This is a genomic window from Sphingobium sp., assembly GCF_032153725.1.
Lineage (GTDB): Bacteria > Pseudomonadota > Alphaproteobacteria > Sphingomonadales > Sphingomonadaceae > Sphingobium.
On the sequence record NZ_JALDYQ010000024.1, the window covers coordinates 1 to 56359 of the forward strand.

A 56359-nucleotide genomic window follows, 5' to 3' on the forward strand; every position below is an offset into this window, starting at 1 on the left:
CGTTTGAACTGGGCTCCTGCCTTCGCAGGAGCACGGTGCGCTTCAGGGAAGGGTCAGTAGCGGACCGTCCGACAACCGCCCTTCTCCGTCATCCCAGCGGAGGCTGGGATGACGAAATGGATTGTGGCTGACTTCCACCTCCACCCATAACTGCCGTCTCTATCTTACGGGCGTCCAGGTCTGCGTCTTGCAGAAGAACATGATGCAGCCCTGTACCTTGAGCGTTCCATCGCCATTGCGGCTGACCTTGCTGTTATAGGTCTTGCCGCTTTCCGGGTCGTAGATCGAACCCTTCCAGAGATCGCCCGCGTCGGCAAAGCCGGTGAGCAGCGCCAGCCCGGCCAGTGGCTTGCTGCGCAGCGCCGGATCGGGATTCTGGATGTCGGTCTGGGGTCGGCCGGGAGTGGGCTTCACGATCTTCTCGATTCGGCCGCAGAGCGTCTTGCCGCAGGGCGCGATCTGGACGATCGCCTTGCCCTCGACCGTGGCCCAGCGTCCGGTGATGGGTTGTGCCGCCCAAGCGGGCAGGGCGGCGGCCAGCGTTAGAAGGATGAGAGCGCCGCGGATGGCGATAAGGGGCATGAACCTCTCCATATTGTCCGTCTTCACGGTTCGGATAAGGCGAAACCGGCCGTGCCGCCAAGGCGAAAAATCAACGGTTTCTTGCCGGTTCCGAAGGGACGCTACGGCAGCGCCCGTGCCGCCCCTCTCAACTTTTCAGAAGGCCTTGCTGATCGAGCAGGCCGCCGGGCCCAGAATGACGACGAACAGGGTCGGCAGGATGAAGAGAATCAGCGGCACCGTCATGATCGCGGGCAGGCGCGCGGCCTTTTCCTCGGCGCGCATCATGCGTTCATGGCGGAATTCGGCCGACAGCACGCGCAGCGCCGATGCGAGAGGCGTGCCGTATTTCTCGGTCTGGATCATGGTCGTCACCACGCCCTTCACCGCGTCCAGCTTGACGCGGGTGGCAAGGTTCTCGAAAGCCATGCGCCGTTCGGTGAGGAAGCTGAGTTCGATCGCCGTCAGATGAAATTCGTCGCCCAGTTCCGGATAGGCCTTGCCCAGTTCGCGGGCGACGCGGCTGAAGGCGGCATCGACGGTCAGGCCCGCCTCGGCGCAGATCACCAGCAGATCGAGCGCGTCGGGCAGCCCCTTGCGGATTGCGGCAGAGCGCTTTTGAATCTTGTTGTCGATGAAGATGTCGGGCGCCTTGTAGGACAGCAGCAGCGCGCCTGCAAAGGCCATGAAGCGCTTGGCCCCGCCCCATTCGGGGAAGATGCCCACGGCATAGAGCAGCAGCGCGGCGGCGCCGCCGATGACGATCGGCAGGATCAGGCGGCCGAAAATCACCGCGACGGCCCAGTCCTTGGATCGTATGCCGGCTTGCGCCAGGCGGATTTGCGCATCCTTCAGCTGATCGTCCTGCAACACCTTCAGGCTTGACAGGAAGGACCGCATCTGGTCCGTCGCCTGGTTCTTCTTGACCAGCTTCGCGCGGCGGCGCGCGGTGGAGGCGGTGATCCCGGCCTTCAGCTGTTCGCGCCGTTCGTTCAATGCCTTGACCCGCTTCGCCATCGGATCGCGCACGGTCATCACCGCGTAAAGGGCGAACAGCGTCGCCAGCGTCGCCAGCGCGGCGAGCAGCGTGCCGAAATCGGTGGCGGTCAGACCGAACAGGGTGCCTGCGGGGACGGGTATATTTTCCATCTTCTGGGGCCCTGTCAGATTTCGAAGTTGATCATCTGCGCCATGATGAAAGCGCCGATCGCCATCCAGCACATGCCGCCGATGCCGATGACCTGCATGGTCGAAAGACCGAACACGCCTGCCGGATCGGGGGTGAAGAAGGGCGACATGTAATTATAATTTATGTAGCAGATCAGGCCGAAGACCAGGAAAGGCAGCACGCCGATGATATAGGCGGACGCCTTGGATTCCGAGGACATGGCGCGGATCTTGAGCTTCATCTGCGCGCGCTGGCGCAGCACCGTCGCCAGATTGGACAGGGTTTCCGCCAGGTTGCCGCCGGTTTCCCGCTGGATCGCCAGGCTGATCACGAAGAACTGGAATTCCGGCGTGCCCAGCCGATCGGCGGTTTCCTGCAACGCCTGGTCCATGGTCTTGCCGATCTTGATGCGTTCGGTGATCTGCTTGAATTCCTCGCCCACGGGACCGGGAATTTCGCTCGACACGACGTTCAGCGTTTCCGCGATCGGCAGGCCTGAGCGCAGGCCGCGCGTCAGCAGTTCCAGCGCGTCCGGGAATTTGGCGTTGAATTTCTGAACGCGCCCCTTGATCAGCCGGCTGACCCACATGTGCGGCAGGCCGAGGCCGGCGGCGAGGCCAAGCATCACCGCGAACAAGGGCGGGAAGCCGCGCAGCATCAGCAGAGCGCAAAGCAGCAGGAAGATCACCGCGCAGGTGGTCATATACTGGCTGACCGTCCATTTCTTGCCGGTCATGCGGATGCGCTTGGCCAGATTTTCCGGATTGGGCACCAGCGACACCAGCATCGATGCCTCGTTGCTGGCCGGACGATTGGAAATCGCCTTGCGCATGCGGGCTTCCAGCATGGCTTCGGTGGAATCGCTGTGCCGGCCGCGGATCGTCTCCATGCGGCGTTTCTGCGCCTTGACGGGAGAGGGGCCGGCAAAGGCCATGACGATCAAGCCCAGCATGGTCGTCAGCAGCACCGCCATCAGGATGATATTGCCGTTCATCTGCCTGCCTGCTCCAAATCCGGTTCCGTCAAAGGTCAGCCGCTCCCCGGAATGCCAGGGGGCGGGCGTGACCGTCCTGCCTCAGGCCGCGCCTTTTTCCTTGCGACGGGAGGGGATCATGCTCTTGAGGTCGCTGATCTTGCCCAGTAGGGAATCGCCCTTCCTGGCCGGGGGTGAACCGCCCTCATTGGCCTCGGCATCCTCCGCCGCGCCCAAAACGCTGTCCAGCAGCATGGCGCAGGCGGCGCCGACCTTGCTGCCCTTGGCTGTTTCCGCCAGCGTCTTGCCGAGCTTCGCGGCCTGCGATGCGACCTTGAGGTCGAAGGGGATCAGCAGGTCGACCTTGCGTTCGATCGACTGTTCGAAATCCTTGCGGCTGATCTCCAGCGCGCCCGGATGGACGCGATTGGCCACCACCAGCGCGCGCGATTGGGGCGCATTGGTCTTGAGCCAGGAGAGAATGCGGATCGAATCGCGTGCCGCCGCCAGCGTCAATTCGGTGACGACCACGGTGACGTTCACGTCGCTCATCAGATGCGGGTGCTGGATCAGCATGCCGCGCGGCAGGTCGATGACGCTGCATTCGAAGGCAGCGCGGAATTCCTCCAGCAATTGATAGAAGGCGCCGCCGTCGGTCAACAGGGGCTGGCTGATCGGTGCTTCGGCCGACAGGATGGCGAGCGTGTCGCTGGCGCGGACCATGGCGCGCTCGATGAACAGACCGTCGATACGGCTGGGATTTTCGATCGCGTCGGTCAGGCCGCGGCCGGGTTCCAGGTCCATCGCCAGCGCATTGGTGCCGAAATGGACATCAAGGTCGAGCAGGGCGGTCGGCCGCTTCTTCTTGTCGCTCAGCAGCCAGGCGAGCGAGGTGGCGATGCTGGATGCGCCCACGCCGCCGCGCGTGCCGATGACGGCGGTGGTCATGTGCGGGCGTTCGGGGCCAGCATCGCGGGGCGCAAAGAATACCGCCTGCGCCTGCGCCAGCGCGTCGCGCAACTGATCGGCGCCGAAGGGCTTGAGCAGATAGTCCTGAATGCCGCTGGACAGCAGGTCGCGGTAGAGGCGCACGTCATTGACCTGACCTGCCGCGATGACGACCGTGCCGGGCTCGCACACTTCGGCAAGGCTGTTGATGTCGTTCAGCGGATCGCCGCTTTCCGACATGTCGATGAACAGGATCTGGGGCGATGCGGTGATCGACAGGCTCTGCACCGCATTGCGCATGCCGCCCTTGTTCACCTTTTCCGGCGCCCATCCCATTTCGGCGGCGACCACGCGCAGCAGGTCGAAGCTGTGATCGTCGCAGACGAAGGCGTGAAACGGGTCGCGCTGGCCGGCCGCGCCGGGTTTCCAGGGAGCATTCATATCACTTGCCTCCGGTCAGGGTCTTGAGGTCGCCGGAACCGGTCGGAGCCTTTTCGCGATAGGTGGAGATCGCGCGGTTCGACGTGGCGGTCCGTAGGTCGCTGTCGGTGCTCTGGCCCCGGACGAGATCTTCCGGATTGGCGATCATCGCTGCCAGATTGCTATTCACGCCGCAGCCGAAATTGGACGATGCGCCCAGTTGCTGGTCGGTTTCCGGCTTGTCGGACCAGTCTGGACAACCCGGTACGCGGGCGCTGGCGCGGCGCACGATCAGGCGGACGCTGCCCTGCGGCGCGGTGCCGGCCGCGGCGGTGCTGTCTTCCCCCACCAGCATGCCGTGGCGGGCCACGACATCGGCAATGCCTTCGCGCAAGGCCGGGCTGTAATAGGCCGCGTCAGTCGCCATGGCGACCTGATCGCCATAGCCCAGACCGATCGAGCCGAACCAATCGTCGAGGCGGCGGGCTTCCGAGGCGGTCAGGCCACCATCGGGACCAGCCTGCACGTCATAGGTGAAGCTGGTGTGGCTGACGACCGGCTGATGCACCGACTCCACGCCGCGATTGGCGCCCTGATCCGTCTGGCAGGCGGCCAGCGACAACGCCATGAGGGCTGGCGCGCCGAGGCGGAGGATGGATTTGCGGGACTGGAAAGTCATGTCTTTCGTCCTTCGGATCAGAAGCTGAAGCCTGGCGCGGCGTCTTTCGAACGCTTGCCGGAGTCTCGTGCTGTGTCTCGGGCGGCGACGGGCGGCAGCGCCGCCGAAGCCTGCGGGCTCGGCGCGGGCACCGGTTCCCCGGGGGCGCGGCTCGGCATTGGGGCGCGGGCGCCGCTGATGCCGTCATGGCCCTGTTGCAGGAACAGGCCCTGACCCTCATTGGCGTTGCGGAAGCCGTCCGTCGGCAGGCGCACGCTCGATGCATTCATCGGCTTCACCAGATAGGGGGTGACGACGATGACGAGTTCCGTCTCGTTGCGCTGGAAATTGCGCGACTTGAACAGGCTGCCCAGGATCGGCAGGTTACCGAGACCGGGAACTTTGTTGATATTGTTCGCGGTATCGCTGCTCAACAGGCCAGCGATCATGAAGGCCTGGCCCGAGCCCAGCTCGACCGTGGTTTCGGCGGTACGGCTCTTGAGGGCCGGAACGCTGGCGTTGATGGAAAAATCGAGGCTTGATACGGTCGGACGGACGCGCAGCGAGATGCGGCCGTCAGCCAGCACGGTCGGCGTAAAGGCCAGCTGCACGCCATATTGCTTGAATTCGATGCTGTTGCCCTGCGTGCCGTTGCTGACAGTATAGGGATATTCGCCGCCTGCCAGGAAGCTTGCCGTTTCACCTGACAGCGAGGTCAGGTTGGGCTGGGCGAGGGTGGTGGCGAGGCCGCTTGATTCCGCTAGATCCAGCGCGGCGGCGACGTCGATTCCTAATATCTTGGCGATGCCACCTAGGCTGAAGCTGCCATCAAGAGGAGTATTGAAAGTCCAATAGCTGGGCGTACCAGTTGATGTATAGGTGCCATCGGAATTGAGTGTTTGTGTCAGGCTGCCTCGCGTATAAGTCGCAAAATTGCGTGTGCCTCCGCCGATATTGCCGGCCACATTGCCACCGCTTCGATCGACCGACGCGAAGTTGGTGCCGATCTTGTGACCGACATCCTTGCTGACTTCGGAAATCTTGACCTGCAGCATGACCTGAAGCGGCGTCGCGGTGCGCAGGCGGCTCACCACCGTTACCTCCTTGCCGACGAAGGCCTGCGTCAGCCGTTCGGCTTCCGCTGCGTCTTCGGGGGCGGCGATGGTGCCGGTCAGCAGGACCATGCCGTTCATCTTGTTCACTGCAATGTCCGCGTTCGGCATCGCCAGTTTCAGCATTTCATCAATGCTGGTCAGGTTGTTGCCGACTCGAACCGTGCCGGAAAACAGCACCTTGCCATTGGTAGCCGTCGCGAACACGGTGGTTTCGCCCGCCTTCTTCGCGATCAGATAAAGCTGGTTCTGCGACCGGACATGGACGTCGACCACATCGGGATCGCCGATCACCACATCCGACATTTTGGCCGGCAGGTTGATCACCTTGCTGCCGCCCACCGACATCAGGATCGCATTGTCCTGCATCGAAACGGGCGCGGCGTTGAGCGCGACGGTGGGCGCAGCCGCGGCGGCGACCGCCAGACCGAGCGCGATGGCCGGGCCGAGCAGCGGCTTGGCCGCGCTCTGGCGATGAACAGTAAACCCTTTCATCTTACTTCCCCCCGACCGGAACGACGGTCACGTTGGTGCCACGGGCGATGCGGATCACAGGGCCCTGGCTGACGATGACACCGGCGGGCGCGCCCGCCATGGGAGCGCCGCCCGCGGGCATGCCTTGCAGGGGCTTGGCGGGGACGCTGCTGCGCTGATAGCGCGAGACATCGGCGCCGGTGGAATAGGTGCCGCCCCTGTCGACCGGGCGGGTGGCGATGCTGGCAAGGACCTTCTTTTCGGCATTGGGATTGCTGCCGTCGGGCAGGTCCAGATCGCTGCCGGCAATGGCGGCGTCCAGTTCCGACGAATTGTCCGCCAACGAACGCAGCGAAAGCGAGAGCGAGCCGATGGTCTGCGCGACAGCGATCTTCTCGGCAATCTTGGGCGTCACTTCGATGGTGACGTTGGAATAGGTCTGGACCACCGGCTTGCCGTCCGAGCCCAGCGCGTCCATGCGCTGGTCGGTGGCCAGCACGCGCAGGTTGCGCAGGATGGTTTCGGAAACCTTGAGCGGTTCGCCGTCGCCGCCGCCGCTAACGCTCTGCGTCAGGACCAGGTCGACGCGGTCGCCGGGGAAGACGAAGCCCGCGACCGAATTCTGCGCCGATACCGGCACCGTCACGGCGCGCATGCCCGGCCCGAGTGCGGCGGCCAGGAAGCCGCGATCGCCCGGCTTGATCACTGAACCCACGGTCATGGGCTGGCCGGCGGAGATGGCGGTGCGGATGACGCTGCCCACCAGCTTCTGCGGGTCGGCCTGACCTTTCAGATAATAGGCCTGCTCGACCAGATCCTTGGGCCAGGGCTGGAAGCGGAAGCTCTCCGCATCCAATATGGTGCCCACGGGCAGGGCCTTGGTGGCGACCAGCACATGCGGCTGGTCCGCCTCTACCGGCATGGACGATGCACCCGCCTGCGGAGCGCCTGACGAACTCAGCATGTTGCGTGCGAGCAAGGCTGTAGTGATCGCTATGATAAGCGCTCCCACCAACAGCACGATCTTCTTGGCATCCATGATGAAATTCGCCTCCCTCAATCAGACGAGTTGCGCCTGAGCCCCGGATGTTCACGCAAATTGGTTAATATATCGTTCGCCAATCAGCCAAAGCGCGGCGACCGATATGGCAATGCCATAGGGGATTTGCGGCTGCCCCAGCCGCCGGGTCATGCGATGGTGCACGACGGTTATGATGGTGACGACGCCCCCCAGCATCGCCATCAGCATCAACATCGACAGGGTCGCCTGCCACGGAAACCAGAGCGCCAGCGCTCCGAGCAGCTTCACATCGCCGCCACCCATGCATCCAAAGGCGAACAGCGCGGCAAAGGCGATGAACACGATCAATGCGACCAGCAGTTGCACCGCCATGCCCGGCCAGAACGGCAGGCCGCAGGCCAGCCACCAGAGCGGCGCCAGCGCGGCGACCGTCAGGTTCAGCCGATTGGAGATGATGCGCGACCGCAGATCGGTGACAGACGCCACGATCAACAGCAAAGCCAGGGCGCCAATCAGCGCCAGTCTGAAAATATCCCCCGTCATGGGTTCGAAAGTGTAGACCCGATGGCTTACCAAAGCGTAACCATGCCGCCGATGGATTCGCCCCGCTTCGTTCCCAGCCTTTTCGATCGCCGCGTCTGGCCGATGGACGGGCGGCTTGATTATTGGAATGCGCCCGATGGCTGGCCGCTGCGGCGCTATCGCCTGGGCGAGGGCAGGCGCGGCCGGATGCTGGTGCTGGGCGGCCGGGGGGACATGATCGAGAAATATCTCGAAGTCATCCGCCACTGGGCGGATCGCGGCTGGGCCGTGACCAGCTTCGACTGGCGCGGGCAGGGCGGGTCGGGCCGGACGACCGGAGATCCGCTTTGCGGGCATATCGACGATTTCGGCGCATGGATTGCCGACCTCAATGCCTTTGCCGCCGACTGGCGCGCTGAGGGGGAGGGGCCGAGGGTGATCGTCGCGCATAGCATGGGCGGCCATCTGCTGCTGCGGGCGCTGGCCGAGGGGATGGCGGCGCCCGATGCGGCGGTGACGGTGGCGCCGATGATGGGGGTGCATACAATGCCCCTGCCGCGCTGGCTGGCGGTCGGCATCGCGGAGGCGATGTGCAGGCTGGGCCATGCCGATAAACAGGCCTGGACGCAGAAGGAGGAATCCGAACGGCAGCGGCGGATGCGGCAGAAACGGCTGACCCATGATCCTGAACGCTATGCCGATGAGCTGTGGTGGCGGGATCACAGCCGCGACGTGGCGTTGGGGCCGCCCAGTTGGAAATGGGTCGCGCAGGCTCTGCATTCCACGCATGCGTTGGAGCAGGGGCAGGGGATCGAGCGGATCGTCATGCCCTTGCTGATCCTGGCGGCGCAAACCGACCAGCTCGTTTCGACTCCCGCCATAAGACGCATCGCCGCGCGGATTCCCGGCGCGCGGCTGCATGTCTACGGGCGCGAGGCGGCGCACGAGATATTGCGGGAACTGGACCCGGTGCGGCTGGATGCGCTGGCGCGGATCGATGGCTTCCTGGATGAGGTTGCGCCCCGATGACCCGGCCCGATATCGTCGTCGTCGGCGGCGGGATTGCCGGGGCCAGCCTTGGCGCGGCGCTGGCGGAGCATGCCAGTGTGCTGATGCTGGAGATGGAAACCTGCGCCGGTTATCACGCCACTGGCCGGTCCGTCGCCTTTTGGGAGGAAACCTATGGCGGGCTGGCTGTCCAGCCGCTGACCACCGCGTCGGGACCTATATTGGCTGCGCCCGATCCCGATTTTTCCGATGTTTCCTTTCTGTCGCCCCGCCGGACGCTGCATGTCGGGCGGGCGCAGGATGGAGTCGCGCGGGATCAATTGCTGCGCGCCTTCGGCGACAAGGTGAGGCTGGAACCGGTCGATCCTGCAACGCTGGTTCCGGGGCTTCGGCCGGAATGGACTTTGGGCGTGCTGGAGCCGGGCGTTTGCGACATCGACGTGGCGGCGCTGCATCAGGCCTGGCTGCGGCAGTTCCGCCGGCGGGGGGGCGAGATCCGGCTGGCGACGACGCTGAAAGGGGCCATGCGGTCGGCTGGCGGTTGGCGGATCGAAACGGACAAGGGCGCGATGGATTGCGGCATCATCGTCAACGCGGCAGGAGCCTGGGCGGATGTGGTTGCGGCGGCCTGCGGCGTGGAACCGATCGGTATCGCTCCGCTGCGGCGAACGGTCGTGCAATTGCGCGTGCCCACCATGCCCTCCGCCGACCTGCCGCTGGTCATGGACCTTGCCTCGCAATTCTATTTCAGGCCGGAGAGCGAGGGACGCGTCTGGCTGACTCCGCATGATGAGGAACCATCGCCGCCATGCGACGCCGCGCCTGAAGAACTGGCCGTGGCGAGCGCGGTCGCGCGCTTCCAGGCGGTGGTGGATTGGCCGGTCGAAGCGGTGGAGCGGAAATGGGCGGGCCTGCGCAGCTTTTCCCGCGACCGGGCGCCGGTTTATGGCTTCGATCCGGCGACGCGAGGCTTTTTCTGGTTCGCCGGGCAGGGAGGGTTCGGCATCCAGACCTCGCCTGCCGCAGCCCTGCTGGCGGCCGCCCTGCTGAGGGGGGAGGCGTTGCCGCCCGCAGTCGCCGCTATCGATCCGGCTCCCTATTCTCCTGCACGCTTTTGCTAGGGCAATGAGTGAGGCCGGTTCAGTGCCCCACTGTTTTCCGGCTCGCCAGCCCCATCATCGCAAAGCCCGCGACGGAAGCGATGATATTCGCGCTGGCTGCGCCGATCGTCCCATAGATGGGAAGCAACGCGGCCTGCATTCCCAGCAGGAGGCCTGTGGAAACCAGCGTGATCCGTAGCGACAGGCTTGCCCGATCGGTCGCCATCAGCAGTGGGCGATAGCTCACACCGACCAGATCGATGCAGGCTGCGATGCCGAGCAGCAGCAGCAGTGGATAGGCCGGCAGGAATTCGCTGCCGGCAATCAGCCCCAGCAGGGGATGCCCGATGGTCAGGATCAGCGCGATGATGACCGCGCCCGCAATGAATGCCAGCCGGTTGGTTCGCCGGAACAGCGTCCCCAGCGCTTGCGCGCCGTGGCTCGAATGGGTGCGGCTCAGTTCCACGAAGATGCTGCGCGAGAGCAGGCTGGAAATCTTGGTCAGCGAATTGGCGAGCTGGTTGGCGAGCCGGTACAGGCCGGCTCCGGCCGGTCCCACGAACAGGCCGACCACCAGTACCGCTACCTGCTGGCCCACCGAAGATAACGTGGTCTGCAAATTGGTCGCGGTGAGAAAGCCGACAATGCCGGGGTTTTCCGCCCGCGCATCCCACGCGCGGCCCGCCCGCCAATGGCCAAGCTTGTCACCCCCGATGCTGATCGCCAGCCACCAGTAGCTGGCCGCGCAAAGCAGCTCCGCAGCGCCCCATGCAATCAGGAAGCCCGTCACGTTGGGCATCAGCACCCAGGCCAGCGCCGCGCCGATCATCCGCCCGACGGGGATCATCGTTTCGGCAAAGGCGCCCGAATCGAAACGGTCGAACAGCCGCAGCACGCCGGTCGGGCTGGACCGGATGGTGATCATCATCACCATGCAGAAGATCCAGGCTTGCCAGCCCATGTCGGCCGATAATTCCATCAGCGATCCGAAGGCGAGGATGACGAAGGCCGCGATCAGCCCTCCGGCAAGGGCTGAGGCCAGATCGATGAGGATGCACAAGCGCAGCACCCGGTTCAGCGCATCGCCATCGCCGGACGCCAGATGCGGCTGGCCATAGCGGACCACGATCTGCCAGCTGTCGAAGCTCACCAGCGTCTTGATCACGTTGGCGGCGCTCAGCACCAGCGCGAACCGACCGAAATCGGCGACGCCCAAAGTGCGCGTGACAATGGCGAGATAGGCAAGGCTCAGCACCGCGCCCACGCCCTTGCCGCCCAGCAGCCAGCCGGTATTCGCCAGGATGCGGGCGAAGCCTTCCTCAGCGCCAGCCGATCCGCGCTTGCTCGTCACTAGACTACCGGCCTTTCCCTGGCGCGCCGACCGACCGGCGCGCGTCTATCTAGGATCGGGTAGGGTGCGATGCAACACATGCTGTCCATCGCGCGGTCTTTGCTCTAAAGCCCGGCTCCATGAGCATCACAAAAGCCATCATCCTTTCCGCGGGACAGGGATCGCGCCTTCTTCCCCTGACCCGCGACGTGCCCAAATGCATGATCGATTTCAACGGCCGCACGCTGATCAGCTGGCAGATCGCGGCGCTGGCCGCCAATGGCGTGACCGACATCGTCGTCGTCACCGGATTTCGCACGGAACGGGTGGAGGATCATGCGCTGCAACTCTATCGCGACACCGGCGCGCGCATCCGCACCGTGTTCAATCCCTTCTTTCAGGTCGCGGACAATCTCGGCACCTGCTGGATCGTGCGGGAGGAGATGGACCGCGACTTCATCATCCTGAACGGCGACACCATCGTATCGGACGAGATCGTCGGCAAGCTGATCGCGGGCGCGCAGGATGCGATCACCGTGACGGTCGACGTCAAGCAGGGCGATTATGACGATGACGACATGAAGGTGAACCGAGATGAGACGGGCCGCCTCCACGCCATCGGCAAGCGGCTCTTGCCGCCCGACACCAATGCCGAATCGATCGGCATGCTGGCGTTCAAGGGGGAGGGAGCGGCGATCTTCCGCAATCAGATCGACCAGATGATGCGCACGCCGGAGGGCGTCGAGCGCTGGTATCTGCGCGCCATCGACATCATCGCCAAGGGCAATCGCGTCGGCACCGTCTCGATCGAGGGGCTGGACTGGCAGGAAGTCGACTTCCCGCAGGATGTTGAGGCGGCGAAGACGCTCACCGCCCGTTGGCTGGCCGAGGGGCGTTACGCGAAATAGGGCTTCAGCCAGGCGGTCAGCGCTGCGATCTGTTCGGAGTCGAGCTTGACCGCGCTGCCGAGGTCGGGCTGCCCCGGCCATCCCGCGTCGGGAATCGCGATGCCTGCATGGTCCCGGCTGCCTTCGTAACGGGGCAGCACATGGAAGTGCACATGCGGATCGACCATCATCAGCATCAGATAATTGAGTTTCCGATAGCTGACGGCCTCGGTCAGCGCCTTTTCAATCGCCTTGGTCACGATGGCGAGTTCAGCATGGGCCTCCGCCGCCAGATCGCCAAAAGCGGTGGCGTCCGACTTGGCTGCAAGCACCAGGGACCCCAGCGTCGGCTGAGCGGGTCGTAGCAGAACCACCCAATGCTCGAACTCGGCAATCAATGTTGCCGGAAAGCCGAATTTCCCGATGGTCGCGTTCATGCACCAATCTCCCTCAATTCATGCCTCCATCCAACTGACGACAGACCGGCCGGAGCGTTGCACGCCATAGGCCTGCATCAGCCGCGCCGCATGGACGATCAGCGAAATCACGGTCCACCAGGCGAGCGCGATCAGCCCTATGTCCGGCCGCCCCGCCAGCAGCGCGATGAACAGGATCACCATATTGGGATTGCGCCGCGCGGTGATCAGCCGGAACCAGCTATCGAACCGTCCCCAGACATGGATGTCCATGCCGAAATCCTTGATGAACATCCCTTCGATCAGCCGTTGCAGCACATAGCCGACGATCACCGCCGCCATCACCAGCGTGAAAGTCTGCGTGGACAGCGCCAGCCCCCAGGCCGACAGGCCCACGCCCCAGAAATACCACCAGAAAGGTGGGTGGATCAGGTCCACGCCGTGGTCCGCGACATTGCCCCATTTGGACGAAGTGATGGTGCAACGGGCAAGCTTTCCATCAACCGTATCCAGCACCATGAAGATAAATCCGGCAAGCATGCCGGTCCAATAGAGGCCCTGGGAAAACAAATAGGTCGCCACCACGCAGAGCGTCGCGCCGATGGCCGTCACCATATTCGGCGTCATGCCGAGGGAAGCCGCCAGCCGCGTCAGCCACAGCGCCAGTTCGGGCCAGAGATATTTGGTCAGCAGGTCCGTCACGCCTTTATAGGCGCCAAAATAGCTTTGCCGCTCGATGCCCCGCCGGGTCGCGGGGGTGAGTTCCCTGACAAAGGGGCGCTCGAGCTTGCGCAACTGCCGGTTGTAAAGCTTCCGCCCATCCGACAGGTCGACGATATGTGTCGCGCTCAACGGATCGCTGCCGACCGATATTTGGCCGACGATCGGCGTGGCGCCCCAGGCGAAAACCGTCCCCGGCTCCTCGAGCGCCAATCGCAGCAGCATCGGATCGAAAGCATAGGCCAGATTGAACAGCAGTTCATGCCCCTCCGCCTGGGCGCTGCCGTTTTTCGCCGAACTTTCGGCCATGCGGCGGCAGCGTTCGGCGTTGGGCATGCCCCAGATGCGGGTCGCATTGGCGCCCAGTAGCCGCACCGGTCCCAGAGTGGTCGTGATCGTCTGCGTCATGCGGCCGTGGTCCTTCCGGATTTCCGGGCAAAATCGAGGATGAGGTCAGCCTGCCGTTCGGAGGCGAGGGTGGGGGAGCTGTCAATGGAATCGGACATGGCGGCTTCCTGAGCATCAACGAACCCCGCTTGCAAGCCTGTCGCGCGGTCCAGCGCCATGGGCAGCGCCGTGATATCATCGATCACCTGTCCCAGCCGCCAGTGCGCGAAGGCTTGATCGCCGGTCCAGTCGCGCCGGTCGAGGTTCAGGAACACGCATGGGCGGGGCGTGAGCAGGAATTCGTAAACCTGGCTCGACACATCGCCCAGATAGAGGTCCGCGCTGACGGTGTAGCTCATGTCGATCGAATGGCGGCTGCCCATGTCGACGCGGATATGCGGCGCGTGGGTCCGGATCGGGGCGGCGCGGCTGGCAAGCTTGGTGTGCGGTGCTATGATCACGTTCCAGCCTTCCAGCGCTTCCAGCGCGGCCAGTACTTCCGGGCCATGGCGCACCCATGACGACAGGGCCGGATCGAAATGGGGATTGTAGAGCAAGACCGGCCGGTCATTGTCGAAAAAGCGCTGCGGCGGCGCTTTCAGTTCAAACTTGGCATAGCCGCCGACAGCGCAATTCTGGGGCGCACAAAGGCCCCGGTCGATCATCCGCCGCCGGTCCTTCTCGCCCGCCACCAGAGTGAAATCGAAGGTCGAATGGCGCGCCTTGTATCCGCCCTCCCGATCTCCCGCTCCATGTTTGATGTGCACCATGCGCGACGAAAAGCCCGGCATCTTGCGCAGCCAGCCGCTCGAAATTTCGGTCGTGACCAGCAGGGGGTGGCGGCGAATCGTCGAATAATTGAGCGCCAGCGTCAAAAGGCGCGACGGCTGCCGGAACAGCGAATCGGGCGGGAAGGGCGGACGGCGCAGGCGAACAAGGCGCAACTTCCGATCAGGATCATAACTTGCGATCAGATCGAGAATCCTGTCCGATGGAGACAGGACATGCACGTTGACGTCCGGACGGCCCGACAGCGCGAGCGCCGCGGGCAGCCAGTGGTAAATCTGATGGGCTTCGGCAATGGCCAGAAACGCTATGTCTGTGGGCAATGGCGGGCTCCCTGGGATGTGCCGCGCCGTAACGACAGAGACGGCCCTAAATCAAGCAACAGGTTTTTCTCTTGCGGTCAGTGCTGGACCTTTGCAGATTTTTCGTTATGCGCAACGCCGAACTGAAGGACACATCCGAAGAGGCTTGACGAGCAATGGCCGAATTTGCGTTGCCCAAGAACAGCAAGATCAGCGCCAAGGGCGTTACCCACAAGGCGCCGGACGGGGCCATCAACGTCAAGAGCTTCAAGGTCTATCGCTACGATCCCGACTCCGGTCAGAACCCGCGCTATGACACGTTCGAGATCGATCTCGACAATTGCGGCCCGATGGTTCTGGACGCGCTGCTGAAGATCAAGAATGAATATGATCCGACGCTGACCTTCCGCCGGTCCTGCCGCGAGGGCATTTGCGGTTCCTGTTCGATGAACATGAATGGCCGCAACGGCCTTGCCTGCACCACCTCGATCGAGGAATGCTCGGGCAAGGAAGTGCGCGTCACGCCGCTGCCGCACATGGACGTGATCAAGGATCTGGTCCCGGACTTCACCCATTTCTACGCGCAGTACAACAGCATCAAGCCCTGGCTGCAAACCGTCAGCCCCGCGCCGAGCGGCAAGGAGCGGCTTCAGTCGCCCGCCGACCGCGAGAAGCTGGACGGCCTTTATGAGTGCATCCTGTGCGCCTGCTGCTCGACCAGCTGCCCCAGCTACTGGTGGAACAGCGACAAGTTCCTTGGCCCGGCGATCCTGCTTCAGGCCTATCGCTGGCTGGCCGACAGCCGTGACGAATATACCGGCGAGCGTCTGGACGAGCTGGAAGATCCCTTCCGCCTTTATCGCTGCCACACCATCATGAACTGCGCGAACGTCTGCCCCAAGGGCCTCAGCCCTGCCAAGGCGATCGCCGAAACCAAGAAGATGATGGTAGAGCGCCAGCTCTGACCGGCGTGAGCGACGGGGTGGGTCCTCTGAGCCACGTGCCCGACGGACCGTGGGCCGGCTGGATGTCCTGGACAGACCCGGTGCCGGGCACCTTTCTCGTCTCGGCCATCGGCACCAGCTATTCGCGCAGCGATGCCGCGGGCAAGGCGACGGTCATGCTGGAGAGCAGGCCGTCGCACGCCAACCGGCTGGGCGCCTTGCATGGCGGTTTTCTGGCTGCATTTGCCGATCATGCATTGTTCGCGGGGCTCGCCGCCATGGGCCGTCCGGAACAAGCGGCGGCGGTGACCATTGACCTCACCATGCAATATTGTGGTTCAGGCAGGATTGGTCCGCCTCTGCGCGCGGAGGTCGAATTGCTGCGCGAGACGGGGCGGATGATGTTCCTGCGGCAGATGATTTTCCAGGATGAGCTGATCGCCGCCTCCACGGCGACCGTGCGCAAGGCGCCCATGCCGCGAAAGCCCCTTTCGAAGTGACCAGCGTGATCGCCCGATATGATGCGCTCGTCCTGGCGGGAGAATTGCGGGCCGATCCCGACCAGCGCGCGGCTGCCGAGCGCCTGGACCATCTGCAACGCGAGCTTGAGGCCGCCCCGCCGCGCGGCTCAACCCTTTGGAAGCTGCTGCGCAAGGCACCGGAACCGCCCCGCGGCCTTTACATGTGGGGTGGCGTCGGGCGCGGCAAGTCGATGCTGATGGACCTGTTCTTCGACACGGTGCATGTCCAGCGCAAGAAGCGCGCCCACTTCCACGAATTCATGCTCGATGTGCATGCCCGGCTGGCCGAGGCGCGCAAGTCGGAGACGGGCGATCCGATCCCGCCGGTGGTCGAGTCGCTGGCCGATGAAGCGCGGCTGCTCTGCTTTGACGAGATGGTCGTCAACAATATGGCAGATGCCGCGATCATGTCGCGGCTGTTCACCGGCCTGCTGGAAAAGCGGGTGACCATCGTCACGACCTCTAACCGCGAGCCGGATGAACTTTACAAAAATGGCCTCAATCGCCAGCTGTTCCTGCCCTTCATCGATCTGATCAAGGCGAAGCTGGACGTGATGACGCTCAATGGACCGACCGATTACCGGCTCGATCGTCTGGGTGATGCCAAGCTTTGGCACGCGCCCAACGGGGCGGAGGCGACCAGTGCGCTGTCCGAGGCCTTTTTCCGGCTGACCGACTATCCGGTCGAGGATCGGGCCAAGGTCCCGGTCGAGGAGATTCCGGTACAGGGCGGTCGCACCCTGCATGTGCCCAAGAGCCTGAAGGGCGTTGCCGTTTTCTCGTTCAAGCGTCTCTGCACGGAGGCGCGTGGCGCCCCCGATTATCTGGCGATCGCCCGCAGATATCATACGGTCATCCTGGTCGGCATTCCCGTGCTGGGACCGGAGAAGCGCAATGAAGCGGCGCGCTTCGTGACGTTGATCGACGCGCTCTACGAATATAAGGTAAAGCTGCTCGCGTCCGCCGATGCGGAGCCTGTGCGGCTTTATCCTGAGGGCGATGGCGCGTTCGAGTTTGAGCGCACGGTGTCGCGCCTGATGGAAATGCAGTCCGACGATTATCTGGCGCTGGGTCACGGCGAAAAATAATCTCGCCACGCTGGACTTCCTTCGGCAACAATTCAGGATTCAGGAAAAAAGAGCCTGCACGCTCCCGCAAAAGGGGAGCGTGCAGCAGGCGGCCGCTGTGGGGAAGGGCCATGCGCCAGGGTAGGAGCGCGTCGGCAACAGAGGCGAATCCATGACTAATGAAATTGCGAATGAATTGCAAAGATAATTTGAAACTGGGGCTTCTGCGCGGTTGAAACCGGCGTCAGATAGGCCTAAGCGCACTTTCGTCTAATTTTGGCGTTTGGTTTTGGCGTTTTCCGTTTTCTTGGCAATTCCTGTTTCCACGGCTTGGAGGATGATTGCATATGGCCCGTAAGAAGATCGCGCTTATCGGCGCTGGTAACATTGGTGGCACCCTCGCGCATCTCGCGGCGCTCAAGGGTCTTGGTGACATCGTCCTCTTCGACGTCGTCGAAGGCGTGCCGCAGGGCAAGGCGCTCGACCTGTCGCAGTGCGCTTCGGTCGAAGGCTTCGATGCCAAGGTCACCGGTTCCAACGATTATGCCGACATCAAGGATGCCGATGTCATCATCGTCACCGCCGGCGTCGCCCGCAAGCCGGGCATGAGCCGCGACGACCTGCTGGGCATCAACCTGAAGGTCATGAAGGCCGTGGGCGAGGGCATCGCCGCCAACGCCCCCAACGCCTTCGTCATCTGCATCACCAACCCGCTCGACGCGATGGTGTGGGCGCTGCGCGAATTTTCCGGCCTGCCGCACAACAAGGTCGTCGGCATGGCGGGCGTGCTCGATTCGTCGCGCTTCAACCATTTCCTGGCGGAAGAATTCAATGTCTCGGCCAAGGACGTCACCAGCTTCGTGCTCGGCGGCCATGGCGACACGATGGTCCCGGTGATCGAATATTCGACCGTTGCCGGCATCCCCGTTCCCGACCTCATCAAGCAGGGCCGTTCGACCAAGGAGCGCATCGACGCCATCGTGCAGCGCACCCGTTCGGGCGGCGGCGAGATCGTGGCGCTGCTCAAGACCGGTTCGGCTTTCTACGCGCCGGCCACCAGCGCCATCGCCATGGCTGAAGCCTATCTGGGCGACAAGAAGCGTCTGCTGCCCTGCGCCGCGAACCTTACCGGCCAGTACGGCGTCGACAATCTCTATGTCGGCGTGCCCGTGATCATCGGCAAGGACGGCGTCGAGCAGATCGTCGAGATCGAACTGAACGACGAAGCCAAGGCGAACCTTCAGGTGTCGGTCGACGCCGTCAAGGAATTGCTGGAAGCCTGCAAGGGCATCGATCCCTCGCTCGCCTGAGCCCCACAAGCTTGCACCGGTCCGCTTCCCAGGTAAGTGCGCAGCCTGGGGCGGACCGTCTTAGACCCAAAGTGCCACGTCCACAGAAATGAAGGGACTGACATGTCCATTCTGGTGAACAAGAACACCAAGGTCATCACCCAGGGTATGACCGGTGCCACCGGTACCTTCCACACCGAAACCGCCTTGGCCTATGGCACGCAGATGGTCGGCGGCGTTACGCCCGGCAAGGGCGGCACGACCCATATCGGCCTGCCCATGTTCGACACCGTGGCCGAAGCCAAGTCGAAGACCGGCGCCGACGCTTCGGTTATCTATGTTCCGCCGCCGTTCGCGGCCGACTCGATCCTGGAAGCGATCGACGCGGAAATCCCGCTGATCGTCGCGATCACGGAAGGCATTCCCGTCCTCGACATGGTCCGCGTGAAGCGCGCTTTGTCGGGCAGCAAGTCGCGCCTGATCGGCCCGAACTGCCCCGGCCTGCTGACCCCCGGCGAGTGCAAGATCGGCATCATGCCCGGCAACATCTTCTCCAAGGGTTCGGTCGGCGTCGTGTCGCGCTCGGGCACGCTCACCTATGAAGCGGTGTTCCAGACCACCAATGCGGGCCTGGGCCAGACCACCGCTGTCGGCATCGGCGGCGACCCGGTCAACGGCACCAACTTCATCGACGTGCTGGAACTGTTCCTGGCCGACGACGCCACCGAATCGATCATCATGATCGGTGAAATCGGCGGCGACGCGGAAGAACAGGCCGCCCAGTTCCTGATCGACGAAGCCAAGAAGGGCCGCAAGAAGCCGATGGCCGGCTTCATCGCGGGCCGCACGGCGCCTCCGGGCCGTCGCATGGGCCATGCCGGCGCGATCGTGTCGGGCGGCAAGGGCGACGCCGAGAGCAAGATCGCGGCGATGGAAGCCGCCGGCATCAAGGTCGCTGCCAGCCCCTCCGAGCTGGGCACGACCCTGCTCGAAGTGCTGAAGGGCTAATCAGCCCGGCGTCAAGACGAGACAGGGCGGCCGGGCTGCACCCCGGCCGCTTGTTACCCGCTCCGCGACTGCACGCGGCACGGATGGGACGTGAAAAATGGGTTACGAGAATCAGGATTTCCCCCTCCCGGCGGATGACGCCGAACGCGGGCCGAGCTGGGCGCGCACCAACTGGCCGCCGACCGATACCGACGACCTGACCGGGGCGCTGGACCCCACGCAGATGCAGGTGGCCTTGAAGGCCGCCGCCAAGGCTTCGGGCAAGGCGATTTCGGACACTGATGCCGTAAGTGCGGCCGATGATGCAATCCGTGCACAGATGTTGATCCGCACATATCGCGTACGTGGTCATCTTGCTGCCAATCTTGACCCGCTGGGCCTGTCCCAACGGGACCTGCCGGCCGATCTGACGCCGGAATATCATGGCCTGACCGACCTCGACAAAAAAGTCTATCTGGGTGGCACGCTGGGCCTGCAATATGCGACTGTTCGCGAGATCGTCGCTATTCTGCGCGCCAATTATTGCGGCAATGTCGGCCTGGAATATATGCACATCGCCGACGTGGAGGAGCGCCGCTTCCTTCAGGACCGGCTGGAGGGCAAGGACAAGGAAATCCACTTCACCGCCGAGGGGAAGAAGGCGATCCTGTCGAAGGTGATCCAGGCCGAGCAATATGAGAAGTTCCTGGGCCGCAAATATGTCGGCACCAAGCGCTTCGGCCTCGATGGCGGTGAATCGATGATTCCCGCGCTTGAAGCCGTCATCAAATATGGCGGCCTGTCGGGCGTTCGCGAAATCGTGTTCGGCATGGCCCATCGTGGCCGCCTGAACGTGCTGGCCAATGTGATGGCCAAGGGCTTCCGCGTCATCTTCCATGAATTTTCGGGCGGCACCGCCAATCCCGAGGATGTCGGCGGTTCGGGTGACGTGAAATATCACCTTGGTACCTCGACGGACCGTGAATTTGACGGCGTCAAGGTCCACATGTCGCTGGTTCCCAACCCCTCGCATCTGGAAACGGTCGACCCGGTGGTGCTGGGCAAGGTACGCGCGCAGCAGACCTTCCGTGACGATCTGGACAAGCATGAGCAGGTTCTGCCTGTGTTGATCCACGGTGACGCGGCCTTCGCCGGTCAGGGTATCGTCTGGGAATGCCTCGGCTTTTCGGGCGTGCCGGGCTACAACACCGGTGGTTGCATTCACTTCATCGTCAACAACCAGATCGGCTTCACCACCTCACCGCAATTTTCGCGTGGTTCGCCCTATCCGAGCGACGTGGCGAAGGGCGTTCAGGCGCCGATCCTGCACGTCAATGGCGATGATCCGGAAGCCGTGACCTTCGCATGCAAGCTGGCGATCGAATATCGCCAGACCTTCCACCGCGATATCGTGATCGACATGTGGTGCTATCGCCGCTTCGGCCACAATGAGGGTGATGAACCCTCGTTCACCCAGCCGCAAATGTATGCGAAGATCCGCCAGCATCCGCCGGTCAGCGACGTGTATTCCGCTCGCCTGATGGCGGAAGGCGTGGTCGATGACGATTTCGTCAGCAAGGCCACCGGCGATTTCGTCAATCACCTGGAAGACGAATTCGAGGCGGCGAAGAGCTACAAGGCCAATAAGGCCGACTGGTTCGCCGGCCGCTGGTCGGGCCTGCACAAGCCCGCTGACGCCGAAACCGCGCGCCAGAATGTGGAAAGCGCGATCAGCCAGAAGCTGTTCGACAGCCTGGGCAAGACGCTGACCACCATTCCCGAAGGGCATAATGTCCACAAGACGTTGAAGCGCGTGATCGACGCCAAGGCGGACATGTTCAAGTCGGGCGAGAATTACGATTGGGCGACAGGTGAGGCACTGGCCTTCGGCTCGCTGCTGTCGGAAGGTTATGGCGTGCGCCTGTCGGGTCAGGACTCAGGACGCGGCACCTTCAGCCAGCGTCACGCCGTCTGGACCGATCAGGATAGCGAAGCGAAATATATCCCGCTCTCGACCGTGCCGCATGGCCGTTTCGAGGTGCTGGACTCGCCGCTCTCCGAATATGGCGTATTGGGCTTCGAATATGGTTTCGCGCTGGCGGACCCCAAGAGCCTGGTGCTCTGGGAAGCCCAGTTCGGCGACTTCGCCAATGGCGCGCAGATCGTGTTCGACCAGTATATCGTTTCGTCGGAAACCAAATGGCTGCGCTCCAACGGCCTCGTCTGCCTGTTGCCGCACGGCTATGAAGGCCAGGGTCCGGAACATAGCTCGGCCCGTCTGGAACGCTTCCTTCAGCTCTGTGCCGAAGGAAATATCCAGGTGGCGAACATCACGACGCCAGCCAATTATTTCCACGTCCTGCGTCGCCAGATGCTGCGCCCCTTCCGCAAGCCGTTGATCATCATGGCGCCCAAGTCGCTGCTGCGTCACAAGCTGGCGGTCAGCAAGGCGGAGGATTTCCTGGGGGAAACGCATTTCAAGCGCATCCTGTCGGACCCGAATGCGGCGCCGGACAAGGATACCAGGCGTCTGGTCCTGTGTTCCGGCAAGGTCTTCTATGACCTGATGGAGGCCCGCAATGCTGCCGGTGACAAGGATGTGCAGATCGTTCGGATCGAACAAATCTACCCGTTCGCGACCGAGGCTCTCGCCACGCGCATCGCCCGCATGACGAACCTGGAAGAAGTCGTCTGGTGTCAGGAGGAACCGCGCAACAACGGCGCCTGGTTCTTCGTGGAGCCTTATGTCGAGGAAGCGCTGGCTCAGGCCGGCAAGGCGCCGATGCGTGCCCGCTATGCCGGTCGCAAGGCATCGGCGTCGCCCGCGACGGGCCTTGCCAAGCGTCATGTCGCCGAACAGGGTGCCCTCGTCGCCGATGCGCTGGGTCACAGCGTCCGTGAAGAAATCCGTCGCCAGAAGAAAGGCTGATCAAGCTCATGGCAACCGAAGTCAAAGTCCCCACGCTGGGCGAATCCGTTACCGAAGCAACCGTTGGCCAGTGGCTCAAGAAGCCCGGCGAAGCCGTGAAGGCTGACGAGCCCATCGTCTCCCTTGAAACCGACAAGGTAGCGGTTGACGTGCCCGCGCCGGTCGCCGGCGTGCTGGGCGATATCGTCGCCAAGGAAGGCGACACGGTCGAGGTCGGTGCCCTGCTGGCCTATGTGAACGCCGGTGCGGCTGCTTCGGCGGCCCCTGCTGCCGCCGCCGGTAAGGCGGAAGCCGCTGCCCCGGCGCCGGCTGCTTCAGCTCCGGCTGATGACGAAGAGGGTGGCAATCTGACCCTGTCGCCGGCAGTTCGCCGTCTGGTGCTGGAACATGGTCTGGACCCGAGCAAGATCAAGGGCACCGGTAAGGATGGCCGTCTGACCAAGGACGACGTGACCGCCGCGGCCGCCGCCGGTACGGCCAAGGCCGCTGCTTCGGCTTCGGCGGCCGCGCCTGCCGCCGCTGCTCCAGCCGCCGGTCCGAGCCGCGCGCAGGAACGCGTCAAGATGACCCGCCTGCGCCAGACAGTCGCCAAGCGACTGAAGGAAGCGCAGAACAACGCGGCGCTGCTGACCACCTATAATGACGTCGACATGACCAACGTCATCGAAGCGCGCGCCAGGTACAAGGATCTGTTCGAGAAGAAGCATGGTGTCCGTTTGGGTTTCATGGGCTTCTTCACGAAGGCGGTCTGCATGGCGCTGCGGGATATTCCGGGCGTCAACGCGCAGATCGAGGGCGATGAGATCGTCTATAACGATTTTGCTGACATCTCGGTCGCCGTGTCGGCCCCGAACGGTCTGGTCGTGCCGGTCATCCGCAACGCGGAATCGCTGAGCGTGGCCGAGATCGAAAAGACCATTGGCGGCTTCGGCAAGAAGGCCAAGGAAGGCACGCTGACCATGGAAGATATGAAGGGCGGCACCTTCACCATCTCCAATGGCGGCGTCTTCGGTTCGCTGCTGTCCAGCCCGATCATCAACCCGCCCCAGTCGGCGGTGCTGGGCCTCCACCGCATCGAGGACCGTCCGGTCGTCCGCGATGGTCAGATCGTCATCCGGCCGATGATGTATCTCGCGCTCAGCTATGACCATCGCCTGATCGACGGTCGTGAAGCGGTCACCTTCCTCGTCGCGGTCAAGAACGCGATCGAGGACCCGACCCGCCTGCTGATCGACCTGTAAGACATCACGCCAGAGGATAAAGACGATGGCTGAATTCGACTATGACGTTCTGGTAATCGGCGCGGGTCCGGGGGGCTATGTCGCCGCGATCCGCGCGGCGCAGCTGGGCCTGAAGACCGCCTGCGCCGAAAGTCGCGAGACGCTGGGCGGCACCTGCCTCAATGTCGGCTGCATTCCGTCCAAGGCGCTGTTGCATGCTTCGGAGCTTTATGAGGAAGCGGCGAACGGCGCGCTCGCCAAGCTGGGCGTGAAGATCGACAAGATGAGTCTGGACCTCGACACCATGCAGGGCCAGCGCAAGGACGCGGTGAAGGGCCTGACCGGCGGCATCGAGTTCCTGTTCAAGAAGAACAAGGTCGACTGGCTGAAGGGCCTCGCCAGCTTCACCGGTGCTAACACTGTGGAAGTCGCGGGCAAGAAGGTGACGGCGAAGAATATCGTCATCGCCACCGGATCATCGGTCACGCCGCTTCCGGGCGTTCAGGTCGACAATGCGGGCGGGAGGATCGTCGATTCGACCGGCGCACTGGAACTGGACAAGGTTCCCGGCCATCTGGTCGTCGTCGGCGGCGGCGTCATCGGTCTGGAACTGGGTTCGGTGTGGCGCCGCGTCGGTGCGAAGGTCACGGTCGTCGAGTTCCTCGACCAGATTCTGCCCGGCATGGACGGCGAAGTCCGCAAGGAAGCGAACAAGATCTTCAAGAAGCAGGGCTTCGAGTACAAGCTCGGCACGAAGGTCACGGGCGCCGAGGTCGGCAAGAAGGGCGTGACCCTGACGGTCGAACCGGCCACCGGTGGTGCCGCCGAGAAGATCGAGGCCGATGTCGTGCTGGTGTCGATCGGCCGCCGTCCGAATACCGAGGGCCTCGGCCTCGACAAGATCGGTCTGGAACTGAATGCGCGCGGCCAGATCGAAACCGATCACGACTTCGCGACCAGGGTTCCGGGCGTCTGGGCGATCGGCGACGTCATCCCCGGCCCGATGCTGGCGCACAAGGCCGAGGATGAAGGCATTGCCGTGGCCGAGAATATCGCGGGCCTGACCGGCATCGTCAACCATGACGTGATCCCCTCGGTGGTCTACACCAAGCCGGAAATCGCGGGCGTGGGCCTGACCGAGGAAGCCGCCAAGGAAAAGGGCGCGATCAAGGTCGGCAAGTTCCCGATGATGGCGAACAGCCGCGCCAAGACCAATCATGAGCCGGACGGCTTCGTGAAGGTGATTGCGGATGCCGAAACCGACAAGGTGCTGGGGGTGTGGATCATTGCTTCGGTTGCCGGCACGATGATCGCGCAGGCGGCACAGGCGATGGAATTCGGTGCGTCGAGCGAGGATATCGCTTATACCTGCCATGCCCACCCGACGCACAGCGAGGCGATCAAGGAAGCGGCCATGGCCGTGACCGGCAAGCCGATCCATATGTGATCGGTTCGCTGCTATAACAGAACAGGGAAGAGGCCGCCCGTCGAGGCGGCCTTTTTCATGTCGGACCGTGCCCGGTTCAACTGTTGCTGACCAGCGAAAACACATCCGGGGTAGGCGCGCAGAGCGCGCGGCGCACGCAGACGCGATTGCGGCCTCGCATCTTGGCTTCGTACAAGGCTTCGTCAGCCCGAGCGATGGCTTGATGGATCGAGCCCTCGTCGCGCTGAACCGTCGACAGCCCGAAGCTGGCCGTCAGTGGACGCGTCAGGCCCAGTGTACGCGTCAGGCCAAGTCGCGCGCCGACGGCCTGTGACACTGCCTCGCGGATGTCATTGGCGATAGCGCCCGCGCGGGCCGCGTGCGTGCCGGGGAGGAACAGGACGAATTCCTCGCCGCCAAAGCGGGCGATGATGGCGCTGGCCGGTATCGATGAGGCAAAGAGTTCGGCAAGTGCCACGATGACGCGATCGCCGAAGGCATGGCCGAACTGGTCGTTGATCGCCTTGAAATGATCAATGTCGCAGACGATCAGGCTGCCCTCCACACCTTTCCTGCGGGCGTGTTGCGCAATCGCCTCGTCAAAACCGCGCCGGTTCAGCAAGCCGGAAAGTGGGTCGTGCAATGCCTCGCGCCGATAACGGGCCAGCAGATCGAGCATATTGGCCGCGAGTGCCGAAAGTGCCAGAAATAGGCCGAACAGGCATGCCAGCGCCTGCATCAGAAACGCATAATGGCTGGTCGGGAAACTGCCCTGGTTGGACAAGGTAAGCGGAACCGTGCTGCCTCGCACCAGATTGTCGAGCGCGACCAGCGCAGCTGCGGCAAAGAGCGGGCAATCCGACCAGTTGCGAAGATGATCCTTGCCGGCGATCAGCGGCAGACCGATCAGCAGGAAGCAGCCGAGAGATGACGCCACCAGTTCCAGGCGGAGGTCGCCCAGCACGACCGCGACCGCGCAGAGCATGATGGACAGCGCCCAGATCGCGATCCGCGCCCGCAGCAGCCAGGATGTCCGCCAACGCTCCAGCAAGGCCTGACTGAACAGCAGGAAACCGCTGGCAAGCAGCAGGTCCGCCGCGAAACCCCAGATGGGGCTGGGGAAAAGCGCAAATCCCGCCAGCATCGCGAACCCACCGGCTACGCAAAAATAGGCCCCGCTCCAATAGCTGGCGGCTCGCACGCGCAGGCTCCAGACGAAGCCGAAAGCCACGCCGAAGCTTGCCATCATGACGGGCAGGAAGAAGGCGAAATTTTCTCCCACGCTGCTGAACCCAGTTCCTTTTATGGTCGAAAATCATGCGCGCGATCCGTCCCGCCATCCACGCTGGAAAAGCGGTATAAGCTGATCCTTAACAAACATTTCCGGATCGGATGAGATGTTGGTCCGATATGGATGAATCTCGCGGCGAGTGCTTCAGAAGCGCGGGCGTTGTTTGTCACGGAAGGCCTGCACGCCTTCCTTGAAATCGGGCAGGGTGAAGGCATCGCGGAACCAGGCCAATGTGGTCGCGTCGTCATCGGCCTGCCCGTCCAATATGCGGCGGATGATCGCCTTGGACGAGCGGATGGAATGCTGGGCATTGGCCGCCATCGTCCGCGCCAATTCTGCGGCGGCTTCCTTCGGATTGGGCGCGATCTGGTCGATCAGGCCGATGGCAAGCGCGTCTTGCGCATCGTGCAACGCGCCGGTGAACAGGATGCGCTTTGCCCGCGCGGGTCCTGTCAGGTCGACCAGCAGCTTCGTATCGAACAGCGAATAGACGATGCCGAGTTTGGCGGGAGTGATGCCGAGCCGAGCGGCGGGGGAGGCGATCCGCAGGTCGCAGGCGATGGCCAGACCGCACCCGCCGCCTATCGCGTCGCCGTCTATGGCCGCTATGACCGGCTTTTCGGCATGGGCAAGCGCATATTGGGCAGCGCGGATTGCGGCCTGATTGGCGATGCGCCAGCTTTCCTCCCCCGCATGGCGCGCAAATTCATGGATGTCCGCGCCTGCGCAGAACAGGCCGGGCGTTGCGGAGGTCAGGATCAGCACGCGGATCGCCTCATCCGTCATCGCTTCGTTCACCAGTTGCGGGAATTGCTCCCACATCGCCTGGGAAAGCGCATTATGCTGCCGGGGCCGATCGATCAGCAGCCTGGCGATCGCCCCGTCCCGCTCCAGCCGCAGCGTCATGTTGGCCAGCTTTGCAATAGCGGCACCAATTCATCGAAATGATGGATGATGGCGTCCGCTTCCAGATTTTCGACCGGGCCGTCGAGGAAGCCGAAGCTGACCGCGATGCTGGGGATGCCCGCATTGCGCGCGCCGGCAATGTCGTTGATCGTGTCGCCGAGGAAAATCGTCCGTCCGCCGCCTGCGCGCTCGATCATGGCGTGGATCGGCGCCGGGTCGGGCTTGGCGATGCCGACCGTGTCCCCCCCGACGACGCTGGCGAAGCGTTCCGACAGGCCGATCTGGTGCAACAGCGGAATGGTGAAGCGTTCCGCCTTGTTGGTGCAGATGGCGAGCTTCAGGCCTGCTGCCTCCAGCGCGTCCATCGCCGCGATCAGTCCGGGATAGGGCAAGGAGTGGATCGCCAGATTCTGCTCGTAATAATCGAGCAGGATCGGCAGCATCCTGTCCAGCATCGCTTCGTCATAGCCCCCCGATGCGTCGAGCGCGCGTTGGAGCATCACCCTGGCGCCCTTGCCGACGAAAGGATGGATCGCCTCGATCGGGAAGGGTGGGCGGCCGTCCGTGGCGACGGCATAATTGACGGCGGCCGCCAGATCGCCGCTGGTGTCGAGCAGGGTGCCGTCAAGGTCGAACCCGACGATATCGAAGGGGATGGATGCCATGGCTGGCTCATGCCGTCTGACGGGTGGCAAAGGCAAGTCAAACATGGCAGAGAGCGCTCAGATTCCTGGCCTCTTTTGTGAAGGACGCCCCTTGTCGTGACCGCCACTCGCCCTCTCGCCATCATCATCCTTGCCGCAGGGCAGGGGACGCGCATGAAATCCGCCAGGCACAAGGTGCTGCATCCGATCGCGGGAAGGCCGATGCTGCTCCATCTGCTTGCCAGCGTGGCGGAATTGCAGCCCGAACGGCAGGTCGTGGTGGTCGGCGCTGGCCGGGAGCAGGTGGAAAAGGCGGTCGAGGGGAACGGAACTGTCATCGCGGTGCAGGCCGAGCAGCTTGGCACCGGCCATGCCGTCGCGCAGGCGCATGATGCGCTGGCGGGTTTTGCGGGCGATATCCTGATCCTGTATGGCGATGTCCCGCTGGTGCGGACCGAAACCTTGCGGACCATGCTGGAGCGACTGAATTGGGGTGACGAGCCGCGCGCCGTGGTGCTGGGCTTCCGGCCGGAGGATGCCGCTGCCTATGGCCGGATCATCGCCCACGAGCAGGGCGTCATCGAGAAGATGGTCGAGTATAAGGACGCCGATGCCGAGGAGCGGGCGGTGACGCTCTGCAATTCGGGGTTGATGGCGGTGCGCTCGACCGATCTCTTCGTGCTGCTGGACAAGATCGGCAACGACAATGCGGCGGGCGAATATTATCTGCCCGACATCGTCATGCTGCCCGGTGCCCAGAGCGCGGTGATCGAGGCGGAGGCCTGGGAGGTAGCGGGCGTCAACAGCCGCGCGGAACTGGCCGGGGTGGAAGCCGTCTGGCAGGAACGCCGCCGCGTCGAGGCGATGCGCGAAGGGGCTACGCTGATCGCGCCGGAAACGGTGTTCTTCGCCCACGACACGGTGTTGGGCCGGGATGTGGTGATCGAGCCCAATGTCGTCTTTGGGCCCGGCGTCACCGTGGCCGATGACGTGACCATCCACGCTTTCTCCCATCTGGAAGGCGCGACCATCGGGACCGGCGCGGAAATCGGCCCCTATGCCCGCCTGCGTCCCGGCGCGAAGATCGGCGTCAGGGCCAAGGTCGGCAATTTCGTCGAGGTGAAGAAGGCCGAACTGGGCGAGGGTGCGAAGGCCAATCACCTGTCCTATATAGGCGATGCCAGCGTGGGCCCGGGCGCCAATATCGGAGCGGGCACCATCACCTGCAATTATGACGGATTTTTCAAATATGTGACGGAGATCGGGGCGGGGGCCTTCATCGGTTCCAACAGCGCCCTGGTGGCTCCGGTGAAGATCGGCGACGGCGCGATCGTCGCGGCGGGCAGCGTCGTGACGCAGGCTGTGGAGGCTGACGCGCTCTGCCTCGTCCGGCCGAAGCAGGAAGTGAAGCCCGGCTGGGCTGCGCGCTTCCGTGCAAGGATGCAGGCGCGCAAAGCCGGCAAGTGAAGGGTTTTGTTCGCAGGCGGCGCTGGCTGACGGCGCTGCTGATCCTGTTGATCCTGTCGGTGGCGACGGTGCTTTGGCTGGTCGCCAATGCGCGGGCCATGCCGATCGTGCGGCGGTTGGACGTCACGCTGCCCTTTCCGGCGGATGCGTCCCCGCGTCCCGTCACGGTCGCGCTGATGACCGACAGCCATTTGTCGGGCCCCGACAACAGTCCGGAACGCATGGCGCGGATCGTTGCCCAGGTGAATGGCCTGAAGCCCGACCTGATCGTGCTGGGCGGCGATTATATCGGTGATGCGAAAGGCGGGGCGACCTATGACCCCGTGCAGAGCATCGCTCCTTTCGCGGCCTTGCGCGCGCCATTGGGCGTGGTGGCGGTGCTGGGCAATCATGATGCGCGCAAGCATGCGCTGATCAGCCGCCGCCAGTGGCACGACCTGTTCGGCCGGATCGGCATCCACCTGCTCGACAATCAGGCGGTGCGCCGGGGGCCGTTGGCGATCGGCGGATTGCGCGATATTTACACCGGCCGGCCTGATATCCCAAGGACGCTGGACGCGATGCAGGCACTGGGCGGTGCGCCCGTGATGTTGTCCCATGGGCCGGATGCCTTTCCGTTGTTGCCCGATAGGTCGATGTTGACCCTGGTGGGGCATACCCATTGCGGACAGGTGGCCTTGCCCTTTGTCGGGATTGTCTATGTGCCGTCGCGTTATGGCACGCGCTACGCCTGCGGGGTTTATCGGGAGGGCGCGCGGACGATGGTCGTTTCGGCGGGGGTGGGCACCAGTGGCCTGCCGATCCGATTGCTGGCGCCGCCGGATGTCTGGCTGATTACAATTCATCCACGATGACGCTGGCCCCTGTCACCGGTAGCGCGAACGTGGCATAGGCGGCATAAGCATATATTTTCACGGCTTTGGGGCGGACCATCCATGTGCGGTATCATCGGAATCATCGGCAAGGACGACGTGGCGGAGCGGCTGGTCGAAGGGCTGCGGCGACTGGAATATCGCGGCTATGACAGCGCGGGTGTCGCGACCGTTCATGAAGGCGCGATCGACCGCCGCCGGGCCGAGGGCAAGCTGGTCAATCTGGTGAAGGAACTGGAGCAGGCGCCGCTGCCCGGCACGACGGGGATTGCCCATACGCGCTGGGCGACCCATGGCGCGCCGACGACCAGCAATGCGCACCCCCATGCGACGAAGGATGTCGCGCTGGTCCACAATGGCATCATCGAGAATTTCAAACCGCTGCGCGAGGAGTTGATGGCGCGCGGCCGGGTGTTCGACAGCCAGACCGATACCGAAGTCGTCGCCCATCTGGTGAGCGAGCTGGTCGAGCAGGGCGCTTCGCCGAGGGAGGCGGTGGAACAGGTGCTGCCGCGTCTGCACGGCGCCTTCGCGCTGGCGATCCTGTTCCGCAGCCATCCCGACATGCTGATCGGCGCGCGGCTGGGGTCGCCGCTGGTGGTCGGCTATGGCGAGGGAGAAACCTATCTCGGCTCCGACGCGCTGGCGCTGGCGCCGCTGACCCAGCGCATAGCCTATCTGGAGGAGGGCGACTGGGTCGTCATCACCCGCGACGGCGCGGAGATTTTCGACAGGGACAACAACCCGGTCGAGCGGCCCGTCACCATTTCGGGCGTGACCGGCGAGCTGATCTCCAAGGGCAATCACCGCCACTACATGCTCAAGGAGATTTACGAGCAGCCGGTTGTCGTGGCGCAGACCTTGCGCTCCTATCTTCGCCGCATGGACGATCAGGTGTCGCTGCCGATCCCCGATTTCGACCTGGGCGCGATCCGCCGCGTCACGATCGTCGCCTGTGGCACCAGCTATTATGCCGGCATGGTCGCCAAATATTGGGTCGAGCAGCTCGCCCGGGTGCCCGTCGACATCGATGTGGCGAGCGAGTTCCGCTACCGCGCGCCGGTGATGGAAGAGGGCGGCCTGATGATCGCCATCAGCCAGTCGGGCGAAACCGCCGATACACTGGCGGCGCTGCGTCATGCGCGGGCGGAGGGGCAGAAGATCGCCGCCGTGGTCAACGTGCCCACCAGCACCATGGCGCGGGAAACCGACCTGCTGCTGCCGACGCTGGCCGGACCGGAAATCGGCGTGGCGTCGACCAAGGCCTTTACCTGCCAGCTGGCGGTTCTGGCGGCCTTTGCCGCGAATCTCGCCCGGGCCAAGGGACGGCTGGATGCGAAGGCCGAAAAGGAGCTGGTGCGCCACCTCGCGGAAGCACCGGCCGCGCTCAATGGGGCGCTTGCCTATGACGAGTCGATCGAGGCGATGGCCCATCTGATCGCAGGTGCCCGCGACGTGCTCTATCTCGGGCGCGGGCCGGACTATCCGCTGGCGATGGAGGGCGCGCTCAAGCTCAAGGAAATCAGCTATATCCATGCCGAGGGCTATGCCGCTGGCGAAATGAAGCATGGCCCGATCGCGTTGATCGACGACAAGGTGCCGGTGATCGTGCTGGCGCCGAGCGGGCCGCTGTTCGAAAAGACCGTCAGCAACATGCAGGAAGTGCAGGCGCGCGGCGGCAAGGTGGTGCTGATTTCCGACTATGACGGGGTGCAGGCGGCGGGCGAGGGCTGCATCGCGACCATCACCATGCCCAAGGTCCATCCGCTGATCGCGCCGATGGTCTATGCCGTGCCGGTGCAACTGCTCGCTTATCATGTCGCCGTCGCCAAGGGCACGGACGTCGATCAGCCGAGGAATTTGGCCAAGTCCGTTACGGTGGAGTGATCCAGCACTGGCGCGTGAAGCGATAGCGGTCGCGGATGCGGCGGTTGAAATAGCCGCCCTTGGACGTGGCCGCGCGCATCCCCTCCGCGATCTCCGCCGGCACGTCATGATAGCTGTAGCGCTTGCCGCTGACGAACTGCACGTCCAGCCGGTGCTGGGCGGCGTCATAGTCGAAGCGGGCGATGGCGGTCGACGGCATGTCGTCTATAATGATCGGGGCCGGGCGATGTTTCCTGCTGCCGGTGTCCGGTGGGATTTGGGTGACACAGGTGACACGATGGAGGTGCGGGCAACCACCATTTCCTGCCTTTATTTCCAAAAAATCATGTTAAATGTTCAAAGAGCCGCGCAAAGGCTGGAGACAGGCGCAAAACCGGTTCCCACTTTGGCGCAGGATGCTTTAGCGTGGACCGGTTGATGTAGGACAGGTAAAAATGGAGGGCGGGTGCGGCTTCGCGCCGCCGGCCAGTCTGTCGGAGAGCGGCCATGGCGTCTCATCTGGTGATCGTAGGGGGAGGACCCGCCGGGATGATGGCGGGCCTGCTCTTCGCGCGCGCGGGGGTGCCGGTCACGGTGCTGGAAAAACATGGCGATTTCCTGCGCGATTTTCGTGGCGATACCGTCCATCCCTCCACGCTGGAGCTGTTTCGTGAACTGGGGTTGCTCGATCGGTTGCTGGAACGGCCGCATGACAAGGTCAGCGAACTCGCCGGGCGGATCGCGGGGCAGCGGGTGCGGATCGCGGATTTCAGCCGCCTGCCCGTGAAGAGCCGTTTCATCGCGTTGATGCCGCAATGGGACTTTCTCGACTTCGTGGCGCAGGAAGCGGGGCATTATCCGGATTTCACGCTGCGGATGAAGGCGGAGGCGACGGGCCTGACCCATGACGCCGCCGGCAGGGTGAATGGCGTGAAGCTGGCGGATGGGGCGGTCGTTCCGGCGGATTATGTCATCGCGGCGGACGGACGGCGATCGATATTGCGCGATGCGGCTGCCTTGCCGCTCAAGGATATCGGCGCGCCGATGGATGTGTTCTGGTTCCGCCTGCCCAAGACCGCGACGATGCGCAATCAAAGCATGGGCGTGTTCGAGGCGGGGCGGCTGTTCGTCCAGCTGGACCGGGGCGATTATTGGCAATGCGCCTATGTCTTTGCCAAGGGGCAGGCGGAAGCGGTGCGCGCGCGCGGCCTGCCCGCATTGCGCGCGGAAATCACGCGCCTCGTGCCGGAACTGGGCGGGGCCGTCGAGGATCTGGTCGATTGGGACCAGCTGAAGCTGCTTTCCGTGGCGCTCGACCGGCTGATCCGCTGGTATCGACCGGGCCTGCTGGCGATCGGCGATGCTGCCCATGCCATGTCGCCCATTGGCGGCGTCGGCATCAATCTGGCGGTGCAGGACGCGGTGGCGGCGGCGAACCTGATGGCGCAGGCGATGGCGGAAGGAGGCGATGTCGATGCGATCGCCCCCCGTGTGCAGCAGCGGCGCCTGCTGCCCACGCGCGTCATTCAGCGGATTCAGAAACTGGCGCATGACCGGATCATCGGGGCCTTGTTCGATCCCGATACGCGGCTTACCGCGCCGCCCTGGCCGGTGAAGCTGCTCGACCGCCATGCCGTGCTGCGCGGGATTCCCGCGCGCCTGATAGGATTGGGCATCAGGCGCGAGCATATTCGTTCGCCTGATGCGGGAAAGCGGGTTTAGAGGGCGATCAGCCGCCGCCCGGCGCGTTGTGGCCGCCCGCCGGCACCGGTCCGCCGCTTGGCGCATGGGCGTGGTCGGGATTGCTGTCCCAGTCGATATGATAAAGGTCGAACCGCCGGTCGCGCAGGTTGCGCACCGTGCCTTCCGCCCGCGCCCAGCTGAGGTCGGCCAGATTCACGTCCGCCATGGTCAGCGTCTCTACATTCTCGGTCGACTCCGCCGCAATGCCATCCCGCGCGAAGGGCAGGTCGCAGGGGGTGAGGATCGCGCTCTGGGCATATTGAATGTCCATATTGTCGACATTGGGCAGATTGCCGACATTGCCCGACATGACGACATAGCATTGGTTTTCGATCGCGCGGGCCTGCGCGCAATAGCGTACGCGCATGTAACCGAGCCGCGAGTCCGTGCAGAAGGGGACGAAGATGATCCGCGCGCCCTGATCCACCAGCCGCCGCGCCAGCTCCGGAAATTCGCTGTCATAGCAGATGAGCACGCCGATCGGCCCGCAATCGGTCTGGATCACGTCCAGCGAGTCGCCGCCCTTGATGTTCCACCAGAAGGCCTCGTTGGGCGTCGGGTGAATCTTTTCCTGCGTATGCAACGAGCCATCGCGAAGCGCGATATAGGCGATGTTCTGGGTATCACCATCCTCGGCGCGCGTCGGGTGGGAGCCGCCGATGATGTTGATATTATATTCCAGCGCCATCCGCTCCAGCTCGCGGCTCAGGCGCGGGGTGTAGCCGGTGAGCCTGTCGATCGCCTCGACCGGGGAGAGCTTTTTCGTCTCGTAGGAGAGCAAAGGCAGGGTGAACAGTTCAGGGAAGACGATGAAGTCGGACCGGTAATCCGCAGCGACATCGACGAAATATTCGATGTTGCGGATGAACTCGTCGAAATCCTGCACGGCGCGCGCTTGCAGCTGGCAGGTGGCGAGGCGAACGCTTTCGACGCCGCGGGGCACCCGCATTTCCGGTGCCTCGTCGGGATCGACATAGGGGTTGCGCCATATCAGATGCGCGGCGTGGCCGTCGGATTGCCTGTCCTCCGGCAGATAATTTTCCAGCACGCCGAGTGGTTCGAACTGGTTCTTCAGTTGGAAGCTGATCACCTGATCGCGAATCTTGCCGTGGACGACCTTGTCGAGATAGTCGGTGGGACCATGGACGCGCCGCTTCGCGCGGGCATAGCCGGGCATCCGCCCGGCGATGACGATGCCGTGCAGGTCCAGTTCCTCGGCCAGTTCCTTGCGTTCGTCATAGAGCCGCTGGCCGATGCGCAGGCCGCGCAGCTTGGGATCGACCGCCATCTCATAGCCATAGAGCCACTCGCCCGCCGCGCTGTGCCGGGTGCCGAAGCCGTTGGCGGTGATCTCCTCCCAGTCATGATAGGAAAAGGCCATCGTCCTGCTGACCCGCATGGTCGCGCAATAGCCGACGACCTTATTGTCATAGAGCGCGACGAAGCAGCCGGTCGGGAAATTGTTGATCTGACCGCGCAGGGTGGCCAGCGAATAATTGGGCATGCCGGGATAGACGCGGGCGATCAGCCGCTGGATGCCGCGCACGTCGGCCGGAACCGCGGCGCGGACCTCCAGGCGTTTCTTGGCCGTCGTCGTCATTGCTCGCTTCCAGTTCGTGAAATGGGCCGCCCATGAAAAAGGCGGCGCCGGGATGCGGCGCCGCCTCGTTCCGTTACCGTATTGAACCGCGAAGGCGCGGATCAGTTCCGCCTGAGCATTCCGAAGTCGGCCGGTACGGCCGACGGCTCGCGGAATGCGGCAACCAGATGACTCAGGCCCACTTGCCCATGGCTTCTTCCAGGTTCACGCGGATCGCCTCGAAGAACTGCTCGGTGGTCATCCAGGCCTGATCGGGGCCGATCAGCAGTGCCAGATCCTTGGTCATCGCGCCGCTTTCAACGGTTTCGATGCAGACCTTTTCCAGCGTTTCGGCGAATTTGGTGACTTCCGGCGTCTCGTCGAACTTGCCGCGATAGGCCAGGCCCTGCGTCCAGGCGAAGATCGACGCGATCGGGTTGGTGGAGGTCTGCTTGCCCTGCTGGTGCTGGCGATAGTGGCGGGTGACGGTGCCGTGCGCGGCTTCGGCCTCGACCGTCTTGCCATCGGGCGAGAGCAGCACGGAGGTCATGAGGCCGAGCGAGCCGAAGCCCTGCGCCACGGTGTCCGACTGGACGTCGCCGTCATAGTTCTTGCACGCCCAGACGAACTTGCCGCTCCACTTGAGGGCGGAGGCGACCATGTCGTCGATCAGGCGATGTTCGTAAACGACGCCCGCGGCCTTGAACTGGTCGGCGAATTCCTTGTCGAACACGTCCTGGAACAGATCCTTGAAGCGGCCGTCATAGGCCTTGAGGATCGTGTTCTTGGTCGACAGGTAGAGCGGCCAGCCGCGGCCCAGCGCATAGTTCATGCTGGCGCGGGCGAAATCGCGGATCGAATCGTCCAGATTGTACATGCCCATGGCGACGCCGGCGCTGGGGAAGTTGAAGACGTCCTTCTCGATCTTCTCGCCATTGGCGCCGTCCCACACCATGCGCAGCTTGCCGGGGCCGGGGACGAGGAAGTCCGTGGCGCGGTACTGGTCACCGAAGGCGTGGCGGCCGATGACGATGGGGTCGGTCCAGCCGGGGACCAGGCGCGGCACGTTGCGGATGACGATGGGTTCGCGGAACACCACGCCGCCCAGGATGTTGCGGATGGTACCGTTGGGCGACTTCCACATTTCCTTCAGGCCGAATTCCTCGACGCGCGCTTCGTCGGGGGTGATGGTGGCGCACTTCACGCCGACGCCATGTTCCTTGATCGCGTTGGCGGAATCGATGGTGATCTGGTCGTTGGTTTCGTCGCGCTTCTCGACACCCAGATCATAATATTTGAGGTCGATGTCGAGATAGGGAAGAATGAGGCGCTCGCGAATCCATTCCCAGATGATCCGGGTCATTTCGTCGCCGTCGATCTCCACGACGGGGTTTTTCACCTTGATCTTTGCCATAGCGCCTATTCGCCTTCTTTCGTTCGGGTGGAATTTGCGACACGCCCTACGGAAAGCGGCGGCAATGTTCAACAGCACAGTTCATGTGGGCAATGGCATTTGCGAGGCATGATCATTTCATGGGTCGCAGGTGGCATAGGACGTTGTCACTGTAACTGTCTGTCCCTAAAGACGGAGCCATGGAAAATGACGAACTGACCGTCGCGCTGGGCGGCAATGTGAAATGGCGATTTCCCTCGGTTCACCCGGAGGGCGTCAAATTCGGCCTGATCGCGGTTGCGATTACCGCCGTGCTGTTTCTGGTCGGCTGGGAAATTCCCGGCTGGCTGATGGTGATGGTGTCGATCTGGGTGTTCGCCTTCATCCGCGACCCGGTGCGCGCCGTGCCGCAGGATGAGCGCGCCATCGTCGCGCCCGCCGACGGTCTGGTGACGCTGATCCAGCGCGTGCCGCCGCCGCGTGAGATGGCGGGGGCGGATGGGCTGGGCGACCAGCCGATGATCCGCGTGTCGATCTTCATGAGCGTGTTCGACGTGCACATCAACCGCACGCCGATCGGCGGAACGGTGAAGTCGGTCGTCTATATTTCCGGCAAATTCCTGAACGCCGATCTCGACAAGGCGAGCGAGGATAATGAGCGTCAGCACATATTGGTCGAGCGTCATGACGGCGTGCGGATCGGCTTCACCCAGATTGCGGGGCTGGTGGCGCGGCGGATCGTGCCGTTCGTGAAGCCGGGCGACATGGTGGCGGCGGGGCAGCGCATCGGCCTGATCCGCTTTGGCAGCCGGGTTGACGTCTATCTGCCTGCCGGAACCGCGCCCCGCGTGGTGCTGGGCCAGCGTACGGTCGCGGGCGAGACGATCCTGGGGCAGATGGGCGACATGCGCGTGATATCGGGCATCCAGCAATGAGGCAGCGGCGCGCCATTCCGCCAGGCCTGCGCCGCGGGATCACTCTGCGGATGGTTGCGCCCAATGCCGTGACAGCCATGGCGCTTTGCTTCGGATTGACCGGCGTGCGCTATGGCATTTCGGGCGAATGGGAGAGGGCGGTGCTCTCCATTCTGATCGCGGGGGTGCTGGACGGGCTGGACGGCCGGATCGCGCGCTTGTTGCGAGGTGAAAGCCGCTTTGGCGCGGAACTGGACTCGTTGTCCGATTCGATCGCCTTTGGCGTGGCGCCCGCGCTGGTCCTCTATCTCTGGTCGCTGCACGCCATGCCGAAATTCGGCTGGATCTTCGCTCTGGCGCATGCCCTGTCGTGCGCGCTGCGATTGGCGCGCTTCAACGCCAATATCGATGCGGATGAGCAGCCGCATAAATCGGCCGGCTTTCTGACCGGCGTGCCCGCGCCTGCCGGGGCGGGGTTGGCATTTGTGCCTCTTTATTTATGGCTGGTCACGGGCGAGGAACTGTTCCGCGCCTGGTATATCGTTGCGCCCTGGACGGCCTTTACAGCCTTTCTGATGATCTCCAGCATTGCCACCTACAGCTGGTCGGCGTTGCGGCTGCGCAAGCGGATCAGGCTGGAGGTGATCGCCTTCGCCGGACTGCTGGCGGCTTTGCTGATCACCGATCCCTGGTTGACGCTGCTCTTCATCTGCGCGGTCTATCTGGGGACCATTCCCTTCGGCATATTGTCCTATGCCAGGGTGCGTCGGCAGCAGTCTGAACTGAAGGGTTGAAGATCAGGCGGCGAGGGCGCCGGCAGGGAAGGCGAGATCGGACCGCCGCGGTGTGGGCGTGACGCGGCGGCGGCTGATACGCAGGCGATAGACCGGTGCTTCCCGCGGGATGGGCTCGAATGTGAGAGCCGCGACCATCTTGTCGTGATAAAATGCGAACATGCCGATGATGGTGCCTGCTGCCAGCAGGAACGATCCGGTGAAAACAAGTGCGGCGACCAGTGCGAACATAAGCAGATCACTTTCTGTCTTGCCATTTTCACGGCTTGGTTCACTATACCGGCGCAAACTGCGGAAATCCGCTGCTTGTTCCTGATGTTCTCCTTATGTTCCATCCGAAACGGAGAGTCAACCCCCTTGCATTGGCTTTCTTGCGCGTTTAAAGGCGCGCCCATTCCACATGGGAATCGACATATCCGGTGCTGACGGCGCGACGCTGCCAGTTCCTGATTCCCAGAGGTGTAACCGGAAGGAGAACTATTATGGCGGCACCTGTCGTCACCATGCACCAATTGATCGAGGCTGGCGCCCATTTCGGCCACCAGACCCACCGCTGGAACCCGCGCATGAAGCCGTACATCTTCGGTGAGCGCAACGGCATCCACATCCTTGACCTGTCGCAGACCGTGCCGCTCTTCGGCCGCGCGCTGGACTTCGTGTCGGCGACCGTCGCCGCCGGTGGCAAGGTGCTGTTCGTCGGCACCAAGCGCCAGGCGCAGGACCCGATCGCTGAAGCTGCCCGCAAGTCGGGTCAGCATTTCGTCAACCACCGCTGGCTGGGCGGCATGCTCACCAACTGGAAGACCATTTCGGGTTCGATCAAGCGCCTGAAGACCCTTGAGGAGAAGCTGTCGGGCGACACCCACGGCTTCACCAAGAAGGAAGTCCTTCAGATGACCCGCGAGCGCGAGAAGCTGGAACTGTCGCTGGGCGGCATCCGCGACATGAACGGCATCCCCGATGTCATGTTCGTGATCGACGCCAACAAGGAAGAGCTGGCGATCAAGGAAGCCAACACGCTGGGCATCCCGGTCGTCGCGATCCTCGATTCGAACGTCTCGCCCGACGGCATCGCTTTCCCGGTTCCGGCGAATGACGACGCCAGCCGCGCGATCCGCCTCTATTGCGACGCCATCGCCGCCGCCGCCACCAAGGGCAACCGTGGTGCGCAGCAGGCTTCGGGCGTCGATCTGGGCGCGTTGGACGAACCCGAAGCCGAGCAGGTTGTCGCCGAAGCATAAGAGCGTCGCGCAACTGCAAGAATGACAGGCTAGGGCGCGCTCCACAGGAACGCGCCCTAGTGCTTATGTGAAATTCGCATAATAGACCCCCTTTTGAAATTTAGGAGCCGAAACATGGCCGAGATTACCGCTGCCGCCGTCAAGGAACTGCGCGACCGTTCGGGCGCGGGCATGATGGATTGCAAGAAGGCGCTCACCGAAGCCAATGGCGACATCGAAGCGGCAACCGACTGGCTGCGCGCCAAGGGTCTGGCCGCCGCGCAGAAGAAGTCGAGCCGCACCGCCGCTGAAGGGCTGGTCGGCGTCGCCGTCGCGGGTACCAAGGGCGTTGCCGTCGAAGTGAACAGCGAAACCGACTTCGTCGCCAAGAACGACCAGTTCCAAGATTTCGTCCGCACCGTTTCGGCCATCGCGCTGGAAAACGGCACCACGGACGCGGACGCGCTGTCGAACGCGGCCTATCCGGCTGGCGGCACCGTGGCCGAGAAGCTGGTCGCGAACATCGCCACCATCGGCGAGAACCAGACCCTGCGCCGCGTCGGTCAGGTCGAAGTGAGCCAGGGCGTGGTCGTTCCCTATGTCCACAACGCGGCTGCTCCGGGCCTTGGCAAGATCGGCGTTCTGGTCGCGCTGGAAGGCGACGCGCCGGCCGAGGTTCTGGAGCCGCTGGGCAAGCAGATCGCGATGCACATCGCCGCTGCCTTCCCGCTGGCCCTGTCGGCCGCCGACATCGATCCGGCCCTGCTGGAGCGTGAGCGTGCCATCGCCGCTGAAAAGGCCGCCGAATCGGGCAAGCCTGCCGAAATCGTCGCCAAGATGGTCGACGGCGCCGTTGCCAAGTTCGCCAAGGAGCAGGCTCTGCTCTCGCAGCTGTTCGTGATGGACAACAAGACCCCGGTAGCCGACGTCGTCGCCAGGGCGGCGAAGGAAGCCGGTGCTTCGATCACGCTGAAGAACTATATCCGCTTCCAGCTCGGTGAAGGCATTGAGAAGGAAACGAGCGACTTCGCGGCGGAAGTCGCGGCCGCCGCCGGCGTCTGATCTGACAGACTGTTCGATCCGGGCGATGGCGGGAGGCTGAGGCTTCTCGACAAGTCCGGGGGGAACGCTAAGGAAGTTCGGGGTTTAAAACCCTGCTTCACAACATGGCGCGCACTGCCTAAGGTGCGCGCCATTTCCTTGCCCGGTAAAATGGGCCCATATATAAATGGAACATTGCCCGGCATGACCCGACCCGCCTTCAAGCGCATCTTGTTGAAACTCTCGGGCGAAGTGCTGATGGGGCAGGGGCAGTTCGGCATCGAGCCGGAAACCGTGAACCGGGTCGCGGGCGAAATCGCGGCGGCCAAGGATGCCGGGTTCGAACTGTGCGTCGTTGTCGGCGGCGGCAATATCTTCCGGGGTCTGGCAGGGGCGGCCAAGGGTTTCGACCGGGCGAGCGCCGACTATATGGGCATGCTGGCCACCGTGATGAACGCGCTGGCGGTGCAGAATGCGCTGGAAAAGCTGGGCTACGACACCCGTGTCCAGTCCGCCATTCCCATGGCGTCGGTCTGCGAGCCCTATATCCGGCGCAAGGCGGTGCGGCACATGGAAAAGGGCCGGATCGTCATCTTCGCGGCGGGCACGGGCAGCCCCTATTTCACCACCGATACCACGGCGGCCCTGCGCGCGGCGGAAATGAACTGCGACGCGCTGTTCAAGGGCACCAGCGTCGACGGCATCTATAATGCCGATCCCAAAAATGTGGCCGATGCCGTCCGCTATGAGGAAATCAGCTTCGATCAGGTTTTGAACGATAACCTCAAGGTCATGGACGCGAGCGCCATTGCGCTTTGCCGCGAAAACAATATTCCCATCGTTGTGTTCAACATCCGCGAAACCGGCAATCTGGCGACAGTGCTGGCGGGGCAGGGTGTCGCGACGATCGTGCAAAATCAGGAGCGTTGAAAGAAAATGGCTCAATATGACAAGGCCGACCTCGAACGCCGCATGCATGGTGCCCTCGAATCGCTGAAGGGCGATCTGGCGGGCCTGCGGACCGGTCGCGCGAATATCCAGCTGCTCGATCCGGTGACGGTCGAGGTTTATGGCGCGCATATGCCGCTCAACCAGGTTGCGACCGTTTCCGCGCCGGAGCCGCGCATGCTGTCGGTCCAGGTGTGGGACAAGACCAATGTCGGCCCCTGCGACAAGGCGATCCGCTCGGCGGGCCTGGGCCTGAATCCCATTGTCGACGGCCAGACGCTGCGCCTGCCGATCCCGGACCTGACCGAGGAGCGCCGCAAGGAACTGGCCAAGCTGGCCAGCAAATATGCCGAGGGCGCCCGCGTTGCCGTCCGCAACGTCCGGCGCGACGGCATGGACCATCTGAAAGCCGACGAAAAGAAGGGCGAGATCAGCGAAGACGAACGCAAGCGTCTGGAAACCGAAGTCCAGAAGCTGACCGATAGCGCCATCGCTGATATCGACGGGGCGACGGCGGCGAAGGAGAAGGAAATTCTCGGTCAGTGAGCCGGGACATTCCGCCCTTCCTCATGGCGCAATCGACCATCTGATGGCCAGCCAGGCCAAACCTGACCTCGGCAGTGGCGCGCCCGCCCATGGCGCCCCGCGCCTGCCGCCCAACATCTCATGGACGCCGCCCGTGCCCAGCCGCCAGGCACTGGCGCGCGCCACGTCGCGATAATCATGGACGGCAATGGCCGCTGGGCGAAAAAGCGCTTCCTGCCGCGCATTGCCGGTCATCGCGCCGGGGTGGAAGCGGTGCGCCGCGTCGCCCGCGCGGCGCGGGAGCTGGGTCTGGAATGCCTGACGCTCTACGCCTTTTCCTCCGAAAACTGGAAGCGGCCGGCGGGCGAAGTGGCGGACCTGATGGGTCTGCTGCGGCATTTCATCCAGTCCGATCTTGATGAATTCCACGCCAATGGTGTCCGGCTGCGGATCATCGGCAATTACCAGGCGCTGGACCCGTCACTGGTCGATCTGATCGAAAGCGCCGTCGCGCGGACTGCCTGCAATGCCGGGCCGATCATCGCGATAGCGCTCAACTATGGCGCGCAGGACGAACTGGTGCAGATGGCGCGGGCGCTGGCGCGTCGCGTGCAGGCAGGCGAGATCGCGGCGGACGAGATCGGCATCGATGATGTCGATGCGGCGCTCTACACCGCCGATCTGCCGCCGCTCGACCTCATGATCCGGACGTCGGGAGAGCAGCGGCTCAGCAATTTCATGCTGTGGCAGGCGGCCTATGCGGAGCTGTATTTCACCGATACGCTATGGCCGGATTTCGATGCGCAGGCGCTGGCTGCCGCGCTCGACGCCTTTCGCCTGAGGGACCGCCGTTTCGGCGGGCTGTGACGCGCATGTCGAGCGAGCTTCGCACCCGTGCCATCGTCGGCATCGTCCTGATTTTCGTGGCTCTGGGGGCGCTTTTTGCCGGCGGTTTCCTGTTCTGGCTGCTGCTGGTGGTCGCGGGCGTCCTGATGCAGGGCGAATGGGGCGATCTCACCGGGGCCACGCCGGAAAATCGCAAGCTTGCCATGTTCGCCGTGTCCGTGCCCCTGGCCATTCTCTGTCCTGTCGCCGCAGGGGTGTCCTGGCTCGCCTTCGCGCTGGCGGCTGCCGCTTTCTTCTTCGTCGCGCTGGTCGGACGTTCGGTGAAGCTGGCGCTCGGCGTGCCTTATGTCTGCGTGCCCGTCATGGCGCTGCTGTTCCTGCGGGAACAGACGCCCAATGCCTATGGGCTGCTGCTGAGCCTGTGGGCGCTTTCGCTGGTTTGGGCGACGGATATCGGCGCCTATTTCGCGGGCCGCTCCATAGGTGGCGCCAAGCTGGCGCCGCGCGTCAGCCCGTCCAAGACCTGGTCCGGGCTGGGCGGTGGCGTGCTGGCCGCATTGCTCGTGGGGTTTCTGCTCTATCGCTTCGCGCAATTGCCGATCCAGCTGGCGGCGGCCAGTGGCCTGCTGGCGGTGGCGGCGCAATTGGGTGATCTGCTGGAAAGCGGGATGAAGCGCCGCGCGGGGGTCAAGGACAGCGGCACGCTGTTGCCCGGCCATGGCGGCATCATGGACCGGCTGGACGGCGTGGTCGCCGCCGCGCCTCTGGCGGCGCTGTGCTATCTGTTTCTGGTGCTGCCCTGATGAAAAAGGTGTCGATCTTCGGCGCGACCGGATCGGTCGGCATGTCGACGCTGGATTTGATCCAGCGCGATCCCGAAGCCTATCAGCTCATCGCCCTCACCGCGCATAGCGACGTGGCAGGCCTTGCCGCCGCAGCCCGGCAGGGCAATGCTAGGCTCGCCGTGATCGGCAACGAAGCCCATTATGGCGCGCTCAAGGATGCGTTGCGCGGCTCAGGGATAGAGGCGGCGGCAGGAGAGGGTGCGCTGGTCGATGCGGCTCAGGCGGGGGCCGACTGGAGCATGGCCGCGATCGTTGGTTGCGCTGGCCTTCGTCCGGCCATGGCGGCGCTGAAGGCGGGCGGCACGGTCGCGTTGGCGAACAAGGAGTCGCTGGTTTCGGCAGGCGCTCTCATGATGGATGCGGTGGGGGCCTCCAGCGCTACGCTATTGCCCGTCGACAGCGAGCATAATGCCATATTCCAATGCCTTGCAGGCAGTCGCATGGAAGATGTGGCAAGGATTACGCTGACCGCAAGCGGCGGTCCCTTCCGCACCCGCAGCCGGGAAGAGATGCAAGGCATCACGCCCGCGCAGGCGGTGGCCCATCCCAACTGGTCGATGGGCGCCAAGATCAGCGTCGATAGCGCGACGATGATGAACAAGGGACTGGAACTGATAGAGGCGGCGCATCTCTTTCCCGTGGGCCTCGACCGGATCGAGATTCTCGTTCATCCGCAATCGGTCATTCATTCGATGGTCGAGTTTCGCGACCGTTCCACTCTGGCGCAGCTGGGTTCGCCCGACATGCGCATCCCGATCGCCCATGCGCTGGCATGGCCGGAACGGATCGCCACGCCCTGCCAGCCGCTGGATCTGGCGCGGATTGGCCGGCTGGACTTCGAGGCGCCCGATGAGGTCCGCTTCCCCGCCTTGCGCCTGACGCGGCAGGCAGCGCAAGAGGGCGGCGCCGCGCCCGCCATCCTTAACGCCGCCAATGAGGTGGCGGTCGCCGCCTTCCTTAAAGGCGCCATCGGCTTCCTTGATATCGCCATGATTGTGGAGGATGTCCTGAACCGCTATAGCGCGCCTGTACCCCGCCAGATCGACGATGTGCTGGCGGCGGACGCTGAGGCGCGTAATATGGCGGGCCTTGTGATGGAAAGATTGACCGCTTGATTCAGAATCCCGGTTTCCTGCTGACTGTATTCGCTTTCGTGGCAGTCATAGGACCGCTCGTCTTCGTGCATGAGCTGGGCCACTATCTGGTGGGTCGCTGGTGCGGGGTGAAGGCGGAGGCCTTTTCCATTGGTTTCGGCCCGGAAATCGCCGCCTGGGTCGACAAGCGCGGCACGCGCTGGCGGTTGGGCGCGCTCCCCCTGGGCGGCTATGTCCGTTTCAAGGGCGATATGAACGCCGCCAGCCAGATCGATCCGCGATGGTTGGAAATGCCCGCCGCCGAACGGGCGGAGAGCTTCCCGGCCAAGCCATTGTGGCAGCGTGCGGCGATCGTCGCGGCCGGTCCGGCGATCAATTTCCTGTTCGCCATCCTGATCCTTGCCACCTTCGCCTTCGTCCATGGCGAGAGCCGCACGCCTGCGGTCGCCGGACAGGTGCAGCCGGGCAGCGCGGCCGCAGCGGCCGGCGTTCTGACGGGTGACCACATCGTCTCGCTCAACGGGCGCGAAATGGCGACTTTCGACGACATCCGCCTGTTCGCGCAGATTCGCCCCGGCGAGCCGGTGACGATCGTGATCGAGCGCAAGGGCAAGTTGCTGGAAAAACAGGGCAAGATCGGCGCGGTCCAGGAGGATGACGGCTTCGGCAACAGGTTCCGCATCGGTCGTCTCGGCATCGCGCCCGGCGAACCGGTGATCGAGCCCGTCAGTCTCGTCCGCGCGCCGGTCGTCGCGGTTGAGCGGACCGGGCAGATCATCCGCACCATGGTCGAGACGCTGGGCCAGATCGTCGGCGGTGGCCGGTCGGTCAGGGAACTGGGAGGACCGTTGAAGATCGCGGAGGTTTCGGGTCAGGCGGCGACGCTGGGGGTGGAGAGCTTCGTCTTCTTCATGGCCCTCATCTCCATTAACCTGGGATTCATCAACCTCTTGCCAATTCCCATGCTGGATGGCGGCCATCTGCTGTTTTACGGGGTGGAGGCGATACAGCGGCGACCGGTCAGCCCACAGGTGCAGGAATGGGCCTATCGCTCGGGTCTGGCGGTCCTGCTGGCGATGATGGTGCTGGTAACATTCAACGATTTATCCTCTTTCGGCCTCTGGGATCGTCTGTCCGGCTTGATCGGCTGAGCCGTATCGGGCAGGGAGACGCAATTTGACGCCGTCTTTCCCGATGTGAACGGATTTGGCCCGGTGTGAACGAAATATTGCTTTTTTGTAGAAGGTGGAGCGGGTGACAGCGATGATGAGCAGCAACAGGCAGCGCCCGGTCGTCGTGGCCCTGTTGGCGACCACGATGATCGCGGGCATGTCTGCGGTTCCGGCTGTGGCGGCGCAAGCGGCGCCGCAGCCCGCCGCTCCGGCCCCGGTCCCGGCAGCGGTGCCCGCCGCCGGGACGATCCGCAGCGTTGCCGTGTCGGGCCAGCAGCGGCTGGAGCCGGACACGGTGCTGTCCTATACCAAGCTGCGCGTCGGCCAGCCCTTCACCCAGGAAACGCTCGACCAGGCGCTGCGCGACCTTTACGAAACGGAGCTGTTCGCGGACGTCCAGATTCGCAACGACAATGGCGCGCTGACGGTCGAGGTGAAGGAAAACCCGGTCATCAACCGCATCGTCCTTGAAGGTAACAAGCGCCTCAAGGAAGACAAGATTCGTCCTGAAATAAAACTGGCTCCGCGTCAGATCTATACCCGGTCGAAGGTGCGCGCGGACGTCGCCCGCATCATCGAACTGTATCGCCGTCAGGGCCGCTTTGCCGCCACGGTCGAACCGAAGATGGTGCAGCTCGACCAGAACCGCGTCGACATCGTGTTCGAAATCTCGGAAGGGCCCAAGTCGAAGGTCCGCCAGATCAACATCATCGGCAATGAAAAGTTCAAGGACGGCGAACTGCGCGGCCAGATGGTGACGAAGCAGTCGCGCTGGTTCCGCATCTTCTCCTCGGGCACCAGCTATGACCCGGATCGCCTGGCCTATGACCAGCAGAAGCTGCGCCAATTCTACCTGACCAACGGCTATGCCGATTTCCGCGTGATTTCGGCCGTGGCGGAGCTGACGCCCGACAAGCAGGACTTCATCATCACCTATGTGGTGGAGGAAGGGCAGCGTTATAAGTTCGGCGACGTGAAGGTCACCAGCGACATTCGCGACCTGTCCGGCGATTCGCTGACCAAGATGCTGCCGATGAAGAAGGGCAACTGGTACAATGCCAAGCAGGTCGAGGACACGGTCGACACGCTGAGCGAGACGGCGGGCCTGTTCGGTTATGCCTTCGCGGACGTCCAGCCGGACTTCAACCGCGACAAGGACACGCTGACGATGGGGATCGATTTCCGCATCGCCAACGCGCCGCGCGTCTATGTCGAGCGGGTGGACATCAACGGCAATACGCTGACGCAGGACAAGGTCATCCGCCGCGAATTCCGTCTGGCGGAGGGCGATGCCTTCAACAGCTTCCTCGTCAAGCGCTCGAAGGACCGCATCAACTCCTTGGGCTTTTTCCAGGAGAAGCTGGATATCGAGCAGAAGCCGGGGTCCGCGCCCGATCGCATCGTGCTGGAAACCAATGTGCAGGAAAAATCGACCGGCGAATTGTCGCTGTCGGCCGGTTTCTCCTCGCTGGAGCGCTTCATCGTTTCCGCCTCGATCACCCAGCGCAACTTCCGTGGCAAGGGCCAGGAACTGCGTACCAGCGTCAACTATTCGGCCTATAGCAAGTCGGTGGAAGTGGGCTTCACCGAGCCTTATTTCATGGACAAGAATATCGCGCTGGGTGGGGATATCTACCGCCGCGACCTCAACAGTTTCCGCTATCTGACGGACAATAGCCGCGACACGACCTATGAGCAGTCGACGACCGGCTTCCAATTGCGTGCGGGCGTGCCGATCACCGAATATATGTCGCTGGCGCTGCGTTACACGCTGAATTTCGACAATGTGACGCTCGACAAGGATACTTATTATTCGGATACGGACGGCAATGGCACGACCGAGTGCGATCCGATCCTGGCCGGTCGATATCTTTGCGATGCCATCGGCAAGCGGACGACCTCCTCGGTCGGCTACTCGCTGATCTATGATACCCGTGACAACCGCATCCGGCCGACACGCGGTAACAATATCGTGCTCAGCCAGGATTTTGCGGGGCTTGGCGGCAGCGTCAAATATGTCCGTACGCGCATTAATGGGGCGAAATATTGGCCGCTGGGTGGTGGGTTCATCTTCTCGCTGTCGGGCGAAGGCGGCTATATCCACAGTCTGGAGGGTGACCGCCGGGATTCCACCGGAAATCTTGTCGATCCGGTGCGTTTGACCGACCGCTTCTTCCTGGGTGAGCCGCAGGTTCGCGGCTTCGATATTCGCGGCATCGGTCCGCGCGTCATTCGCCGCTATTATACCACGACCACGAACAGCGACGGATCCTTTACGGGAGTGGAAACGACCGGCAGCAACAGCCGGACGGACGATGCCCTGGGTGGCCGTATCTATTATCTGGCGCATGCTGAGGTCGAGATTCCGCTGGGTTCGGGTGCACGGGAAATGGGTCTGCGCCCGTCCGTGTTCGTCGATGCGGGCGCTGTCGGCGGTCTGAAGAATCCGAGCCTGATCGGTGAAACCAATGGCGTTAACAGCGGCTTCCCGGGCTATTGCTCCTCCAGCACCAACACGGCGCTGACGACGGTCAAGGCAACGGGGTCGGCGGTAGCGCCCATCTGTCCGGCCAATTATGACACGGTCAGCGGCGCATTTGTGGAACAATATTATGGCGACACGCTGAAACCGCGCGTGTCCGTGGGCTTTGGCGTCAACTGGAACTCGCCCTTCGGGCCGTTCCGCATCGACATCGCCAAGGCCCTGCTCAAGGAACCAGGGGACGATACCAAACTCATCACCTTCAACGTAGGGACTCAATTCTGATGAAGACGATTTTCAAGGCTGCTGCGCTCGTTCTCGCGCCCATGACCGCCATGGCGCTGACCAGCGTTCCGGCCGCCGCCCAGTCGAAGACCGGCATCGCCGTCGTCGACCTTCAGCGCGCCGTGGCGACCAGCGCCGCCTATTCGACCGCGCGCAGCCAGATCCAGACCACCTACAAGGCGCAGATCGACAGCTTCACCGCGCGCAAGAATGCCATCGACGCCGATCTGAAGGCGAAGGGCACGGCGCTGGAAGCCGCGATGAAGGCGGCCGGCAACAAGCCGACCCCGGCGATCCAGACCCAGTATGAAGCCTATCAGAAGGCCGGTCAGGACGGTCAGGCCGAATTGCAGCGCCTGGGCCAGCCGATCGCGCTTGCCAACGCCTATGTCGAGGAACAGATTTCGGCCAAGCTGTCGGACGCGCTGAAGTCCGCCATGACCAAGGCGAAGGTCGACCTGATCCTGTCGCCCGACGCGACCGTGTCCTATCAGCCGACCGTCGACATCACCCAGTCGGTCGTGACGGAACTCAACGCGCTGGTGCCCAGCGTCGGCATCGCGCCGCCCGCCGGCTGGCAGCCGGGCCGTCAGGGACAGGGCGCTGCCGCCGCCGCGCCGGCCAACCCGTCGCAGCAGCCGACGTCGCGCTGATCCTTCGATGACGGATCAGATTGACGTCGTATCCGGCGCCATCGGCCCCTTCGATATTCGGGGGGTCATGGCGTCGCTGCCGCACCGTTATCCGATGCTGCTCGTCGACCGCGTGGTTTCGATCGTGCCCAACACGTCGATCCACGCGATCAAGGCCGTGTCGATCAACGAGCCCTTTTTCCAGGGCCATTTCCCTGGTCGGCCGATCATGCCGGGCGTGCTGATCGTGGAAGCGATGGCGCAGGCGGCCGGCGTGCTGACGGTGCAATCGCTGGACCTCGCAGGCTCAGGCAAGCTCGTCTATTTCATGAGCATCGACGGGGTGAAATTCCGTAGTCCCGTCGAACCGGGTTGTCTGCTCGACCTGCATGTCGAGGTGGTGCAGATGCGCGGCGCCGTCTGCAAGTTCAGCGGCAAGGCGATGATCGACGGCAAGCTGCATGCGGAAGCCAATTTCGTCGCGATGATTGCCGATCCGCCGAAGGATTGACGGCGAGGAGGGGGGAGGGGATGGCTTCTCCCCTTGCTTTCGCGCCGATTCCCATGTAACCGCGCGCCTTCGCAATTTTTCGCATCCATGGCCGGTCGGAAACCGGCCCTTAGACGGAGCAGATTCATGAAGGCCGATACGCATCCCGATTACCACTTCATCACCGTGCAGATGACTGACGGTTCGACTTTCCGCACCCGCTCGACCTGGGGCAAGGAAGGCGATACGCTGGCGTTGGACATCGATCCCAAGTCGCACCCGGCCTGGACCGGCGGTACCCGCCAGCTGGAGCAGGGTGGCCAGGTGGCGCGCTTCAACAAGCGTTTCGGCGGCCTCACGCTGAAGAAGTAATCGGCCGGACAGGACGATATGGAAAGGGCGCCCCAAGGGGCGCCCTTTTTTGTGTTGGATGGGATGGCCGGATATGGCCAATACTGGTCATTAAGCGTGACGTGCTCCTGCGAAGGCAGGAGCCCAGTTCAGACGTTGCCATGACGAAGTGAGGGCGGGACTGGGTTCCTGCCTGCGCAGGAACACGGTGCGTATTGAGGAATGCTCAGCTAAGCCGACCGTCCGCCATCCACCCTTGGCAGACATTCCCGTCTCAGCGTCAAGCCGCCCCTGCCCGATCCTCGTCCAGAAACGCGGCGACATCGTCCAGCACGACATCCTTTGACAGGAAGGTCTGCCCGATCCCCCGCGCCAGCAGGAAGGGCAGGGTGCCCGCTGCCATCTTCTTGTCGTGCAGCATATGCGCCACCAATGCGGCGCCATCTGCTGTCACATGCGCGCTGGCGAGGTCGTATGGCAGGCCGACAGCTTTCAGGTGCGCCGTGACCCGTTCGGCCTCCTCTGCCGTGCACAGTCCCAGCCGCGCCGAATAGCGGAAGGCCAGCGCCATGCCCGCCGCGACGCCCTCGCCATGGAGCAGTGTGTCGGAAAAGCCGGTATCCGCCTCCAGTGCGTGGCCGAAGGTATGGCCAAGGTTCAGTAACGCCCGGCGGCCGGTGGTTTCCCGCTCGTCGTCAGCGACGATCGCGGCCTTGGCCTTCACGCTGCGTTCGATCGCATATTCACGGGCCTGGCTGTCGCCGGACAGCAGCTTATGCCCATCCGCCTCGCACCAGGCGAAGAAATCGGGATCATCGATCAGCCCATATTTCACGACTTCGGCATAGCCTGCCCGCGTCTCGCGCACCGGCAGCGTGTCGAGCGTCGACGGATCGATCAGCACCAAAGCCGGCTGATGGAAGCTGCCGATCAAATTCTTGCCCGCCCGCGCATTGATCGCGGTCTTGCCGCCGACCGAGCTGTCGACCTGCGCCAGCAGTGTCGTCGGCACCTGGATGAAATGGCATCCGCGCTTCAGGATCGAGGCGGCAAAGCCCACCAGATCCCCGATCACGCCGCCGCCCAGCGCCACGACATGATCGCCGCGCTCGATCTCTTGGCCCAGCAGCGCGTCGAGCAGCTCCTCCAGATGGCGCCAGCTCTTGGTCTGCTCTCCCGGTGGCAGGATGACCGGCTCGACCGTGACATTGGCGGCGCGCAGGCTGGCTTCCAGCCGGGGCAATTGCGCCCTGGCGACATGCGCGTCGGTCACGACCACCAGCCGGCGCGTATCTGCTCTTTGGCGCGCATAACCTGCCAGATGCGTGCCCGCCCGGTCCAGAGCGCCCTGCTCGATGACGATATCGTAACTGCGCGTATCCAGCGCGACGCTGACTATGGCCATTGGGAAAGCTGCTCCAAGATGCTGTCGACCGCCACATCATGCGGCGCGGCGGCGCTTTTCACATGAATGGGGCAAAGCGCGTAAACCGGATTGCGGATTGCGGAGAGTTCGGTCAGCACGACGCGCGGGTCCTTGCCCTTCAGCAACGGTCGCCCCTCGCGGCGCGACACCCGGTCGACCAGCGTATCGATATCGGCATTCAACCAGATCGCCAGCGCATGTTCCAGGATCAGCGCTCGTGTTTCTTCCTCCATGAAGGCGCCGCCGCCGGTCGCGATCACCTTGGGCTCGCCATCCATCAGCCGGGAGATCACCCGCCGCTCTCCGTCGCGGAAATAGGCCTCGCCATAGCGTTCGAACATTTCCGTGATCGTCATGCCGGCGGCCTTTTCGATCTCCTCATCGGCATCGACGAAGCTGACGCCCAGGCGCGCCGCCAGCCGCCGTCCGACGGTCGATTTGCCGACTCCCATCATGCCCACCAGGACGATGGGACCGCGTTTCGCACCTGCTTCGGCGGATTTGCTGTTTCGCTGCATGACGAGCGGGGCTATACAACCCCGCGTCGACAAGGCAAATCGCAACTTTCCTTAAGCCCGGCCCGGCCAGAACAGGACCCATGAAGCGCAATCGTTCCTACAGCAGTTTTGAAGGCAGCTCGCGGCGTCGCAAAGCGTCCCTGCCGATCATTCCCATCATTGCGATCGTCGTGCTCGTCGCGATCATCGCCCTGCTCTGGTCGCGCGGCGGCGAAAAGCCGCAGGCGCGCGTGGAAAAGATGATTCCCGCCGAAAAGCTGGGCCAGTAAGCGGCATGGGTCAGCGGCGGGTGAATGCGAAATGGGCGCTGGGGACGCTTGCGCTCGCGCTGGCATTGCCGGTGGTGGCGCAGGAAACGCCCGAATCCCTGCTGCCGCCCGGTTTCGGCGATGCCCCCGAAGCGCCGCCGCCCAATGCGCAGCCGCCGCGCACCGCGCCGGGCACGCCCGCGCCCTTGGCCGGTCCCGCGCCTGCGACCCCGATCCTGCCGCCCGGCTTCGCCATCTCGGACGAGACAGGGGGCAATGCGGCGGAGGGGATGAGCGAGGAAGAACTCGCGGCCGAGAAGGCCAAATATGATCTTCCCGAAAATGCGCATCGCTCGCTTGATCGCGTGGGGCCGCTGACGCCCGAGCGGCTGGGTCTGGAACCCAATGCCTTCGGCGCGCAGTCCGGCCAGTTCCTCGCGACGCTGATGAAGGAGACGCGCGCGCCGATCACCTCGCGCTGGGCGTCGATCCTGCTGCGGCGCGCGCTGTTGTCCGCCACCGATACGCCGAAGGACATCAACGGCGCCGATTGGGTGGCCGAGCGCGCCTGGCTGCTGCTGCGCATGGGGGAGGCGGATAGCGCCCGGCTGCTGGTGCAGAGCGTCGATTCCGACCAGTTCACGCCGCGCCTCTATGCCATCGCCATGCAGACCTATCTGGCGACGGCCGATCCGGCGGGTCTGTGCCCGCTGTCGGTGGGGGCGCTGCGGTTCAGCAAGGAGCCGGGCTGGGACATGACGCGGGCGATCTGCCCGGCCTTGTCCGGCGATCAGGGTTCGGCCAGTGGCGCGCTTAACCAGGCGCAGCGGCGGGGCGTGGTGCGCGGCATTGATTATCGGCTGGCCGAGAAGGTGGTCGGGACCGGCTTCAACGCCCGTCGCTCGGTCAAGATAGAATGGGATGCGGTGGACCGGCTGACCGCCTGGCGCTTCGGCCTGGCGACTGCGCTGAACGTCGAAATCCCCGACGATCTCTACGGCACGGTCGGCCCGCATGTCCGTGCCTGGGAAGCGCGCGCGCCCGCTCTGTCCGCCGCCCGCCGCCTGCCCGGCGCGGAAGTGGCGGCGCGACTGGGGGTCTTCTCCAGCAAGGCGCTGGTCGGTTTTTATGGCCAGTTGCAGGCCGATGGCGATGTGCCCTCCAATGCCGCCGACCGGGTCGATGCCCTGCGCACGGCCTATGCCGGATCGGGCGCCGATGAGCGGCTCCAGGCGATGCGGACCCTGTGGCAGAATGAGGCCCGGCCTGATTTCGTCGGCCTGATCGCGACCGCGCGCGCCGCCGCCGCGCTCCCGGTTTCGGAATATGGCGCGCGCGATGCCGCCAATCTGGTCGCCGCCATGTTCACCGCCGGCTATGATCGCAGTGCCGCCCAATGGGCGCGCCTTGCCGCACAGGCGGATGGCGACGGCGCAGGCGATCTTTGGGCGTTGCTGGCCGTGGGCGCGCCGAGTGCCGTGGTGGAAATCGGTTCGGGCCGCGTCTCGTCCTTTGCCAAGGAAGCCGATGCGCGCAAGACGCAGATGCTGATCGCGGCGCTGGCGGGCCTTTCCCGCCTGAAGGCGCAGGACAGCGCGTCGCTGGCGCAGGATAATGGCTTTGACCTCGGCCTCGCCAGTCGCTGGACGCGCGCCATCGACGCGGCCGCCAGTAGGGGCGAAAAGGGCAGCGTCGCGTTGCTGGCGGCGGTCGGCATGCAGACCGCCGATTGGAACCGTCTGCCGGCTTTCCACCTCTACCATATCGTCGCGGCGCTGCATCGCGTCGGGCTCGATCCCGAAGCGAGGATGATCGCGGCGGAGGCGATGACGCGGCTCTGATGAGCGAGGATGCCGCGCTTATCGACCGCTTTCTGGAAATGATGGCGGCCGAACGGGGGGCGTCACGCAATACGCTGCTGGCCTATCGCGCCGATTTGCTGGGCGCGGCGGAGATTGTCGGCGGCCTCGCCACCGCGACAAAGGATGGGCTGGCGGAACTGACACTGGCCTGGGCCGAACTGGCGGGGTCTTCGGTTGCCCGAAAATCCTCCGCCTTGCGCGCTTTCTACGCCTTTCTTGAGGAGGAGGGGCTGCGCGCCGACAATCCGTCGACCGCCCTGCCGCGCCCTGTGACCCGTCGTCCCCTGCCCAAGATACTCTCGACGCAGGAAGTCGATTCGCTGTTCACGCTGATCGCCGGGAAGCTGGCGGTTGCGCATCCCGCGCGGCTTGATCTGCGGTTGTCCGCGCTCATCGAACTGCTCTACGGTTCGGGCCTGCGCGCAACGGAGCTGGTTTCGCTGCCGCGTCGCGCGCTGGCCACGGATCGGCCCTTCCTGATCCTGAAGGGCAAGGGCGCGCGCGAACGGCTGGTGCCCATTTCCGATCGGGCGCGGGCGGCCGTGGCTGCCTGGTTGCCGCATGTGCCGGGCGACAATCCGTGGCTGTTCCCCTCCGGCAAGAGCCATGTCAGCCGCATTCGCCTTTATCAGATGGTGAAGGCCCTGGCGGTCGCCGCCGGAATCGCGCCCGAGCGGGTCAGCCCCCATGTGCTGCGCCATGCCTTCGCCACCCATTTGCTGGAAGGGGGCGCCGACCTGCGCGCGCTGCAATCCATGCTGGGTCATGCCGATATCGGCACCACGCAGATCTACACCCATGTCGACAGCCGCCGGCTGGTTGAACTGGTCAACAGCCGCCATCCGCTGGCCAGCATGACGCATCGACGCGTTGACGGCGAAGCGTCTCCGCCCTAACGCCATGCGCCATGGTTAGTTTTCTCGAATTCGAAAAGCCCATAGCGGAACTGGAAGCGCGCATCATCGAATTGCGCGCGACCGCCAATGCAGGCGAGATCGACATAGGCGGCGAGATCGACAGGCTTGAGCAGCGCGCCTCGAAAATGCTGGTCGACACCTATGCGAAGCTGTCGCCCTGGCAGAAGACGCAGGTTGCCCGCCATCCCGACCGTCCGCATTTCAAGGATTATGTCGCGGGCATGTTCGACAATTTCATGCCGTTGGCGGGCGACCGCGCCTTTTCAGACGATCAGGCGATCATCGGTGGCTTCGCGACGCTGGGCGATCGGCGCGTGGTCGTGATCGGCCATGAAAAGGGGGACGATACGGCGAGCCGGGTCCGCCATAATTTCGGCATGGCCAAGCCGGAGGGCTATCGCAAGGCGATCCGCCTGATGCAGCTGGCGGACCGTTTCGGCCTGCCGGTGGTGACGCTGGTGGACACGTCCGGTGCCTTCCCCGGCGTGCAGGCGGAGGAGCGCGGGCAGGCCGAGGCTATCGCCCGCTCGACCGAACAATGTCTGGCGCTTGGCGTGCCGATGGTCGCGGCCGTGGTGGGCGAGGGCGGGTCGGGCGGCGCGGTGGCGCTGGCGGCCGCCAATCGCGTGCTGATGTTCGAACATGCGGTCTATTCGGTGATCTCGCCCGAAGGCTGCGCCTCGATCCTCTGGCGCACGGCGGAAAAGGCGAGCGATGCGGCCACCGCCATGCAGGTGACGGCGCAGCATCTGAAGTCGCTGGGCGTTATCGACCGCATCGTGACGGAGCCGATCGGCGGCGCCCATCGCGAA

54 protein-coding genes (1 of these 54 cut by a window edge) are annotated in these 56359 nt (G+C 63.9%); 33 read left to right on the forward strand and 21 right to left on the reverse strand.

All coding sequences use genetic code 11. The annotated features are described in order from the left end of the window. Positions 1-159: 159 nt before the first annotated feature. From RUH75_RS09870 to RUH75_RS09905, 8 genes are all read right to left on the reverse strand, one after another. Positions 160-582 (reverse strand): DUF2147 domain-containing protein, encoded by a 423-nt coding sequence (locus RUH75_RS09870; RefSeq protein ID WP_313805253.1) that lies wholly within the window; start codon positions 580-582, stop codon positions 160-162. Positions 583-717: 135 nt separating this feature from the next. Continuing rightward, the gene (locus tag RUH75_RS09875; protein WP_313805256.1) at positions 718-1710 is read right to left on the reverse strand and encodes a type II secretion system F family protein; all 993 of its coding nucleotides are present in this window, start codon (positions 1708-1710) and stop codon (positions 718-720) included. Positions 1711-1724: 14 nt separating this feature from the next. Continuing rightward, positions 1725-2723 (reverse strand): type II secretion system F family protein, encoded by a 999-nt coding sequence (locus tag RUH75_RS09880; protein WP_313805260.1) that lies wholly within the window; start codon positions 2721-2723, stop codon positions 1725-1727. Between the two features lie 81 nt (positions 2724-2804). Beyond that, positions 2805-4091, reverse strand: a complete 1287-nt coding sequence (locus tag RUH75_RS09885) for a pilus assembly protein CpaE (RefSeq protein ID WP_313805263.1) — start codon at positions 4089-4091, stop codon at positions 2805-2807. 1 nt (position 4092) lies between these two features. Beyond that, the gene (locus tag RUH75_RS09890; RefSeq protein WP_313805266.1) at positions 4093-4749 is read right to left on the reverse strand and encodes a CpaD family pilus assembly protein; all 657 of its coding nucleotides are present in this window, start codon (positions 4747-4749) and stop codon (positions 4093-4095) included. 17 nt (positions 4750-4766) lie between these two features. Next, positions 4767-6335 (reverse strand): type II and III secretion system protein family protein, encoded by a 1569-nt coding sequence (locus tag RUH75_RS09895; protein ID WP_313805268.1) that lies wholly within the window; start codon positions 6333-6335, stop codon positions 4767-4769. 1 nt (position 6336) lies between these two features. Next, positions 6337-7353: a Flp pilus assembly protein CpaB gene (cpaB, locus tag RUH75_RS09900; RefSeq protein WP_313805270.1), complete on the reverse strand. Its 1017-nt coding sequence runs from the start codon at positions 7351-7353 to the stop codon at positions 6337-6339. A gap of 51 nt (positions 7354-7404) precedes the next feature. After that, positions 7405-7878 carry a prepilin peptidase gene (locus tag RUH75_RS09905; RefSeq protein WP_313805272.1) on the reverse strand — a complete coding sequence of 158 codons (474 nt, stop codon included), beginning with the start codon at positions 7876-7878 and terminating at the stop codon, positions 7405-7407. A gap of 42 nt (positions 7879-7920) precedes the next feature. Between RUH75_RS09905 and RUH75_RS09910 the strand changes: the two genes are divergently transcribed. Next, positions 7921-8886 carry an alpha/beta hydrolase gene (locus tag RUH75_RS09910; protein ID WP_313805420.1) on the forward strand — a complete coding sequence of 322 codons (966 nt, stop codon included), beginning with the start codon at positions 7921-7923 and terminating at the stop codon, positions 8884-8886. Then, on the forward strand, positions 8883-9986 hold the full coding sequence (locus RUH75_RS09915; protein ID WP_313805274.1) for an FAD-binding oxidoreductase: 1104 nt from the start codon (positions 8883-8885) through the stop codon (positions 9984-9986). The genes RUH75_RS09910 and RUH75_RS09915 overlap by 4 nt, the downstream gene beginning before the upstream one ends. 19 nt (positions 9987-10005) lie before the next feature. Here the strand turns inward: RUH75_RS09915 and RUH75_RS09920 are convergent, their stop codons facing one another. Then, positions 10006-11316: a lipopolysaccharide biosynthesis protein gene (locus tag RUH75_RS09920; RefSeq protein WP_313805276.1), complete on the reverse strand. Its 1311-nt coding sequence runs from the start codon at positions 11314-11316 to the stop codon at positions 10006-10008. Positions 11317-11435: 119 nt separating this feature from the next. Between RUH75_RS09920 and RUH75_RS09925 the strand changes: the two genes are divergently transcribed. After that, a complete protein-coding gene (locus RUH75_RS09925; RefSeq protein WP_313805280.1) occupies positions 11436-12203 on the forward strand; it encodes a phosphocholine cytidylyltransferase family protein in 768 nt (255 codons plus the stop codon). Here RUH75_RS09925 and RUH75_RS09930 read toward each other — a convergent pair. Genes RUH75_RS09930 through RUH75_RS09940 form a run of 3 tightly spaced genes read right to left on the reverse strand, consistent with a single transcriptional unit; the run spans position 12191 to position 14814 of the window. Further along, positions 12191-12619, reverse strand: a complete 429-nt coding sequence (locus RUH75_RS09930; RefSeq protein WP_313805284.1) for an HIT family protein — start codon at positions 12617-12619, stop codon at positions 12191-12193. The two genes, RUH75_RS09925 and RUH75_RS09930, sit on opposite strands and share 13 nt — an antisense overlap. Before the next feature lie 18 nt (positions 12620-12637). Beyond that, entirely contained in the window at positions 12638-13726 is a 1089-nt protein-coding gene (locus RUH75_RS09935; RefSeq protein WP_313805286.1) for a CDP-alcohol phosphatidyltransferase family protein, read from the reverse strand. Next, positions 13723-14814, reverse strand: coding sequence for a glycosyl transferase (locus tag RUH75_RS09940; RefSeq protein WP_313805288.1), 1092 nt, complete (start codon positions 14812-14814; stop codon positions 13723-13725). The genes RUH75_RS09935 and RUH75_RS09940 overlap by 4 nt, the downstream gene beginning before the upstream one ends. Before the next feature lie 155 nt (positions 14815-14969). Between RUH75_RS09940 and RUH75_RS09945 the strand changes: the two genes are divergently transcribed. From RUH75_RS09945 to lpdA, 8 genes are all read left to right on the forward strand, one after another. Beyond that, entirely contained in the window at positions 14970-15758 is a 789-nt protein-coding gene (locus tag RUH75_RS09945) for a succinate dehydrogenase iron-sulfur subunit (protein ID WP_313805290.1), read from the forward strand. Positions 15759-15820: 62 nt separating this feature from the next. Next, a complete protein-coding gene (locus RUH75_RS09950) occupies positions 15821-16237 on the forward strand; it encodes a PaaI family thioesterase (protein ID WP_313805292.1) in 417 nt (138 codons plus the stop codon). Then, the gene (gene zapE, locus RUH75_RS09955) at positions 16234-17346 is read left to right on the forward strand and encodes a cell division protein ZapE (protein ID WP_313805294.1); all 1113 of its coding nucleotides are present in this window, start codon (positions 16234-16236) and stop codon (positions 17344-17346) included. The genes RUH75_RS09950 and zapE overlap by 4 nt, the downstream gene beginning before the upstream one ends. Before the next feature lie 326 nt (positions 17347-17672). Next, entirely contained in the window at positions 17673-18635 is a 963-nt protein-coding gene (gene mdh, locus RUH75_RS09960; protein WP_313805296.1) for a malate dehydrogenase, read from the forward strand. Positions 18636-18737: 102 nt separating this feature from the next. Beyond that, entirely contained in the window at positions 18738-19622 is an 885-nt protein-coding gene (gene sucD, locus RUH75_RS09965) for a succinate--CoA ligase subunit alpha (protein WP_313805298.1), read from the forward strand. Between the two features lie 97 nt (positions 19623-19719). Further along, a complete protein-coding gene (locus tag RUH75_RS09970) occupies positions 19720-22530 on the forward strand; it encodes a 2-oxoglutarate dehydrogenase E1 component (RefSeq protein WP_313805300.1) in 2811 nt (936 codons plus the stop codon). An 8-nt stretch (positions 22531-22538) separates the two neighbouring features. Beyond that, positions 22539-23771 carry a 2-oxoglutarate dehydrogenase complex dihydrolipoyllysine-residue succinyltransferase gene (gene odhB, locus RUH75_RS09975; RefSeq protein ID WP_313805302.1) on the forward strand — a complete coding sequence of 411 codons (1233 nt, stop codon included), beginning with the start codon at positions 22539-22541 and terminating at the stop codon, positions 23769-23771. Positions 23772-23796: 25 nt separating this feature from the next. Then, positions 23797-25197, forward strand: a complete 1401-nt coding sequence (lpdA, locus tag RUH75_RS09980) for a dihydrolipoyl dehydrogenase (RefSeq protein ID WP_313805304.1) — start codon at positions 23797-23799, stop codon at positions 25195-25197. 76 nt (positions 25198-25273) lie between these two features. Here lpdA and RUH75_RS09985 read toward each other — a convergent pair whose 3' ends face one another. The 3 genes from RUH75_RS09985 to RUH75_RS09995 all read right to left on the reverse strand — a co-directional run bounded on the left by RUH75_RS09985 (position 25274) and on the right by RUH75_RS09995 (position 28038). Beyond that, positions 25274-26458 carry a GGDEF domain-containing protein gene (locus RUH75_RS09985; RefSeq protein WP_313805306.1) on the reverse strand — a complete coding sequence of 395 codons (1185 nt, stop codon included), beginning with the start codon at positions 26456-26458 and terminating at the stop codon, positions 25274-25276. Between the two features lie 153 nt (positions 26459-26611). Next, positions 26612-27373: an enoyl-CoA hydratase-related protein gene (locus RUH75_RS09990; RefSeq protein ID WP_313805308.1), complete on the reverse strand. Its 762-nt coding sequence runs from the start codon at positions 27371-27373 to the stop codon at positions 26612-26614. Beyond that, positions 27370-28038, reverse strand: a complete 669-nt coding sequence (locus RUH75_RS09995; protein ID WP_313805310.1) for an HAD family hydrolase — start codon at positions 28036-28038, stop codon at positions 27370-27372. The genes RUH75_RS09990 and RUH75_RS09995 overlap by 4 nt, the downstream gene beginning before the upstream one ends. 153 nt (positions 28039-28191) lie before the next feature. Here RUH75_RS09995 and glmU point away from each other — a divergent pair, with 153 nt between their 5' ends. The 3 genes from glmU to glmS all read left to right on the forward strand — a co-directional run bounded on the left by glmU (position 28192) and on the right by glmS (position 32243). Further along, on the forward strand, positions 28192-29484 hold the full coding sequence (gene glmU / locus RUH75_RS10000) for a bifunctional UDP-N-acetylglucosamine diphosphorylase/glucosamine-1-phosphate N-acetyltransferase GlmU (RefSeq protein ID WP_313805422.1): 1293 nt from the start codon (positions 28192-28194) through the stop codon (positions 29482-29484). 26 nt (positions 29485-29510) lie between these two features. Next, positions 29511-30338, forward strand: coding sequence for a metallophosphoesterase (locus RUH75_RS10005; protein ID WP_313805425.1), 828 nt, complete (start codon positions 29511-29513; stop codon positions 30336-30338). Between the two features lie 81 nt (positions 30339-30419). Beyond that, positions 30420-32243, forward strand: a complete 1824-nt coding sequence (glmS, locus tag RUH75_RS10010; RefSeq protein WP_313805312.1) for a glutamine--fructose-6-phosphate transaminase (isomerizing) — start codon at positions 30420-30422, stop codon at positions 32241-32243. On the opposite strand, the gene RUH75_RS10015 is transcribed toward glmS, so the two are convergent. Continuing rightward, positions 32230-32442 carry a KTSC domain-containing protein gene (locus tag RUH75_RS10015; RefSeq protein ID WP_313805315.1) on the reverse strand — a complete coding sequence of 71 codons (213 nt, stop codon included), beginning with the start codon at positions 32440-32442 and terminating at the stop codon, positions 32230-32232. The two genes, glmS and RUH75_RS10015, sit on opposite strands and share 14 nt — an antisense overlap. A 287-nt stretch (positions 32443-32729) precedes the next feature. Here RUH75_RS10015 and RUH75_RS10020 point away from each other — a divergent pair, with 287 nt between their 5' ends. Further along, positions 32730-33944: an FAD-dependent oxidoreductase gene (locus RUH75_RS10020; RefSeq protein ID WP_313805318.1), complete on the forward strand. Its 1215-nt coding sequence runs from the start codon at positions 32730-32732 to the stop codon at positions 33942-33944. Positions 33945-33951: 7 nt separating this feature from the next. On the opposite strand, the gene RUH75_RS10025 is transcribed toward RUH75_RS10020, so the two are convergent. Together RUH75_RS10025 and RUH75_RS10030 are read right to left on the reverse strand one after the other, a co-directional pair. After that, entirely contained in the window at positions 33952-35565 is a 1614-nt protein-coding gene (locus RUH75_RS10025) for a carbon-nitrogen hydrolase family protein (protein ID WP_313805321.1), read from the reverse strand. 172 nt (positions 35566-35737) lie between these two features. After that, positions 35738-36958, reverse strand: coding sequence for an NADP-dependent isocitrate dehydrogenase (locus tag RUH75_RS10030; RefSeq protein ID WP_313805324.1), 1221 nt, complete (start codon positions 36956-36958; stop codon positions 35738-35740). 179 nt (positions 36959-37137) lie between these two features. Here RUH75_RS10030 and RUH75_RS10035 point away from each other — a divergent pair, with 179 nt between their 5' ends. Then, a complete protein-coding gene (locus RUH75_RS10035) occupies positions 37138-37872 on the forward strand; it encodes a phosphatidylserine decarboxylase (RefSeq protein ID WP_313805327.1) in 735 nt (244 codons plus the stop codon). Then, positions 37869-38645, forward strand: a complete 777-nt coding sequence (locus tag RUH75_RS10040) for a phosphatidylcholine/phosphatidylserine synthase (protein ID WP_313805330.1) — start codon at positions 37869-37871, stop codon at positions 38643-38645. The genes RUH75_RS10035 and RUH75_RS10040 overlap by 4 nt, the downstream gene beginning before the upstream one ends. 3 nt (positions 38646-38648) lie before the next feature. Here the strand turns inward: RUH75_RS10040 and RUH75_RS10045 are convergent, their stop codons facing one another. Further along, positions 38649-38876: a hypothetical protein gene (locus tag RUH75_RS10045; protein WP_313805333.1), complete on the reverse strand. Its 228-nt coding sequence runs from the start codon at positions 38874-38876 to the stop codon at positions 38649-38651. A 251-nt stretch (positions 38877-39127) separates the two neighbouring features. Between RUH75_RS10045 and rpsB the strand changes: the two genes are divergently transcribed. From rpsB to rpmE, 12 genes are all read left to right on the forward strand, one after another. Further along, positions 39128-39886 (forward strand): 30S ribosomal protein S2, encoded by a 759-nt coding sequence (gene rpsB, locus RUH75_RS10050; protein WP_313805336.1) that lies wholly within the window; start codon positions 39128-39130, stop codon positions 39884-39886. Between the two features lie 114 nt (positions 39887-40000). Next, positions 40001-40927, forward strand: a complete 927-nt coding sequence (gene tsf / locus RUH75_RS10055) for a translation elongation factor Ts (protein ID WP_313805339.1) — start codon at positions 40001-40003, stop codon at positions 40925-40927. Between the two features lie 183 nt (positions 40928-41110). After that, positions 41111-41836, forward strand: coding sequence for a UMP kinase (gene pyrH / locus RUH75_RS10060; protein ID WP_313805342.1), 726 nt, complete (start codon positions 41111-41113; stop codon positions 41834-41836). Positions 41837-41842: 6 nt separating this feature from the next. Beyond that, positions 41843-42400 (forward strand): ribosome recycling factor, encoded by a 558-nt coding sequence (gene frr, locus RUH75_RS10065; RefSeq protein ID WP_313805345.1) that lies wholly within the window; start codon positions 41843-41845, stop codon positions 42398-42400. A 120-nt stretch (positions 42401-42520) separates the two neighbouring features. Beyond that, on the forward strand, positions 42521-43246 hold the full coding sequence (locus tag RUH75_RS10070) for an isoprenyl transferase (protein ID WP_313805348.1): 726 nt from the start codon (positions 42521-42523) through the stop codon (positions 43244-43246). Between the two features lie 5 nt (positions 43247-43251). Next, positions 43252-44028 carry a phosphatidate cytidylyltransferase gene (locus RUH75_RS10075; RefSeq protein ID WP_313805351.1) on the forward strand — a complete coding sequence of 259 codons (777 nt, stop codon included), beginning with the start codon at positions 43252-43254 and terminating at the stop codon, positions 44026-44028. Then, on the forward strand, positions 44028-45185 hold the full coding sequence (locus tag RUH75_RS10080; RefSeq protein WP_313805354.1) for a 1-deoxy-D-xylulose-5-phosphate reductoisomerase: 1158 nt from the start codon (positions 44028-44030) through the stop codon (positions 45183-45185). Before RUH75_RS10075 ends, RUH75_RS10080 begins: the two co-directional genes overlap by 1 nt. Continuing rightward, positions 45182-46315 carry an RIP metalloprotease RseP gene (gene rseP / locus RUH75_RS10085; protein ID WP_313805357.1) on the forward strand — a complete coding sequence of 378 codons (1134 nt, stop codon included), beginning with the start codon at positions 45182-45184 and terminating at the stop codon, positions 46313-46315. Before RUH75_RS10080 ends, rseP begins: the two co-directional genes overlap by 4 nt. A 112-nt stretch (positions 46316-46427) precedes the next feature. Beyond that, complete coding sequence (gene bamA, locus RUH75_RS10090; RefSeq protein WP_313805427.1) at positions 46428-49103, forward strand: outer membrane protein assembly factor BamA; 2676 nt, start codon at positions 46428-46430, stop codon at positions 49101-49103. Beyond that, positions 49103-49756: an OmpH family outer membrane protein gene (locus RUH75_RS10095; protein WP_313805360.1), complete on the forward strand. Its 654-nt coding sequence runs from the start codon at positions 49103-49105 to the stop codon at positions 49754-49756. The genes bamA and RUH75_RS10095 overlap by 1 nt, the downstream gene beginning before the upstream one ends. A gap of 7 nt (positions 49757-49763) precedes the next feature. After that, complete coding sequence (fabZ, locus tag RUH75_RS10100) at positions 49764-50246, forward strand: 3-hydroxyacyl-ACP dehydratase FabZ (RefSeq protein ID WP_313805363.1); 483 nt, start codon at positions 49764-49766, stop codon at positions 50244-50246. Between the two features lie 126 nt (positions 50247-50372). Further along, the gene (gene rpmE, locus RUH75_RS10105; protein WP_013847278.1) at positions 50373-50597 is read left to right on the forward strand and encodes a 50S ribosomal protein L31; all 225 of its coding nucleotides are present in this window, start codon (positions 50373-50375) and stop codon (positions 50595-50597) included. A gap of 259 nt (positions 50598-50856) precedes the next feature. On the opposite strand, the gene aroB is transcribed toward rpmE, so the two are convergent. Both aroB and RUH75_RS10115 read right to left on the reverse strand, forming a co-directional pair. Continuing rightward, on the reverse strand, positions 50857-51981 hold the full coding sequence (gene aroB, locus RUH75_RS10110; RefSeq protein WP_313805370.1) for a 3-dehydroquinate synthase: 1125 nt from the start codon (positions 51979-51981) through the stop codon (positions 50857-50859). Next, on the reverse strand, positions 51972-52520 hold the full coding sequence (locus RUH75_RS10115) for a shikimate kinase (RefSeq protein WP_313805372.1): 549 nt from the start codon (positions 52518-52520) through the stop codon (positions 51972-51974). The genes aroB and RUH75_RS10115 overlap by 10 nt, the downstream gene beginning before the upstream one ends. An 80-nt stretch (positions 52521-52600) precedes the next feature. On the opposite strand from RUH75_RS10115, the gene RUH75_RS10120 reads away from it, so the two are divergent. The 4 genes in view from RUH75_RS10120 to RUH75_RS10135 are tightly spaced (at most 11 nt apart) and all read left to right on the forward strand, a layout consistent with a single transcriptional unit that may run on beyond the window. Further along, on the forward strand, positions 52601-52789 hold the full coding sequence (locus tag RUH75_RS10120) for a hypothetical protein (RefSeq protein WP_313805375.1): 189 nt from the start codon (positions 52601-52603) through the stop codon (positions 52787-52789). 5 nt (positions 52790-52794) lie between these two features. Continuing rightward, a complete protein-coding gene (locus tag RUH75_RS10125) occupies positions 52795-54609 on the forward strand; it encodes a hypothetical protein (RefSeq protein ID WP_313805377.1) in 1815 nt (604 codons plus the stop codon). Continuing rightward, a complete protein-coding gene (locus RUH75_RS10130; protein WP_313805379.1) occupies positions 54609-55526 on the forward strand; it encodes a tyrosine recombinase in 918 nt (305 codons plus the stop codon). The genes RUH75_RS10125 and RUH75_RS10130 overlap by 1 nt, the downstream gene beginning before the upstream one ends. Before the next feature lie 11 nt (positions 55527-55537). Next, on the forward strand, positions 55538-56359 hold the 5' portion of the coding sequence (locus RUH75_RS10135; RefSeq protein ID WP_313805381.1) for an acetyl-CoA carboxylase carboxyltransferase subunit alpha. It continues 123 nt past the right edge of the window; only the first 822 of its 945 coding nucleotides appear in the window; it begins with the start codon at positions 55538-55540; the stop codon falls past the right edge of the window.

Bases quoted from the DNA above. Each gene is read 5' to 3' on its own strand.
- RUH75_RS10040 (WP_313805330.1), top strand. From the start codon at position 37,869: ATGAGGCAGCGGCGCGCCATTCCGCCAGGCCTGCGCCGCGGGATCACT.
- RUH75_RS09875 (WP_313805256.1), bottom strand. From the start codon at position 1,710: ATGGAAAATATACCCGTCCCCGCAGGCACCCTGTTCGGTCTGACCGCC.
- RUH75_RS09895 (WP_313805268.1), bottom strand. From the start codon at position 6,335: ATGAAAGGGTTTACTGTTCATCGCCAGAGCGCGGCCAAGCCGCTGCTC.
- glmS (WP_313805312.1), top strand. From the start codon at position 30,420: ATGTGCGGTATCATCGGAATCATCGGCAAGGACGACGTGGCGGAGCGG.
- RUH75_RS10020 (WP_313805318.1), top strand. From the start codon at position 32,730: ATGGCGTCTCATCTGGTGATCGTAGGGGGAGGACCCGCCGGGATGATG.
- glmU (WP_313805422.1), top strand. From the start codon at position 28,192: ATGAAATCCGCCAGGCACAAGGTGCTGCATCCGATCGCGGGAAGGCCG.
- RUH75_RS10070 (WP_313805348.1), top strand. From the start codon at position 42,521: ATGGACGCCGCCCGTGCCCAGCCGCCAGGCACTGGCGCGCGCCACGTC.
- rpsB (WP_313805336.1), top strand. From the start codon at position 39,128: ATGGCGGCACCTGTCGTCACCATGCACCAATTGATCGAGGCTGGCGCC.
- RUH75_RS09995 (WP_313805310.1), bottom strand. From the start codon at position 28,038: ATGGCATCCATCCCCTTCGATATCGTCGGGTTCGACCTTGACGGCACC.
- RUH75_RS10125 (WP_313805377.1), top strand. From the start codon at position 52,795: ATGGGTCAGCGGCGGGTGAATGCGAAATGGGCGCTGGGGACGCTTGCG.
- RUH75_RS09880 (WP_313805260.1), bottom strand. From the start codon at position 2,723: ATGAACGGCAATATCATCCTGATGGCGGTGCTGCTGACGACCATGCTG.
- pyrH (WP_313805342.1), top strand. From the start codon at position 41,111: ATGACCCGACCCGCCTTCAAGCGCATCTTGTTGAAACTCTCGGGCGAA.
- tsf (WP_313805339.1), top strand. From the start codon at position 40,001: ATGGCCGAGATTACCGCTGCCGCCGTCAAGGAACTGCGCGACCGTTCG.
- RUH75_RS10115 (WP_313805372.1), bottom strand. From the start codon at position 52,520: ATGCAGCGAAACAGCAAATCCGCCGAAGCAGGTGCGAAACGCGGTCCC.
- aroB (WP_313805370.1), bottom strand. From the start codon at position 51,981: ATGGCCATAGTCAGCGTCGCGCTGGATACGCGCAGTTACGATATCGTC.
- rpmE (WP_013847278.1), top strand. From the start codon at position 50,373: ATGAAGGCCGATACGCATCCCGATTACCACTTCATCACCGTGCAGATG.
- RUH75_RS09890 (WP_313805266.1), bottom strand. From the start codon at position 4,749: ATGACTTTCCAGTCCCGCAAATCCATCCTCCGCCTCGGCGCGCCAGCC.
- RUH75_RS09905 (WP_313805272.1), bottom strand. From the start codon at position 7,878: ATGACGGGGGATATTTTCAGACTGGCGCTGATTGGCGCCCTGGCTTTG.
- fabZ (WP_313805363.1), top strand. From the start codon at position 49,764: ATGACGGATCAGATTGACGTCGTATCCGGCGCCATCGGCCCCTTCGAT.
- RUH75_RS09935 (WP_313805286.1), bottom strand. From the start codon at position 13,726: ATGACGCAGACGATCACGACCACTCTGGGACCGGTGCGGCTACTGGGC.
- RUH75_RS10025 (WP_313805321.1), bottom strand. From the start codon at position 35,565: ATGACGACGACGGCCAAGAAACGCCTGGAGGTCCGCGCCGCGGTTCCG.
- RUH75_RS10120 (WP_313805375.1), top strand. From the start codon at position 52,601: ATGAAGCGCAATCGTTCCTACAGCAGTTTTGAAGGCAGCTCGCGGCGT.
- RUH75_RS09915 (WP_313805274.1), top strand. From the start codon at position 8,883: ATGACCCGGCCCGATATCGTCGTCGTCGGCGGCGGGATTGCCGGGGCC.
- RUH75_RS10035 (WP_313805327.1), top strand. From the start codon at position 37,138: ATGGAAAATGACGAACTGACCGTCGCGCTGGGCGGCAATGTGAAATGG.
- bamA (WP_313805427.1), top strand. From the start codon at position 46,428: ATGATGAGCAGCAACAGGCAGCGCCCGGTCGTCGTGGCCCTGTTGGCG.
- RUH75_RS10015 (WP_313805315.1), bottom strand. From the start codon at position 32,442: ATGCCGTCGACCGCCATCGCCCGCTTCGACTATGACGCCGCCCAGCAC.
- RUH75_RS09885 (WP_313805263.1), bottom strand. From the start codon at position 4,091: ATGAATGCTCCCTGGAAACCCGGCGCGGCCGGCCAGCGCGACCCGTTT.
- cpaB (WP_313805270.1), bottom strand. From the start codon at position 7,353: ATGGATGCCAAGAAGATCGTGCTGTTGGTGGGAGCGCTTATCATAGCG.
- RUH75_RS09930 (WP_313805284.1), bottom strand. From the start codon at position 12,619: ATGAACGCGACCATCGGGAAATTCGGCTTTCCGGCAACATTGATTGCC.
- RUH75_RS09870 (WP_313805253.1), bottom strand. From the start codon at position 582: ATGCCCCTTATCGCCATCCGCGGCGCTCTCATCCTTCTAACGCTGGCC.
- RUH75_RS10030 (WP_313805324.1), bottom strand. From the start codon at position 36,958: ATGGCAAAGATCAAGGTGAAAAACCCCGTCGTGGAGATCGACGGCGAC.
- lpdA (WP_313805304.1), top strand. From the start codon at position 23,797: ATGGCTGAATTCGACTATGACGTTCTGGTAATCGGCGCGGGTCCGGGG.
- RUH75_RS10095 (WP_313805360.1), top strand. From the start codon at position 49,103: ATGAAGACGATTTTCAAGGCTGCTGCGCTCGTTCTCGCGCCCATGACC.
- RUH75_RS10080 (WP_313805354.1), top strand. From the start codon at position 44,028: ATGAAAAAGGTGTCGATCTTCGGCGCGACCGGATCGGTCGGCATGTCG.
- sucD (WP_313805298.1), top strand. From the start codon at position 18,738: ATGTCCATTCTGGTGAACAAGAACACCAAGGTCATCACCCAGGGTATG.
- RUH75_RS10130 (WP_313805379.1), top strand. From the start codon at position 54,609: ATGAGCGAGGATGCCGCGCTTATCGACCGCTTTCTGGAAATGATGGCG.
- RUH75_RS09925 (WP_313805280.1), top strand. From the start codon at position 11,436: ATGAGCATCACAAAAGCCATCATCCTTTCCGCGGGACAGGGATCGCGC.
- RUH75_RS09990 (WP_313805308.1), bottom strand. From the start codon at position 27,373: ATGACGCTGCGGCTGGAGCGGGACGGGGCGATCGCCAGGCTGCTGATC.
- RUH75_RS09945 (WP_313805290.1), top strand. From the start codon at position 14,970: ATGGCCGAATTTGCGTTGCCCAAGAACAGCAAGATCAGCGCCAAGGGC.
- mdh (WP_313805296.1), top strand. From the start codon at position 17,673: ATGGCCCGTAAGAAGATCGCGCTTATCGGCGCTGGTAACATTGGTGGC.
- RUH75_RS09910 (WP_313805420.1), top strand. From the start codon at position 7,921: ATGCCGCCGATGGATTCGCCCCGCTTCGTTCCCAGCCTTTTCGATCGC.
- RUH75_RS09970 (WP_313805300.1), top strand. From the start codon at position 19,720: ATGGGTTACGAGAATCAGGATTTCCCCCTCCCGGCGGATGACGCCGAA.
- frr (WP_313805345.1), top strand. From the start codon at position 41,843: ATGGCTCAATATGACAAGGCCGACCTCGAACGCCGCATGCATGGTGCC.
- odhB (WP_313805302.1), top strand. From the start codon at position 22,539: ATGGCAACCGAAGTCAAAGTCCCCACGCTGGGCGAATCCGTTACCGAA.
- RUH75_RS10045 (WP_313805333.1), bottom strand. From the start codon at position 38,876: ATGTTCGCACTGGTCGCCGCACTTGTTTTCACCGGATCGTTCCTGCTG.
- RUH75_RS09950 (WP_313805292.1), top strand. From the start codon at position 15,821: ATGTCCTGGACAGACCCGGTGCCGGGCACCTTTCTCGTCTCGGCCATC.
- RUH75_RS10075 (WP_313805351.1), top strand. From the start codon at position 43,252: ATGTCGAGCGAGCTTCGCACCCGTGCCATCGTCGGCATCGTCCTGATT.